Source organism: Sphaerisporangium album (assembly GCF_003323745.1).
Taxonomy (GTDB): Bacteria; Actinomycetota; Actinomycetes; order Streptosporangiales; family Streptosporangiaceae; genus Sphaerisporangium; species Sphaerisporangium album.
In genome coordinates this window covers 57672-101533 of sequence record NZ_QOIL01000030.1, presented here as the reverse complement: position 1 = coordinate 101533, position 43862 = coordinate 57672, and the positions used below count along the sequence as shown (strand labels likewise).

Here is a 43862-nt window from a genome sequence, read left to right as displayed (position 1 = left end):
CTGACCATCCACCGGGAGATCGACCTGGCCACTCACCGGGATTTCCGGTGACCACACCAGGAATTTTGATGGCCACCAGCCGGGAGAAATCTGGCCGCTCAACTGGAGAACGGCGTGTCCGCTAGCACCCCCGCCGCGATCGCAGACGTTGAAGCTGACGGCCTCACCCCCTTGGAGGCTTATCCGGGCTCGCGAGTGCCGTGGCGATGTCTGTGCCGGGGGTGCGGAGGAGAGCGAACCCCGACGCTGGGGAACATCCGGGCTGGTCATCACGGATGCAAGCCGTGCGCCATGCGTGCCGTTGGTGATGTGATGTTGGGGGAGGGCGCGCCGCGCGCGATCGCCGACATGCACGCTGTCTGGCTGGAACCCCTTCTTCCTTACCCGGGCACGACCAACCGGTGGGAGTCGCGCTGCTTGGTGTGCGGCCACACGATGGCGCCGATGCTGGGCAACATCCGCCGCGGTCAGGGGCCCTGCGAGCACTGCGGGGGGAAGGCTCGCCTCGATCCGGTCGTAGCGGCGGCCGTGATGTGGGAGGCCGGATTCGAGCCTGTCACCGACTATCCCCGGTCGAACCTGCCGTGGCATTCCCGGTGCCTCACCTGCCGCTCGGTTCGAGGACGGAGACTGAGCCACATACGAGCGGGCATTGGGTGCCGGGACTGCGCCGGGCTCGCCCCCACCGATTCCCATCTGGCCGCAATCGAGATGCGCGGCAGAGAATTCAACCCCCTCATCGCCTTTCCCGGACTTGGCGCACCCTGGCAGAGCCAGTGTCTGAACTGCGACAACGAGGTCTACCCTCGTCTTAACAACCTTCGGAGCCGACAGGGACGCGGCTGCTGGTTCTGCGCCAAGCGTGGTCTTGACCCCGCCGCCCCCGCCCTGCTGTACGTCATGACCCACACCAGCCACGGCGCAGTAAAGATCGGCATAACCGGCACCCACGTACGCCCCAGCCGAGTGAAAGAACATGAACGCCACGGCTGGAAGCTGCACGAGACCATGACCCTGCCGACCGGCCGGGACGCCTACCGGATCGAACAGCTCGTGCTGAGGTGGTTACAGACGCGCGGACTACGCCCGTTCCTGACGGCGATGCAGATGCCGCAAGCAGGCTGGACCGAGACCTTCTGCGAGGACCACGTGACCGCACCCGAAATGTGGCAGCTGGCGCAAAAGGCATGCGGTCCGCGGTGATCGAGTGTCAGAGCCCGAGAGCCCAAAGCGAGATCAAGAAGGCCATTCCCTGGCTCGGCGGCGGTCAGCCGACCTCAGGTGCCCCGGTGAGCAGCGCCCGGGCGCGCACCAGCACCAGCCCGGCGGCGCGCATGTCGGCGGCGGCCTGCTCAGCGTCCAGGCGGATCGCGGCGCCAGCCTTGCGCCGTCCGAATGGACGGTAGCCGCCTTGGCCCCGGCGAAGGGAGCCCAAGGTGGGGCTCGCGGCCTCACCGCAGGTGAGGCACCGGCTTGGCCAGTGGGTGTCCACGCCCCGTAGGGGTCCAGCGGCTCCAGCCCCGGCCGCGCGGGCGGATGAGTGAGCCGCTGATCGAGCCCACCGCGGTGTACCGGCCGGGGCCCGCCCCGACGGCCCGGAAGGCCCGGGGGGTGACTCCGCCGGGCACCAGGGACCCGGCGGCGCCGCCGAGCCTCTGCCCGGCGGCGGCCAAGACGGCGGCTTTCCGCAGCCGCGCCCCGGCGGCCTGCCGGTCGGCACCGGCCCGATGGTGGCCACCATCGGCGCCATCCCCGGGCTGCGGCCCCGCCGCACCCGCCGCCGGCGCGGCGCCGACACCCCCACCGACGGGGAGGTCCCCGGCCCCGACGTCGACCTCATCGACGCCGCCGAACCGCAGACCTGGGCGTGACCGGGTTGATACCCCGCGCCCGTGATGATCAGATTGTGCAGGCCCGGAACGCCGCCCGGATCGGGTTCGGCGCGGCGTAGAGTGGTCACTGATCTTCCCCCCAGCTTGGAGCTCTTCATGCCCGTGCGGTCGGCTCAGGATTGGCATGTTCTCGGCGTCGTCGACGTTCCCGGACCCGGCCGCTACGAGATCCTCTACAGCAACGCCCAGGGCGCCGCCGTACGCCCTATCGAAGCCGAGACCGACGACCTGGTCACGGTGAAGGTCGGCAGCACCGGGATCCTGCACACCTGCAACCTGTGCTCGTGCTGTCAGACATGCGCCTGCGCCGGCACTGGAGACCTGTGCTGGCCCTGTGACCGCTTCCGTCGATGGGTCCACACAACAGGCCCTCAGCTGGACACCTACCTGGCGGCCTGCGCGGCGCCCGAAGGCTGGTTCGTCGAGACCGGGTCCCGCATCGTTCATGCCGTGGGCTGCTCGGCTCTGAACCGGACCGTGAGCGAGGTGACCCGCATCTTGGACGACAACGCCTGCCCACACGACCAGTTCTACGATCCTGCCCCTCCCGTCCCCGTGCGTGCCGACACGATCCGCGGGGGCCGCCGCTGCCGCATCTGCTGCCCGGACATCACGCTGACCCCCGGCGGCTCTGGCCTCTTCGCTGCGGGTGGCGGTCGCGAGGTCTAGCAGTTCGTCGCTACCGGCTTCATTGGCTGGTGCCTAAGGGCTGCAGGTTCATTCGCCGTCGCCCCTCCGTGCAGGTCAGAGATGCGACGTATGTCCTATGCCGAGGGCTTGCCTGTCTGTCGGTTTTCGAGGTCGCCTGCACGGATTTTCATGCTCGGCTGCACTCCTATCCGGGCGCGACGAGACGTGCGCCGGGGAATGAGCTATGCACCGTCGTTGCCCTCGCGCAGGGAATGGATCATGCTCTGCAGGATCCGGAACGCGCCTGACTGCTCGGTCTCGGTCATGCCGGCCAGCATTCTGACCTCGACGGACCGGACTGCTACGGTCGCCTTCTCGAGGCTCCGTCGGCCGCGATGCGTGAGCCGCGTGGGAAGAACCTTCCCGACGGGTGCCTCCGCAGGCCTGGTCACGTAGCCCTCCCGTTCCAGGGCCTGGAGCAGCACGTTCATCGTCTGCCGTGTCACGAACGCGCCCCGCGCGAGCTCGGAGTTCGACAAGCCCGGGCGTTGAGCCAGCAGCTCGAGGCAGGAGTAGTGCGTCACGCTCATCCCGAGCGGCCGCAGCACCTCCTCCATGGCTGCGCGGAGCGCGCTCGACGCCTCTTTCAGCAGGTAGCCCAGTGACGTCTCCAGGTCGACGCCGACACCGTTTTGACTCATGTCAGTATTCTGACATAGATTGACCTGTGTCAGGAAACTGACATGAAAAGAAGGAGCATCATCATGCCCGCCACCGGCCCCGACTTCATCTCGCTCCAAGCGCGCGACCTCGACGCTTCGCAGGCGTTCTACGAGCAGTACCTCGGCCTCGTCCGCTCGCAGGCCGGACCTCCGCACGCCGTCGTCTTCGAGACGAAGCCGATCGCGTTCGCACTCCGCGACGTCGTTCCCGGCACCGATCTCGCATCCGTTGCTCAGCCCGGCATCGGTGCCGCGATCTGGCTCCACGCCACAGACGTCCAGGCCATTCACGATGCTCTCGTCGCCGACGGTCACACCATCGTCTCCGCACCGATCGACGGCCCCTTCGGTCGGACATTCACCTTCGCCGACCCCGACGGCTACCAGGTCACTCTCCACGACCGCGCCTGATAGGCCAAACGCCACCGGACGATCACCGGCCCCCGAAGACCGCGGTTGCGCCCGAGGCTCGAGAATCCGGGCGACGTTTGTTTACCCCGGGGTGATCATTTTTTCGGCTCTTCACACTTGGGGTGGACGGAGTGTGACGTCGAGCCGGGCGGTCGTGGTTCAGCGCGTCGAGAGCCGGATAGAGGTCGAGGTCTCCCGAGGATGGAGGTTCCTACGCCGCCCATCCGGAAGACCTCGACGTGCCCGACGCTACCGTCGGCGCGGGCTTCGCCTGCGCTGATCTGACCACCTTCTGCCGACTCGACGAACTCGGACTCAAGGTCACCGGCCAACGACTCGACCCCGACCGTACCGTCCTCACCTGCCGTGTCGTTGAACCCGACCAGTGGTGCCGGCGCTGCGGGTCGGAGGGATCGCCGCGGGACACCGTGACCAGGCGCCTTGCTCACGAGCCGTTCAGGTGGCGTCCCACGACGCTGCTGGTCACAATCCGCCGTCACCGGTGCAGCGGCTGCGGGCACGTGTGGCGCCAGGACACCACCCGTGCCGCCGAGCCACGAGCGAAGCTCTCGCGCCGCGGGCTGCGGTGGGCACTGGAGGCGATCGTGGTCCATCACCTGACCGTGCCCCGAATCGCCGAAGGCCTCGCGGTTTCCTGGAACACCGCCAACGACGCAGTCCTGACCGAGGGCAAGCAGGTCCTGATCAACGACGAGCATCGCTTCGACGGCGTCCACGTGATCGGGGTCGACGAGCACGTGCGGCGACATACCCGCCGCGGCGACAAGTACGTCACCGTGATCATCGACACCGTGATCATCGACCTCACCGGGATCCGTGACGGCACCGGGCTGGCGCGGCTGCTAGACATAGTCGAGGGCCGCTCCAAGCAGGCGTTCAAGACCTGGCCGGCCGAACGACCCAAGGCTTGGCGGACACTGAAGAAGCGCGCGACAACGTGCTCGCCTACTTCGACCGCCCCGGCACCAGCAACGGACCCACCGAAGCGATCAACGGACGACTCGAACACCTACGCGGCTCCGCTCTCGGCTTCCGCAACCTCACCAACTACATCGCCAGGTCCCTGCTCGAGACCGGCGGCTTCAGGCCGCGACTACACCCTCGTCTGTGAAGAGCCGTATAGTCCGCATACCTGCCCCCCACCTCAGAGGTTCACATGAAAGCGTTAGAAGCCACCGGTAAATTCTGGGTCCCAGGCAGCGAGAATGCCGCACAGTACGGACACATCACCTTCGACGTAGCCGATGGCGTCAGGCTGACGTTGGCCAATGGCCTCATCGAGATGCTGGCCACTGACTCCCTCGGAGCCATCGAGGCATTGGAATTGTATCGCCCGGACATCCCGCTCCGCTCACTTTCCAACCAGGCGTTGCCTGACACGATGAAGAAGATCGAGCTGCGAGCGGCGATGTGGGGAGCGGGACCGCAGGATAGTCAGAGACAGGCAGAGCCTCATCGCGTTCTGGTGTCCTTCGACGACTTGGGCGGGATACAGGCCGTTGCCAACTGGTTGAATAAGGCTCCCGATCTACAGGTCATCATCGGGTCCTTGGTCACCATGCGGACGGGCAGCGTCTTCATTGAAAACAGGTTCCTGAACGTATCTTCCGCAGCTGAGGGATTTCACCGCTCCACCATAGGTGGAACGCATATGGATACAGCAGAGTTCAAGTCAGTGTTGAGGATGCTGAAAAAGCATCTCCCGCGCAGGTACCGGCAATGGTTCAGCACGTGCATGGCACACGCCAATGACCCCTTCCTGTCGCAGCGACTCACCGAATTGGCGGCTCAGCTTGGTCCCGTGGCCGAAGTTCTCGTGGGTGATGTGCCCACTTGGTGCAAGGTCGTAAGTAGATGCCGAAACGACCTCACACATTTGGACGGGCAGCGAAAGATCTACAACGGCAGTGACCTCCACTGGGCAGCGGAGGGAACTTTCAATGTCACTCGCCTGTGCATTTTCTTGCATGTCGGCATGAACCCCGGACGTCCGACACAACTGGATAAGTCGTGGGCGGTCACCTCGGCGGCAGACTATGTGCGGAAGGCCGTCAACCGTCTTGTCGATGCGCAACAGTCCAGTAAGACAACGACAGCTGAGCCGGTGTAATCCGCTCCCATTGTTACACTGTCAGGGTGGGGTCTAGAAGAAGTCGTGAAGGGCGAAATCAGTGAACCGGCTGCCTCACCTTATCGATGCTGTCGAATTCCTCCAGTCACTCGGTGGCGACGCCGGTCCTCTCACCGTCACGATAAACATCCAGGAACGATCAATCTTCCTTCGGTCAAGGCCAGGCGTGTCGTTCGCGGTGCAGCGGCGTAGCGTTGACCTCGCCGCCATACGGCTAGGCGCGCTTCCCGACTTCCACCAGGCCGGACCGGCCTTCCACAAGAGCTCGGTCATCGGCATCACCCCCGATGGCACTCAGATCACGGTGTTCGCGATCTCTGATGTAGCTCCTGCACCGTCGACCAGGCGAACTACCTCAGCGAAGGCCTCAGCGCTGACCGCTGCCCGCGACTGGGCAGGCGGACTCGACGATCGCCTCGTTGAGGAGTTCATCCTTCATGATGATCTCACTGAATACCACGTGCAGATTATCTCCAGCGACAACCTCGACACAGACGCCATACCTGTGGTGTTCCTCGACGGGCTGATACAGGAGCGCGAAATTCGAGGCGGCCAGCAGAAGAACCGATGGAGCGCCCTTCTCCCGTCCGGTCACCACCTACGGGTGTTCCGTGGCTGATCAATTTGCTGCCAGTCGACCTGGGCCTTAGCCTGCCGCCGGCTAAAGTAGTGGCCGAACGGCAGCCACACGCTCGGTCAGCCTATAGCACCCAGCGACATACGGCCACCCGCGTTGAGTCGCCCGGTGTCTTCCACCGACAGAGTTCGTAACGCCATCTCCGTCGGCTACCAGTGAGAGCACTATTGTCATGCGAACCGACCACAGTATTACAATTCTCCCCGCATTACGGTTTCGCCACGCATAGGTACATGGCGATGCGGAATGGGATGCTGCCGGGTTTCCCGGAGAATGGGTTTGCAGATTGACGGGAGCCGTGCTTGCCCATTCTCTTCGACCGGATTAGCAGAGGCTATGCCTTATCGGGCCGCAAACGATTAGGGAGCCGCTTTGGCTATTCGACCAACGCGGGCCCGACTTTGTTTTACCGGTGCCCAACTGGTGACTGCCCGGTGGCGGCCTCCTCGCAGGCCATCCGCCCACAGAGGCAGGAAACACTCAAATCCGGAGGATGATCGCGAAAATGGGGGGCGCTGAGGCGCTCCCAGGCTGCCGAACGGCGACAGGCCGGTGTCAGAGGATCCCGGGGCACTCGCGCCCGGCAGGGGACCGCTCAGCGCGTCGGCTCGCCCCGAGCGCGTACGCCTGGCTCGTTGATGTTGGTTTCGGTGGCCACGAAGGCCCGATGAAGATCGCGCCGGATCGTGATTTCCGATACTGTTCCCTTAGCGGAAATCAGGGGATCGGCAGTTCGTATCTTGCTCATCGCCGCTCAGGCGAGGGTCGAGCACGGCAGAGGGAGCACGATGACGGCAGGACCACCGGTACGGGGCGCGATCACCAGGACGGCGCCGGACCGGTCGCACCCGGCCGGGAGCTAGTCGTCGTGTCCACTGATCTGGAGCTCGTGCGCCGGGGGCACCGGGTCCCCGCCACGGTGGTGACCACCCGGTCGGGTCGCAGGCTGTCGGCCTCGGTCGCCCGCCGTACGACCGAATCCATCCCGGCCTCCTCCCGCACCGCCCGCGCCTGGCGCTGGCAGACCTACGCCGCCTGGTGTACGCAGGCCGGCTTCGCCGCCGACGAACCCGGCGCGGTGCCCTCGTTCCTGGCGCACCTGGCCGACCGCGGTCACCCGGTGGGCACACTGCGTGCCTTCGTCGGGACTCTACGCGCGATGCTGGCGTTGGACCAGGCTCAGCTGGACGCCGAGGACCTGAAGCTCTGTGAGCGGGTCATCGTGCACCGGGCGCGGGAGATCGCCGACGACCCCACCGCCGAGCCCGGCCCGCTGCAGGCCGACTCCGTCACCCCCGAGGACCTGCGCGCGATGGTCCGCGCGCTGCCAGCCACCGCGCGCGGCATCCGCGACCGGGCGCTGCTGCTCCTGGACTGGTGGATGGCCGGTCGCTGCTCGGAGCCCGCCGCGCTCAACCTGCACGACGTCGTCATCTCCACCGCCGACCTCGTCGACGAGGCCACCGGCGAACTGGTGCCCGTGCCGGCGTTGGAGGTCCACATCCGCCGGTCCAAGGCCGACCAGCAAGCACGCGGCCAGGTCGTGCGCATCCTGGCTCCCGACGATGACCAGGAGCTGTGCCCGATCACGGCGCTGCGCGCCTGGTTGGACGTGCTCACCGACGACGAGCAGCTGACCGCCGGGCCGCTGTTTCGGCGGATCGACCGGCACGGGAGGATCGGCGCGGCCGCCGCCGGGCGGCGCTGTGACGACGACGCCCGGCAGGGCGGCATCACCGCCCGCACCGTGCGCAACATCATCCAAGACGCCGCCCGCGCCGCCGCCCTCGTGCCCACCCCGACCTCGCAGGAACTCGCCGAGGCCAGGGCTGCCAAGACCGCCGCCTACACCGCGGCGGCCGCCGCCCGCAGCGCCGAGGAAGGCGACCGCATCCTGGCGCGGTGGCGCACCGCGGTCCGCTCCACCCGCCGGGCCATCCGGCGGATCACCGGGCACTCCATGCGCCGGGGCTTCATCCAAACCGCCCTGGAATCTGGTCACCCGGCCGACCGCGTCGCCCAGCACTCCCGGCACGCCCCTGGCTCGCAGGCGTTCTGGAGCTACACCAAACGCCTCACCGACTGGCGCGACAACCTGACTCGCACCATCGACACTCGGCCGACTGCCACCGACCGTCGGCGCCGCTGAACCCACCCGCCACCGCTCGACCTGCTCTGCATCGGAGTTCCGCATGACGTTCCCCACACCGAAAGGGTTGCCCGCACGCCCCAAGCGCCGTAGCCGGGTCGCCGGTCCCCACGGCGATGGGCGGCCCAGATCGGCTGAGGCCGCAGCCGGCCCGGTGCGACTCCTGCCATCGCCCGATGTCGGAGCAAGAAGTCAGCCAAATCGGCGCGCTGCATTGCGCCACCACCTGGGGCGCCGGTCGTAGGCCTCGCCGACCGTCTCGCCTGCGGCGACCAGGTCGAGGAACGCCCGACCGTCAGGGGCGAGCGGGTCTCGCCGCCTGAACCAGCGTCGGCCTGCCGTCCTGGCTCAGGAGTGTGATCCGCAGCTCCTTGGCGGTCTCCCTGTCGGACTCGTCGAAGGCGGAGACCGTGGCGGTCATCGCCTGCACCTGGGCGTAGCCGAGCTCTGTCCGGCGCCGACGGCCGTGTCCATCGCCTCGATCTGGGCGACACTCGCCGACGCCCCGCGCACGTCGCGGGCGTACTCGCAGACCCGCCGGGCGGCGGAGTCGACCGAGTTCAGCAGCTCGTGCGTCTCCTTCCCATCGCGGTCGTCGTTCGCGGCGCGGGCGGCCTGGCCGAGGAAGTCCAGCGCGGGCACCAACTGCCAGGCCGAGTCGGCGAATCTGTCGCCGGGCGCCGAACCGGTCGCGTTCCTCAGCGGAGACGTTCATCGTCGGGCCGAGGACGCATCTGGCCGATCAGCCGTTCCAGGTCCGGGAGCGCGCTGCGCAGCGTGGCGCTGGGGAGCACCGGTTCGAGGACGGACGGGGTGAGGGGAGAACTGTCCTTGTTGTCCGCTGGGCGGGTGGAGGAACTCCGCGTCCGCGCCGACACCGGCGACTCCCATGCCGCCTGGTGGCTGGCCGAGCTGCTCGCCAAGAACGGGGAAGTGGAGGAAGCCCTCACATTGCTCCGCGCCCGCGCCGACACCGGCGACTCCTTCGCCGCCGAGCGGCTGGCCGAGCTGCTCGCCGAACACGGACAGGTAGAGGAAGCCCTCACGCTTCTCCGCGCCCGCGCCCGCGCCAACGCCGCCGACCGCTTTGCCGCCCGACGGTTGGCTGATCTGCTCGCCACGCACGGACGGGTGGAGGAACTCCGCGCCCACGCCGACGCAGGCAAGTCCGATGCCGCCGAGCGGCTGGCCGACTTGCTCGCCGAACACGGGGAGGTAGAGGAAGCCCTCGCGCTCCTAGGCGCCCACACCAAAGCCAACTTCGCCGACCGCTTTGCCCGCCCTGAGGCTGGCCGAGCTGCTCGCCGAACACGGGCAGGTGGACGAAGCCCTCACGGTTCTACGCGCCCGCACCGACACTGGTGATCCCGATGCCGCCCGGCGGCTGGCCGAGCTGCTCGCCGAACACGGGCAGGTAGAGGAAGCCCTCACGCTACTAGGCGCCCGCGCCAACGCAGGCGACCGCGCTGCCGCCTGGCGGCTGGCCGATCTGCTCAGCAAACAGCTCGACCTCGGGCCAGACCTCGCAGGCCCAGACCTTGGCCCGGGCCCGGACCTGGCGGGCGGTCACCCCGCCTGACCGCTGCGGGACGGGCGGCGGCCGGAGCTCGGCGACTGCCCGCCTACGCGCGGCTGGCCACGCAGCGGGAACCGGTTCTGAGGGACATCGGGGCCGGATCGTGCACGGAGGATGCGCGACCGTTGAGGCTCCCGACCGCTAACCCGCCGCTATCGCTCTAAGCGGACGTGATCCAGGACGCTGGCAGAGCAGCGGCGGCAATCACCGCTGCCGCGAACCCTAGGAATTCACGCGTCACAACGGCGGTGGCAGGCCTCGGGGTCGCGCTCGACGCAGAGCAGCGCTGCGGTGCCACTGCACGGCAGCTCCGACAGATCGGCGTGAGGTCGGCGCGGTAGAGGATCTGGGTGGTGTAGCGGCGGGTGTACTCGGCAGCGAGTTCGCGGCGCGAGCGCTTGCCGACACCTGGCGGTCATCCCCGGCGTACCGGAGTTGGCGTAACTCGGTGGTTGGGGCGAGCTCGGGGTGGTGCTCGTAGGCAAACCAAGCATGGGCGAGGGTCGCCTGCAGCCGGCGTGAGTGCACCCAGGTACTCGGGTCCGCGGACACCGCGGCGCTGGCGTACGTCGAGCAGCACACGAACGTCCGCGTGCCGCAGTCGTTGCAGGAAGGACTCGCCGCCGAAGCCATAGACGCCGATTGTCACCATCCTGAGCCCCGGAAATCCCCCCGACCAGTCTCCGCCGAGTCGGTTCTGTCGGACCCTGATGTCACAATGCGCGTTGTACCGACTACGCGGAGAGGAATCAGTGCGATGGGCAAAGGTGCGCGTCTGCGGCGTGAACGGGCGGGCAGGCTCTCGCTGGTCTTCTGCGATCTGGACTTTGACCGGGCCAGCCGGCCGTTCGGCCGGGGTACCCCAGCTGTGCCGTCCGACGGGTGGGCCGTCGGACGGGCAGGCCTGGTCTATGCAGAATGGGACGGTAGCCGTTGTCAGATCACCGGTGACGAGCTGATCGAGGGGCGGCACCCGGCCAGCCGCCTGGTCACGGTACTGCGTAGCAACCAACGGCTGATCATCGGTCACGGGTTGCTGAGCAGCGATTTACGCGCTGTTGCCATGGTCACCACTGTGCCCGACTCGATGCTGCGGCGGTCGGTCGACACATTGGCGCTCGCCCATCGGCTTCGCGGTGGCCGCTTGTCGACCGGCTGCGGCCTGTCCGACCTGGCCTGGGAGAACCTGGGCGTGCGCCGCCGCAAGCCGCATATCCCCGACATGCTCGCCGGCGGGCCAGCCCCAGACCTGAGGGTCGGCCGCGGGGATCACGATCCCCGCGAAGACGCAGCTCTGCTCGCGAGCCTGTGGCAGACGGTCGTCACTTCGGGTGTCCTGGCATGGGGCAGCGGCCTCACCGCCGGCGGGGCTAAGGGAAGCGTGCCCCTGACGGCCGAGCACATCGAAGAGTTGACCGGGAGGCGAGCCCAACCCGAGAACCAAGGATGGCGATCCAGACTGCGGGCCGAGGGCACCTATCACGAGACCGGGCAGGGGCGAAGCAGGGTACAACGGCTCATCGCCGCCGACCTTCCTTCTCCGACCGTGATCAGGGACCTGGCTGAGCGCCTGCAGCACGCTGGCCTCCTCCCAGCGCGGCGGCTCTCAGACGAGGAGCTGTACACCGCCTGCCAGTGGATGGGCTACGGCCAAAACCTCGACGTCCGCAGCCGGATCGCGGGCGGCCGTCCCCTCACCAAGGCCCTTCGGCATCGCCTAGCCCAGGCGCTGTGGGAGAGCACCCACCCTGAATGGATTAACGCCCTGTTCAACATGCGCAGCGTCGCGCGGACATCCGCCCGGGCCTTCGTGAAGTTCCAGCAGCTAATGCAGGAGCAGAGCCGGATCCGCGCCCATCTCGCCGCCGCCATCCACACGCTCTGATCAAGATGTCGCGACCACCTCCGCCATCAAGGGCCCCGCCGTCGTCGACGAGGCCGTTGTCGCCCGGCTGGCACCCGGTGTGCGCGAGCAGTTGCCGAGAGAATCGGCAGCCGCCTCAGCGGGTATAGCCTTCCCATGGCAAAGCACACACCGATGGACAAGGAAGCCGCAGCGCGCATCCAGTCCGCTGCCGCGCGGAACCCGGCCAGCGCCAGCGCCGATGACGAGTTCGACCGGCGCGCCCAGTCAACTGCGGACAAGAACGATCAAGACCGGTAGGAACAGGGCATGCCCGACCGCAGGCGCAGGATGTCCATCTGGGAGATGACCGGCGAACGCCCACCATGGGGGGACGGCCCCGAGCCGCCGTTCCCGCGCCCCGCGCTACCCGCCAGCGACGGGCGGTTCGTCGGCCCGCAGGACATCATCGCCGTCCCGGCGCAGGTCCTCTGCGACGACGGCCGGTGGCGGTTCGCGATGCTCCGCGCCCGGCAGCGGGTCACCCGGGACGGTGTCACCGGGTGGGCCTACCTCATCGACTACCACGCCGGGCCGATGCGCGGCTCCACCAGCAGCTGGCGCATGTACGACGCCTCCGCGCTGCGCACCCTGCCCCCGGACGAATTCGTCCGCCCGACTTGCACACAGGCGGGCGATCCGCCGTAGTCGGCGGATGAGCTCCCGCCACCTCCTCACAACCCACAGGACGAGCTCGCCAGCACGGAATCGCCCCGGCCTTCAACCGGCGCATGCCGCCGGCAATATCCGGTGCCTGCACGCCGTGACTCCGGCGCTCGAGGAAGCCAGGTGGCTGGCGCCGGAGCCCGGCGTTCCTGATCCGATCGATACCGTCGCCAGATTCGCGTACGAGGTGGCCGGGCTCCAAGAGAAACTCGCCGAAGAACGGGCCGAGCTGCACGAGTCGATTATCCGCGCCTCCTGCGAGGGCAGGTCCGAGGACGAGATCATCGAAGCCGCACGGAAAGCTATGACCGTTGTCCGTGGCCATGCAAAAGTGGGTCTGGCCCACTTTCCGTGATCGTCGCGCGTGGCACGGTAACGGTTCGGGTGATCCATTCCTGTGCCAGGCCCGGGTTCGCGATCATGTTCGATGTCGATCACGGAGTTGCTGGCGGTTCTGTTCCCGCATCTGGCGGGCGTGTGCATCGAGCGGGTGTTCTCGGCCGGGAAGACTGTCCGGGTCAGGGCCCGGAGCTGGGAGTCGGAGGCGCCCTGTCCTGGGTGCCAGGTCTCCTCGAAGCGAGTGCACAGCCGCTATAACCGCCGGTTGTCCGACCGAGCGGTGGCCGGCCGGGAAGCCTCGATTGAGCTGCGGGTTCGCCGGTTCTTCTGCGACAACGTCGTCTGCGGGAGGCGGACTTTCGTCGAGCAGGTCCCTGGGTTGACGATCCGGCACGGCCGCCGGGCCGCTGGCCTGAGCGATGACCTGCGAGCGATCGCGTTGGCGTTGGGCGGTCGGCCGGGTGCTCGGTTGGCAGAGAAGCTGTGCTCGGGCGTCGGCCGGACAACGTTGCTGCGACTGCTACGCAGCCTGCCCGACCCCCAGTATCCGACCCCCAGAGTCCTGGGCGTGGACGACTTCGCGTGGCGTCGTGGCCATACCTATGGCACCGTCTTGGTCAATGTCGAGACCGGCAGTGTGGTCGACCTGCTGCCGGATCGGTCGGCGGAATCGTTTGCCTCCTGGCTGGAGGCCCATCCTGGTGTCGAGGTGATCTGCCGGGATCGGGCAGGTTGCTATGCCGAGGGCGGCCGGCGTGGTGCTCCGCTGGCCGCGCAGGTCGCCGATCGATGGCATTTGCTCCATAACCTGTCCGGCGCGGTCGAGCGAGCCGTCGGCCGTCATCGCTCTCAGCTGCGTGAACAACTGGACACCGTCGAAGAGCCAGACTCCGCCGCCCCGGGTCTGCCGACCGAGGAAGGACCGCTGGTAGTCCAGACCCGGGCCCGGCATGCTGAGATCCACCAGGCACTCCAGCGAGGTATGACCATCACAGAAATCAGTCGCGACCTGCGGCTGGACCGCAAGACCGTCCGCCGCTACCTTGCCGTAGAAACTGCTGACGACCTCATCAGCAAGGAGAGGGCGAAACGGCAGACCATTCTCGACACGCACCTTCCCTACCTGCGGGAACGATGGGACCAGGGCTGCCGCAACACCGATGTGCTGTTGGAAGAGCTCCGCAGTCGCGGCTTCCTCGGCAGCAAACGCACCCTACGGAGGCTCACCGCCCAGTTGCGGGCCTCAACCGCCGCAGCGACGCAGCCGCCGGCACCGAAAGTACGCGAGGTCACCGGCTGGATCGTCACGCGCCCCGAAAAGAACACCGCCGAGGACCTGGCCAAGCTCCAACGAATCAACGACCGTTGTCCCGAACTAGCCTCCGTCACCACGCTGACCCGCGAGTTCGCTGAGATGCTCGTCCAACTGCGCGGCAAGGACCTCGAGGCATGGACCGAGCGCGCTGAAGCCAGCCCCGCCCGAGAACTCCGCGCGTTCGCCACCGGACTGCGGCGCGACTGGACCGCCGTCAAAGCCGGACTCACTCTGCCCCACAGTTCAGGAACGGTCGAGGGCAACGTGAACCGCATCAAAATGATCAAGAGGGTCATGTTCGGACGCGCCAACCCAGACCTCCTCCGCATCCGTGTCCTGCTCGGAGACTGACCAACGCGATCACGGAAAGTGGGCCAGACCCACACGCACTTGGCCGTTGACAACCGTCCAGGAGGTTGAGGCCGTGCTGGCCTTACGCCAGCTGCGAGAGCAGGCCGAGAAGGCCCTGAGCAGGTTGTACGTACGACGATGAGACTGTCTACCTGTATCTCGACGCGACGACGCGCCTACGTCTGCATCTCGCTCCGTATGTCACCGACGACCCGTTGCGGCCAACCGTTACGCGTCGCGGGCGCACGCGGTACTTGCGTCGCTGGGCTGGATTTGCAGTGCGCCGAGGCCGAGCCGGGGCAGCCCGTGGTGGCGGCCATCGCGCACGGCGCTTATGGCGAGGTGGTGGCTACGGCGTCGTCGCCTGAACCGGTGGCACGGGCGGTATGGCGCAAGTAGCCTTCCGCTCCGATCTGGTCTCGGACCCTAACCCGGCGCGAACGTCGCTGGTGCGACCGCGGACAGGGACCTGCTGGAGGTGATCGGCGATCAGATCGGCGCCGTACTGCCCGGGATGGTACGCGCGAGGTCTGGCTCGGCTTGGCCGATTGGCGGATGCGGTTCGGGCCGCACTGACCGCCAAGGCCGCCCCCACACTTCGCTGGACAAGGCCATGGCCGAGGTCGGCCTGACCGAGGAAATCTCTCACGGGCGAGCCCCGATGGGACACCGCGTGGGCCACTGCATTGGACACCGCTCAAATGGCAGGACGCGATCCCCCGGCCTGCGGCATGGATCCGCCTGGACGTACGCGAGTACGGATGCCACTGCCCCGGAATGCCGTCTCACCCAGCCGGCATGCACCGGCGTGGCGGCCCGTGTCACCCCGCCGCGCGCAACCGCCGCGCGTTCCGCGGCCGCGGCAGCCATACTTGGGCGCCGCACAGACCCGCAATCTTCCCCCCGCCGCAGCCGACCGTGAACCGCTGGGTCCTCCAGGACCAGTGGGAGCGGGACCGGACCGGGACGTCCCCGGCTACAAGACCGCCCACCTCCTCACCCCGGAGCGGCAGGGGCTTATCGCCGAGCTGCAGGCCGAGTACGGGTAAGCGGTGGTAGAGAGGCGGCTACCTCCCACTCGATCACTGACATCCCGGCGGAGCGGTAGTAATTTTGCTTTGCCCGTTTTCGCTCTTCATATGACTCCCGGCCGGTGATTCCATAGACCTCGACATAACAGAACGGCTCGACGTCGGTCAGTATGAAATCAGGAAATACCGCGCCTCCGTCATAGTGCATGGGTTTGAGAAAGCTGCGACCGGAGGCAATCAAGTGATCGGCCATGAGTACTTCATAAGAGGAATCGCCTGGCACATACGCGCGATTTGTCAGCATGACAGCAGCCTCCACTACGCTCAGGTTGCCTTTGGCTGTTCGTTCGACGACCAGTAGGGCAATCTGACGGGAGTGGTCGGCGCGGACCTTCGAGAATGCTGGCCGGTATTTGTGCTGTATGCGTTCCAAAAGGGGTAAAGCGATGAACACTGGCGTGCGCAGATGCCGCAGCATCACACGGGCACCGTACTTAGTAGGTGCGATGCTTTTGAGCTCTCCGAGAAGCAGGCCACGACGGCCGCTCTTGCCCTGGCGGATTAACCGAGAGACGAACGCCTCGAAGACGGCATCAGTTTGGAAAGCGGTTTGCGGTTGGTAGGGAGGCACCACGTGCAGGGCTTCGGTCAAGTCCTGGCGATTGATCAGGCAGTCCTGGATCGGACGTGAAAGCTGGACATAGCAGTTTGCCCAGTTTCGCCGCCATCCAGTTCGCCAGATGTTCAGGCGCGCATGCTCCCACAGGAAGTGCAGCAGCCCCAAAAGCCCAACAGTTCGCCGCCCGATACCTTCGACAGGTAGAGGCGAGGATTGGGTGGGAATCGTGGCACTGCCGGCCAGCCGTAAGGTTAGAGCGGCATCCAGTCGGATTGTGGTACCCGTCTCGGTTTCCAAGATTGCGGCCTGGGTGTATGTAGAGCGCCCTGACAGGGCGTCGAGACGGTGAAAATCGCAGTCCACCGCGTGTTCGGCTCCACCGCCGGGCCAGCAGGCAAGATGGAATCGACCAGCGCGAGAACGGATCACCAGCTTCGGAGGGGGAGTACGGCACAGGCATTCGGCGTAGCCACTCTGCGCACGCGCCCTCTCATATAGGCGAGCATACGGTGCCGCATTGGCTCGCAGGACAGGCAATAGTATTTGCCGGTCGGCCAGTCTCACCAGCTGGCGACTACTGCGCTCGGCACTGTCATGCTGGGCCCCAGAGGGCGTCTTCCCGTTATCGGTCAATGCCCCTCCTTCACGCCGATAATCTCCATGGATCTCCAGGAATCACGGCCCGTGCCCGGTCCAGCATTCACGCTACCGAGTTTGAGGTGCCTCGGTGGCATGGTTGTCCGCCGGCATGTGGCTCAATCAATCGTCCAATGAGTGATTGACACGCTGCTCAGCGAGATGCCGATGCTCGCGTAAATACGCTTATGGACCACGCTGAGCCAGGCGTCCTTTCGCGATCGATAGTATTTCTGGTTGTACCACGCGATACCCAGGACTAGCGTGCCGCCTCCCGCTGGGGTATCCGTATCGGGAATGAAGTAGGCCGACTGGTAGTCCCACAGCGCCCGCAGGCGCTCAGGACGTTCCTTCAGCTGATCGTCTGAATCGCGCAACGCGGCGATGCAGCGTTCAACTGTCGCCGCGTCGGGGAGACGATAACTGCAGTCCGAGCGTGCAACAAGCTGTTTGTCGCCGCGCCGCGCCGGGTCGTGATCTTCCCCTATGAGAACAGTAATGCAGTTGCTTAACGAAGCGATCTGATTCATGATCCAGATCTTTCCTGTATTGCGAACACGCAATCCATTACGCGAGCTCGGTCGACGGTTTTCACGTACGCCTGTTCATTGCCGATTTGCTACGGTGGCTCACCGTCCGGCGGCCGCACCATGGTGTCGCGGCCCGACTCCGGCGTGAAATCCGGCGGCGGCCGTTGCACAACTGCCGCCTCGACAGCGCGGCAGCTGATTTCGTCACCGCCCGCCGAAGCCGGCCGCGGGGGCTCGACGGTGCGGTTCGCGCGGTCGCGCGCCGCCGCCCGGATGCGGCGCGCTAAGTCCATGTTGGGCAACCCGTTCCTGATCATCGCGATTCCCATGGAATGCCTTTCACCAAGCGGGTGAGAGTCGACTGCGCACGTGGTAAGGCAGGACGGCCCCGGACACAAGGGACGCCAAGTCCAGCGTGCTCGGCTGGTAGGGCAGGTCAGGCAGCCGATTGAACCGGGCGATCACGTCCAGCGGACCGGTCTCGGCTAGGCCGAACGCGAACGCCCACTCGTGCTCGTAACAGGCGTAGAACCCGGTCGAGGAGAACACCTGTTGCAGGCGGTTGACGCTGGCGGCCAGAGTGTCGTTTCGCCACAGGGTGGGACAACCAGCCTGGATGGCCAGGACTCCGGTGGAGGTGAGGAGATCGCGGCACATTTGGAGGTATGGAGTGTCGTAGAGCCGATTGTGTTGGGCCGGCGCATCCGGCTGTTCGTCAGGCAGATCGATGACGATCAGGTCGTAGCGACGATCCTCGCGCAGGGCCCGCTCCACCCAGGCGTGGCCGTCCTGGTAGTGGACTGTGACGGGGCCCTGGCCGGTGCACGCGGCGACGAGTTCGGCGGAGGTGTAACCGTAGGGCAGATGCTCGGCGCACAACTGCACGCACTGGGCGTCGATGTCGACATGATCCACCAGCAGCGCACCAGATTCCACCGCAATGCGGGAGGCCACCCCCTCACTTGAGCCCACGATCAATACCTGCTCGGGCGGTCGGCTGCACATCAGCAGGGCCGGAACCATCAGGGCCTCGTGATAGGTGAGCTGGCTCAGTTCGCTCGATTGCCGCTCGCCATCACAAAACAGGGTGACCCCGTGCTCGGTGACGGCGATGAGCACGTCTTGATACGACGTGGCGCCACGGAACAGCACGTCATGGACCTGCCAGCGCCGCCAAAGGCCCTGGCCGAGTGGCTCGTCAAAGGACTCCATCACCGCGCTGCTCCTTGAGGCTGATCATCGGCCGAAGAGGGCATACCGCGCTCGATGGTCGTCGACTCGTGTGTTTGCGGGCGCAGTGCTGTTAGAAGCACCCGCACAGCGTTCTCGGGATCGGCGGAGTCACCGCAGGTGAAGATGTCCACATAGCAAGCACCAATCTCGGGGTAGGTGTGCAGGGTGGCGTGGGATTCCGACAGAATCGCCACGACCGTGACGCCATGCGGCTCAAAGCGCTCGCTGACGACCTGACGCACCTTGGCTCCGGCCTCGACGGCCGCCATGTGGAGCGCCTGCTCTAGGTAGACGACGTCATCCAGCAGCGCCCCCTCCACGCCGGCGAGCTGAGCCACGACGTGACGTCCATGGAACTCTCCGATCGGGGCCAGCGCGCTCATCGGTCTCCCGCCTGGTCAATAGTGACGACTGAAAGAGGCGACAGACCGCAAAACGACACTGAGCTGTAGGAGGCGGTGTAGGCGCCGGCACAGCCGATGACCACCCGGTCACCTTCGACCAGGCTCAGCGGCAACCAAGGCTGATGCTGCTGGTAGATCACGTCGTCGCCATCGGCGGTCGGCCCGGCCAGCACCACCGGTCCGGTCCCGGGGTCGTGCCGTGCCGCGGTGATCGGGTAGGTGATCGCCTCGCCTTCGGTCTCCGCCAGGCCGCCGTAACGGCCTATGTCCAGGTACACCCACCGGCGGCCTCTACGGGTGGCGACCTGAACCACCGTGGCGATGATCGTGCCAGCCGTCGCCACGACGGCCCGGCCGGGCTCCAAAATGGCTCTCGGTCGCTGAGCACCGAAATGCCGGGCGAGGCCGCGATCTATCGCGTCCGCGTACTGCTCCAATGAGGGGACGGGAGCGGTGTACGAGACCGGCAACCCACCGCCGAGATCAACCGTGGACAGATCAATTCCGTACCTGGCGGCTTCAGCGAAGATCTGCGCGGCGCTGGCGATACCGGTTTCCCACGCGCCCGGTTCACTTTGCTGGCTGCCCACATGCCAGCTGACCCCCAGACACACCAGGCCGTGACGGCGAGCGTGACGCAGCAGGTGGACCGCTTGATCGGGGGGACAGCCGAACTTGTCTCCAAAGGGAGCGGCGGCGCCATGGCCTGGAACCGTGATGCGCACCAGCACTGCGCTGCCCGGGGCATGCAGGGCGATCCTCTCGATGTCATTGGCGTTGTCGGAGACAAACAGCCGCACACCCATCTGGTAGCCGGCGGCTATGTCGGTGCGCTTCTTAATCGGGTTGGTCCAAGCGACGGCCGCAGGGGAGACGCCGGCGTCCAGACATGCACGTGCTTCCGCGGCACCCGCGACATCGAAGCACGCACCCAGCGCGGCCAACGTGCGCAAGACTTCCGCGTGTCCGTTCGCTTTGACCGCGTAGTACAGGTCGACGCCACCGAAGGTCTGCTGTAAGGCGGTGTAGTTATCGCGTATTGCGGCCAGATGCATGATCAGCACGGGGGTGTGATCGGTGAGGCTCCCGGTCACGTAGCTCGGGCCTGGCTCGACGCCGGGGGAAGTAGGTGTGGGGGCGGGGGGCATGTGGGCCTTTCCGTGACGTGGAGAAGCAGTACCTGCGGCGCATGCGGAGTGGCGAACGTCCCGCACGATTCATCGAGGGACGGCCAGGGGGAACGTACTGGGGGGCTCCGTGACCTTTGGCTGCTTCCCTCTGTCATTGTGTTCAATTCGTGATAATCGGTGGGTCGTCCAGGTGGTTGATCAACTTGTCATGGGCCAACTCCCTCACTTCGCAGATTCACCGTGGTCTCTGCCTGTGCCGGGAGATGGCCTCCGGCGAAGCATCACCGCAGCGTCCGGCCACGTCGCCAGCGTGTCGCGCCGTCATATCCCCAGACGAGCAACGACGACGACAGAGCCGGCTGGCGAGGTCGTCCGGTACGGACACGGGAGAACACCAGGCAAGCACGATGTCGATCTGCCGAGGTACTCGATGACTAGAGACTGGGTCTGATGATGGCGTGGAGTCCTGCGGCGTCGACGCGGACTCAAGGCATCGACTTCTGGCCATCCGAAAGAACGCTTATACCCAAGCCGTATTTGACGCTAGGAATGCCGCACCGGATGGCCTGCGCCAAGTGCGACTTCTACACGCCGAAGGATTCTTCCAAGGCGCTGCTGCTGGAGGCCAAGGACAACCTGTAACGCATGCTGGCCGCTGTCCCGCTCACCGACGACGAACGCGCCGCGGTTGATGACGGCCAGGCTGCCCTGGACCGGCTGCTCGGCCAGCTCGCCGACGTCCCTACCCCGCGACCCGAACACCACCGGCACCACGTCTATCGCCACCTCGTCCACGAGCCGGCCGCGAGGATCTGGCTGCCCACTTCGCCGACGTTCACACTGACGATTCGCTCCCCGGCGAGCTCCTGGGCCTTGTCGATCCCAGCCGTCACGCCATCGACGAGCTAAGTCCTGGATGACCAACGGGGCTCGGGCAGCGACTAACGCGGAACCTCGCTAGGTCAGTCCCTCCCCATCGCCCCCGCGATGCCGAGAGAAATAGACGCCTAGCCGAATTTTGCTGATGCAGATTGCCATGCTCCAGCCTTGCGTGTTTGCTGTATGTGGGGGTAGGTGCCAAGATCGGGCGTAGCGAGGGAGGAGTCACAGTGGGGACGAAGGATGAGCCTCCGCCCAGGTTGGACACCATAGCTACGCGACTGACGCACCTGTTCGAGACTCACCGACGGCCCGATGGGAAGAAGGTGCAGATCGGGGATGCGGCCCGCGCCACAGGTCTTTCTCGATACACCATCAGCCTGATCAAGTCGGGCAAGAACCCCAATCCGCAGATGATGACGCTGCGTCCGCTGGCGGCATTCTTTGGCGTAGAGCTCGGCTGGTTGGCTGGCGGCCCCCCTGAGCAGCTCGCCTCAGGCGAACATCTACGGGCGCAGATTTTCGGAGACCTGGTCGGCCTGTCCGATTATGTCTTGCGCACGATCGCGGATCTGACGAGGATTGCGCGTCGGGCAGAGCATCTAGGTACTTCCACACATGACGTCGCCGTGTCCAGGCGGACCTCGCTGTCCCCGCAGTTCGCGCCTGGCCCCACATATCCGGGCGCCCCGTCACAGGCCATCGTCGGGCGCAGGTTGTCGCTGTTGCGTGAGGCCCAGGCCTTGTCGCTTGATGACGCCGGTGAGCAGTCGGGAATCGGCCGATCGGCTGTGGAGGCTGTCGAAGCCGGAGAAGGTACGGCGGAGGTGGTGGAGGCGCTGCTCACCGCCTACGGGGTATCGGTTCCCTGCCAGCGAGACAGCGTGATGCGTCTGGCTCGGGGAGAGCACGAGCCGCAATGGTGGGATGCGCCGGAAATACCTTTGTGGTTCTCTACTACCGCGCGTCTGGAGGCGGGGGCTCAGATGATCTACACATATCAGGCACACTTCGTGCCGGCCTTGCTTCAGACGTATCAGTACGCCTTAGCCGCGTGCCGGGCTTGCCGATATGACGACCCCTCCCAGGCACGGCTCCAGTTCGGTGCCCGCGCAGCCATGCAGCGTCAGCGGTTGCTGGAAGGAGAGGACGCGCCGCGGCTGTGGGCGATCCTCGACGAGAGCGTTCTCCATAGGCAGCTGGTGGCGGGGGATGAGCGTATAGATCAACTTGACGCGCTGATCGCCGCTACCAAGGGGCGGGTGACGCTGCAAATAGCACCCTACGACTGCCAGTTCGTGCCACGTGAGGCAAGCTTCACCCTCTACCGGTATGCCGACGCGCCGGATGTGCTGTGCGTCCATCGCTTCGACAGAGATGAGATCATCAGTGACCAGTCAGAGGCTGACGCCTATCACCAGACATTCGTTGCGCTGGGGGTTTCGGCCATCCCGCCGGAGGAGACGCGAGACTTCCTGATCGAATTCCGCTCGGGGTTGTCGCTTGATCAACCGAAGGAATTCGATTAGTCCCTGTCTGGGTAGTCAGCTTCTTTGCCGCGATGAGATGCCCTGGCGATCCGGCATGCTCGCCTACTGATTGCTGATCTGTACGGCGCGATCCGCCGGGATGCCCGTGCGGGGATGTCGGGCGCGGGATGGAGAAGAAGTACCGGGTTGACCGGCGGACGATACGGCCAGCGTCGGCATCATCGACCGCCTTACCTCCGGCGGCAACATCATCGAGACCGGCACCGACTCCTACCGCCTCGCCCCCACCCGCGCCGCCCAGCACACGGCCAAGGCCCCAGACCGGCACCGCCACCGACCTCGCCGAGTCCCTCCAGCTCATCGCCCGATGGCTTACCGCCGCCGACCCAGCCACGATCTCCCCGCCGTCCCCGGCCTACATCGACCACCCCGCCTCCGCTTGGACGCCCTCCGCGCCGACCTGGAACGCTTCACCTTCCTCCTCGGCGCCAGCGGCGGAAAGGACCTCTTCGTCCGGCACTGACACTCCGGCCGCCAGCGCCGCAACGGCCCCGATGTCAGTGGCATGGGCTACCGTCGCCCGCATGCACGACAGCGCGCCGGCCATCCGGCTTGAGGCATGGACGCAGGCCGACCTCAACCTCCTGCGAGGAGCCAACACGCCGGAGATGACGGCGCACCTCGGCGGCCCGGAGACCGAGGCCCGGCTCCTGGACCGGCACCACCGCTACCTTCAACTCAAGGAACCCGGAGCCGGGCAGATGCTCGCCGTGGTCCTGCCAGACGGCCGGCGCGCCGGCATCATCGGCTATTGGGAACGGCCCTGGCAGCACGGGCTGGTCTACGAGTCAGGCTGGCACGTCCTGCCCGACTTCCAGCGACGCGGCATCGCAACCGCCGCCGCCAGGGCCATCGCCGCGCTTGCCCGGGCCCAGCACCGGCACGTCCACCTGCATGCCTTCCCGGCCGCCGACCACCCCGCCTCCAACGCGGTCTGCCGCGAGGCCGGCTTCACACTGCTCGGTGAAGCCGACATCGAGTATCCGCCTGGGAACATCATGCGCTGCAACGACTGGCGGCTGGGACTCTAACCGCAGGCCCCTGGGCGCGGCCCGGCGCACCGGCAAAGGTCCCGCGAGGCGCGGTCACTTTCGCGAGAATTGATCACGATTTCGCTCCCCAGTGCCGTCAGAACTCATGAACATTCGCGGCTACAGCTCGCGAACAAAACCAACCGGGACATGTCCGTGTCGCCCGGCTCCTCCAGGGGTGGGGCCTCCTAGTGCGCACCTCCGGTGGCCGTGAAACGGACGGACCTGACCCGGATCCGAGAGCTGGACACCCGAGCGGCTGTACGGCCTCCGGCACGGAACTACCCACCCCCTCTTTTCGGTCGCTCACAAACTAGCGCAATCCGGTGAGACTGTGCATCCTAATTGACATTCCTTCGTAAAATGACGAGAGTGATCCACCTGTTCAGCGTTCGAAGATACGAGTAGGGGGAGGTGTCGTGGTCGATTGGGTGCAGCAGTCGGACATGCGAGGCCCATCGGGTCGCGAGGTGGCGTTGCCAGGAGTCTGGATCTCCGACGACCGGGTCATGCACGGAATCTACCGACGGCCTATCAGCGATGTGATGGCTGAAGGCGCCATCTTCTGGCATGGCTACCGGCTGCGGAGATGGCAAGAGGCGGTAATCCATGGGGGCAGCATTCAACATCCGTTGCTGAACCCTTGGAATGCCCTGGACGATGACCTGCTGCCGCAAGAGCCGCATGCATCGGGGGACGCTGCGAGCCAGCAGTCGTCTGCGACTGGCGCCCCCCTGTGGGAGGGTGCCAAGCCGCGCAGGGCATATACAAGACCCGGTCATGGAGCCGGCTCCCGGAAAGCACATGCCGTGCTGCGGGGGTTGGTGCCCTATACGCAGTTCACACTTTTGCAGCCCCAGGCCATACGGTGGTGCCGAAAGGCAGGTCGCGCACGACGCATCTACAGTGTGACCACAGAGAACTATGTCAAGGACGGCGATGTCCGCCACGATCGATGGCGCATCACCGCGGGGCGTTGCGAGACCTATGGGCAACTGTTCCCGTTAGACGACATCATGGCTGCCTATCGCCGCGCACTGCCTGCGGACCTGGCGGAACGGGAGGTGGAGGCGTTGCAGGCACATCGTGATGTCCCCGTCGCCAGGTATGTGCCCCGACCGGCCGATCTCCTGGACGCCAAGCGCTCGCTCAGCGGACTGACGCTCGGTCATCCTGTGGAGATCACCGTCATGGGTATCCTGCGGGCGGCGGGTAGGCGCGAGCCCGCCGTGCCTCCCCGCTGTCATCACGACGGCCCGCACATGCGGCTCCGTGCGATGCCCTCTGAAATCGCCGTCAACCTGCTGGCGTTCGTCCGCCGGCATTGGGCCGAGGAGTTCTCCGGCGCGACGGTCGACAGCGTGGAAGATCTGGTGCGCCGCGACTATGTCCTTGAAGTGGCATACCGACGGCACCTTGGTACGCCTGGGCACCAGTTCGCCGGTTGCCTCGACGTGGAGGCACATCAGTATCTGTGCTGTCTGCTTCGAGGTAATGGCCGTGAGCCACAGGAACTGCACTATGACTCCGTTAAGTCGGGACGAGACGGCTTCGCAGCCTAGTCGCGTGCTTCCATACCGGTATTGACCTGGGCATCTATCATTCTCAGTGGCCCGTCACGGCCTGTCTGCCCGTGCTACGGCATCCGCCGACCCGAAATAGCCACTTGTTCGCCCTTTGGGGCGTCCGGAAACATGTGGACCTACTGGATCCGCCGTGTCAGCGTAGGTGGGCAACGCTGGCCGCCGCTGCCAGTGGAACCTCGGTTGGCATCGAGGATCGACGACGAGTGCTGAAGACTCCGAATATCCTCATGGCTTCGACCGTGGCGTACTTCGAGGGGGTTTCGTGGGACAGACAGATTGGGCCGCCGGCGTTGATACGACACGGGCTCACGCCGCCCGTGTTTATAACTGGATGCTTGGTGGCAGGCATTACTTCCCAGCTGATCGAGAGGCGGGCGAGAAGCTTGCCAAGATAACTCCCTACTTCCCTTTGGCCAGCCGGGCGAACCGCGCCTTCCTACGCCGAGTTGTCTCCTTCCTCGCGCAGAAAGGTATCCGCCAGTTCTTGGACATCGGCGCAGGTCTGCCCAGTGATGGCAATGTTCACGAGATCGCGCCGCAGGCGCGGGTGGTTTACGTGGACAACGACCCCGTCGTGCTTGCCCATGGACGGGCGCTGGTGGCACCCGAGACCGACCGGGTGCGGTACATCGGCGGCGACGCTCGTCATCCGGAGGAGATCCGGTACAATGCGGAGGTCAGGAATTTCATCGACTGGGACGAGCCGCTCGCGATTTTGATGATCGGGTTGCTGCACTTCATTTCGGACGAGGATAAGCCGCAGTCGACCATCGACTTCTTCCGCCACGCCGTTCCCCCGGGTAGCTATGTGGCGGTCAGCCACGCCACCTGCGACGGGTTCACACCGCCGAGGAGCGCGGCCATCGCGGAGGTCTACCGCGACACCGTAAGCCCGACATGGATGCGTACCCGCGAGCAGGTGCAAGAGCTGATGTCCGGGTTCCCGGAGATGGTTGCGCCCGGCCTGGTGTATGTGCCGAACTGGCACCCCGACAAGCCTCACCAAGGAGCGCCCGCAGAGGTATTGGGTGTCTATGGGGGCGTAGCGACGGTGCCGGCTTGGATCGCTGGGTGAATGGTGCGAGGCCGCCGGAGCGTAGCAGTGTACCTACTTGCTGGGGTTCACCGTGGGCAGATAGGTGAAGCCGCGGAAGGTCGGAGAGAGGAGACGCCGCGCAGCCGGTTCGTCGATCTCATACCCCTGGGGAATCGCTTCGACTGTCTCTTCCAAGAGCACGCGCGCTTCCAGACGCGCGAGGGAGGCGCCCAGACAGAAGTGCGGCCCCCGCCCGAAAGACGTCAGCCCGGAGGTATCGCGATCCAAGTCGTAACGATCTGGATCGCGAAACATCCGTGGATCGCGATTGGCCGACGCCGGCAAAAGCAGCAGCGTCGACCCCGCCGGTACGGTCTCACCGTAGAGCGTGACGTCCTTGGCGACGATCCTGGCCAGCATCTGACCGGGGCTGTCGTAGCGCAGCGTCTCCTCAACCCATTGCGCGATCTGCCCCTTCCATGCCTTACGGCGTTGCTCAGGATGTTTCCACCCCTGATACCAGACATTTCCCAGCAGCTTGACTGTTGATTCGTTTCCGGCGATTCCCAGGAGCAGCATCACCGAGACGGCGTCCTCGTCGCTGAGATGGTTGCCGCTATCCTGGGCCTCGACCAGGGCCGTGGCCAAATCTGGTCCAGGACGACGGCGTCGGTCGCTGACCAGGGAGGCGTAGTAACTCCGTAGGTCCAGGTGGGCTGCCTGCGCCGCGGGAGGCACCTGACCGGCCTGGTCGCGGCTGAGCGACAACTCCGACAGGCGCCGGATCTCCTCGCGGTCGGCGTGAGGGACACCCAGCAACTCCGAGATGACGTCCATGGGAATCTTGTTGGCGTAGGCGATGAAGTCCCAGGTGGGTAAGTCACGCACACGCTCCAGGTGCCCCCGGACGATCTCACGGATCCCAGGCTCCAGCTCCTGGACGCGGCGGGGAGTGAACCCGCGTGACACCAAGGCACGCATGGCTGTGTGCTCTGGTGGATCCATGGAGATGAAGCCGGACCGCCGCCGCGCCTGGGGGCTCTTCAGCTCAACCGTCGGCCCGTGGCTGCTGGAGAACCGTTCGTAGTCTGCCCATGCCGCCGTCACATCCTCATATCGGGACAGCACGTAGGCGCCGCTTTGGCCGATCTTGGGATTGTGATAAAGAGGCCTGTTGTCACGCAGATAGGCATAAATAGGATATGGATCCGCCTGGACTGCGGGGTCGACCGGATCGTACTCGGTCACCGGGTATTCCGTCACAGGTCTGCCCCCTGCCGGTTGAAGCGGCGTTCGCCGCCGAACGGACCTCGTCGCGCCCGCCCCAGGGCAATGGGCGCTGTCGCCCCATGATGACGAGATTTCACCAGCCCGGCAAATGCCTGACAAGCCGACAAATGTTAAAATGATTCACATTTCGGGCACGCCTATCGCATTCTCCGCCGCAAGCACGTTGCGGACCTCTTCACTACCCATGAAGCATCTCACCCCATACCGGTCCCACCAACGGCAAGATCGGAACTGCTCATTTGCCTCGCACTCCCGTCACCGCATACAAGCCGCCCAGCACCCGAGCGGGCGCCGCCGAGCGCGGGATGGCAGCAGCGAACGCGCTCACTGCGGTCACCGTGACATGCCGACTGAAGAACGCACCCTTGGTGAAGGCACGCTCCGCGGCGCGTGTGAAACCCATCCGTCCCGCCTGCGGCATCGCGACGTGGTAATCCTGCTGTTCCATTAGGCCGTACCACGCCACGACACCCCCGTCAGTGGTAGAGAGAGCGTAGACAGCCGGGAACGGCCTCACCCGCAGTCTCATGGCCCATTCCCGCTCCAGCGTCTCGGCGTCCGCCCGCAGGGCGGCGACATAGGAACTCGTGTAAGTGCCATCAGCCAGAACGCCGCTCTGCTGACCGCGCCGATCAAACGAACTGAGCAGCGACGCGTGCACCTCGGCAAGACGACGAGGGGAAATGCGCAGTCCCGCCATGGAGTCGGGGCCTACGGCGGTCGCCCTCCCATCGGGTGCTGTGGCGATGGTCGGCAGCGGTCGGCGCGTCCAGGTGCCGATCACCGCGCGCCACCCATGGTCGGTATTGGCGAGCACCACCTGGGCGTGACCTGCCTGCCCGTCCTTCCGGTAGGCCGCGACAAACCATTCAGGGCCAAAAGACTGGCGGCGCGGGATGTAGTACTGGACGTCCATGGCCCGGGGCAGACGCTCTGGCCTCTGACCGCGCAGCCGGGCCAGGTCCAGCCATCCCCGATCCAATTGAAGCGCCACACCGGTCTCCGTGGCCTGCAGACCTCGTCCGGCGGCCGCGAAGCTGGCCGACGCCGTCGCCTGATAGCGCGCGAAGACGTCGGCTGCCTCAGCCTGGGTGAGAGTCGCAGGGATGCTCGGAGTTGGGGGCTGCTGAGGAGAAGATCGAGAAGCGGGTCTCGGCGTGGTCTCGTCCTTGGTGGCCGTCCCACATCCGACGGCGATCATCACCGGTAGTAGCAACAGCGCCAATCGGATCCTCGTGCCGGACATTCGAGAAGCCTCCTAGGTAACTTCGAGATGACTGGGCATGCGTGCGGGGCGACGGCCGCTATGCCAATCAACCGCCCTCCGGTCGTGCTTCCTAATGCCGAGTCACAGGCCACGCGGAGGCCGTGAAGATAGCGGCGGAAGGTAGGGCAAGTAGTGCGGCAGGCAACTATTTGTTGCTGATTCGTGATCTAACGGTCCGCGTTGGCTGACCCTGCGCGACATGAGATCCGCCTGGTCGCCAACCGGGCACATCCGCCGGTCGGATATGGCGCATGCGCTGCACAGCCGCGCGATATCTACGGCTTCGAAGTCCTCGCGCCGCCTATGAGGGCTGAGAACTGACATCTCGAGCCCACGCACGGTCGATCTTGTCCCCTGTGACCAGTTGGGAGGGAGAGAATGAGCAACGCTATGGTCAACTCTCCCGCCACCTGGTGCGACCCCCATCCGGCCAATGTCCATCCGATCCCGCGGGACGGCCGCCGGCACTGCGGCATCCTGGAGCAAGTTCTGCGCCGGCAGTGGAACCCGGCTCACGGCCTGCCTCCGGCCAATCTGATCAACGCCGTCGACGAACTCGCGGCACTTCCGGTGCACATCGCCACCCGCCTGGCCCAAGAGCTCGATGAGATCTGGCTCGGCGTGGGATACGTTCCCGATCTGGACAATCTGGGATTTCTGCGCGGCCACCCGATCGAACCAGGCAGCGCTGTGCTGTGGGATCAGGTGCCCGGCGTCTGCACCGGCCGGATTATCGCGATCGGCACGGGCGATCATGTTTCAGCCAGCCTCGTACTTCACGAAGTGGGTCACGGGCTGGACAGCCTTGACGCGATGTCACAGTCGTCGGAATGGCAAACGATCATGAGAATGTGCAGGTCAAGGATCCAGCACCCTCGATACCTCAACGCGGTGGAATGGTGGGCCGAGGCCTACGCTTTATGCGCGTCTGGCCAGTTGGGCCGCTTGGTTCGCTTGCTGGACGATGATGAGAACCTCGCCGAGATGGTATGGGCGTACTATCGGAGGCACTACGGAGTCATGAGGTGATGACGGTGTGGACAGCGGTCAGGTGTGAAGACGGGTCGGTACTAGTGCCCATAGACATCGACACTGCCGCAGGTTGGCACGGCGACGGCGCCACCCGCATCCGTCCGGGCCATCCGGAACACGATCGGCTCGCCGCCACCGCGATCGCCGAGACCGACCTGGCAGGAGATCGACTGCAGGACGCGAGCCTTCAGGCCAGATGGGAAGCACGGTTCAACGACCGGGAAAGGCGTCGCAGCGCTTGACCCGTTGCTGCTGGTGCTCCTGGCCTCTCTCCCGAGTTAGACGCGGGGAAGTGCTGATCGACATGTCGCGGCGTCCACAGCTTCGGTGGCCCTGGTACTAGGCGGTCAGCGTTCAGGTACCTGCAGCACATGCGCATGCTTGCTGGCCGCATCGTCGCACAGGCACCCCTGGGTGATCCCGCCGCCGTGGCCGAGTTGCTGAACGCGCTGCGAAATGTCGGAGCGGGCCGGGAGCTCGCCGCCCTGCTGGACGGCGATCCCGCTGGGAAGGCCCGCCTCACCCACCAGAGCGCGGTCACCCGCCTGCTGCGTGGGCTGGAGGAGGCCGGGGCCACAGACCAGGTACGCGTGCTGGCCACGCGGGCCGCCGCGCACGGGCCCATCAACGACCGCGACCAGATGTGGCAATTCGCCGGCACCTTGAGGCGGATGAACGCCAACCGCCCGCTGGAGGTCTTTCTCGCGCGCGTCACCGCAGAGGTCGACCTTGATGACCCCTACGCCGTGGCGTGGCTCCTGCTTGTGCTGCACGACTCCGGTGCAGACGAACATGTCAGCGCGCTGCTGGCCACTGACCCAGCGGCCCGTGTCGCTCTTGCCGACCTGATGGCCGTCGCCACCCTGCTCCATGCCCTGGAGGACACCGCAGCGGCAGGGCAGGTACAGGCCTTGGCCGAACGCGCCTGGCTATGTCGGTGAGCAGCGACAGCGGATGTTGCTGAGTTCTGACAGCACTTCGTGATCTTCCTCGCCGCACGATGTTGCCCAGAATCGACAGCACTTCGATCGGCCGGCCCACGTGTACCCAGCTCCCGGCCGTGGGGCGGCCGCTGTCAAAACTCAGGGACAAGAGAAGGCCGTCGAGGGCAGGCGCTGTCGGTTCCGGCCGACAAACGCTGCCAGTTCTCACCGACAAAGCCACGCGCCGCAGCGCGCGTGGCGCTCCATGACGCTGTCCTGTGACAGCGAAGGCTGATCATTGTCACCGAAGGTTGATGACCACTAGTTTCGTGCCACCGAAGGTTGAGTGACGCGTCGCCAGTCGTCAGGAGTGACGGTGGAGGAACTCGCGGTTGATCACGGGGATCTGGCTCTTGGCGGGTTTGAGCTGGACTTCTACCACGACGGCGTACGGCGTCGCAGACCGCTGGGAGCCGGCTGGAACATCCGGTTCGAGCAGGCGCCGCCGGTGCGGCCCTTCGACTGGTCCAAAGGCGGAACGAGCTTCGCGGGCTGGTACTACTCGGTCACGAACGCCGATCATGTCGGGTACGAGTCCTGGCTGGAGCGCGACCGGCTGATCCTGCTCGATGCCGATCCCGAGGTGAGGGGCATTGCCTCGCAACCGTTCTGGCTGCACTGGCACGACGGGGTGCGCCGGCGTCGGCACGCCCCGGACTACTTCGTCCGGCTGGCGGACGGCCGCGGCCGAGTCATCGACGTGCGTGCCGACGACCAGATCGACGACGCGGCGGCGCAGGCATTCGAGGCCAGCCAGCGGGCCTGCCGGTCGGTGGGCTGGGAGTTCGCACGGGTCGGGGTTCCCGATCCGGTGCTGATGGCCAACATGCGATGGCTGGCCCGCTATCGCAGGCGCCGCTGCGGTGATCGCCGAGACGTCGCCGATGAACTCCTACGCGTCTTCGGGCAGCCGACGCCGTTGCGGGCCGGGGCCTGCTCGGTGGGTGACCCGCTGCTGGTGTTGCCGGTGCTGTTTCACCTGCTCTGGATGGGCGTGCTGGCCGCGGACATCGGCACGCAACTACTGGGATCCGACAGTCTGGTGCACGCGGCGAAGGTGGCGGGCCGGTGAGCCGGCTGGCGCGCCCGGCCCGGCTGATGGTCGGCGAGCGGGTGCGGTTCGATGGGCAGGTCCGCATCGTGCTGGCGCTCTCGGGTCACGTGGTGATGCTGTCTGAGCTCGGTGGCCAGCCCAGGGCGGTGCCGCCGGCTTTGCTGTTCGCCGATGACGACTTTGAGATCGTCGGCAGCGCGGGGCGGGTGTCGCTGCCTGCGGTGTCCTTGCTGGAGACGCTGCCCCAACCGGTGCTGGAGAAGGCGCTGTGGTGGGAGAGTCACATCCTGGAGGTCTTGCACGGGCTGCCACCGGATGCGCCCGGCGATACCGGGCCGCGACCGGAGTATGCGCCGACCCGGTCGCTGACGTCCCGGGAGAAGGCCAAGGCGGCCGAGTTGACGGCCGCCGGGCATCGAGTGAGCGCGAGCACGGTGGCCAACTATCGCCGCCGCTATGAAAGCGGCGGCGTGCTGGGCCTGGCCGACCACCGCCCGATACGCAAGAGGCCCCAGTACGGGGAGGTGGACGACCGGGTGGTCGCGGCGATGCGGCAAGCCATCGCCGAGGCCGTGGACGCCTCCACCCGCACCGGGTCGTTCCTGCTCTGGCGGACCGGCGAACTCCTGCGCGAGCAGGGTGAGCCGGTCGAGCTGCCGTCGCAGCGCACGCTCTATCGGCTGCTGGCCAAGCTGACCGCGGGCACCCACACCACCGGCTCTGCCGTCACCCGCAGATCGCGGGCTCATGGTGCGCAAGCGCCGTTCGGGGAACTGCCCGCCTTCGCCCCGGGCGAGGTGATGCAGATCGACTCCACCCCGCTGGACGTGCTGGTCCGGCTGGATGACGGCGTGGCGGGCAAGGTCGAGCTCACTGGCATGATCGATGTCGCGACCCGGACGGTGACCGCCGCGGTGCTGCGACCGGCCACCAAGTCGGTCGACGCGAGCGTGCTGCTAGCCCGCACGCTCACCCCGGAGCTGATGCGGCCGGGCTGGGTGGAGGCGTTGCGCATGGCGCGCTCGGTGCTGCCGCACCGTCGGCTGCTGAGCCTGGATGAGCGGCTGGAGCACGCGGCCGCACGGCCGGTGATCGTGCCCGAGATGATCGTCTGCGATCACGGCAAGGTCTTCATCTCCCGCAACTTCATCGCTTCCTGCCGGTTCCTGGAGATCGACGTTCAGCCCGCGCACAAGGGCTCGCCGTTCGAGAAGGGCCACATCGAGAAGATGCTGAGCTCGGTGGGCACGCTGTTCGCCCAGTTCGTCTCCGGCTACACCGGCCGCAACAGCGACCGGCGCGGACGGCACCTGGACAGCCAGCCCCTCTGGTCGCTGCTGGAGTTGCAGGAGCTTGTGGATGAGTGGCTGGTCGCCAAGTGGCAAAACCGCAGGCACGACGGGTTGCGCGACCCGGTCCACCCGGGCAGATCGTTCACCCCGAATGAGAAATACGCCGCGCTGGTCGAGGCCTGCGGCTACGTCCCGGTCGCGCTCACCGGCACCGATTACATCGAGCTGCTGCCGGCCATCTGGCGGGCGGTCAACGACTACGGCATCAAGATCAGCCGCCGCACCTACGACGGCCCCGGCCTGATCCGGCGCCAGGACTCCGGAGTCCGGGCCAAGAAGGGACTCTGGGAGGTCCATCACGATCCCTACGACGTCTCCCGGATCTGGGTGCGCAACCACCACGGCGACGGCGAGTGGATCGAGGCGCGGTGGAAGCACCTGCATCGCGTCCCCGTCCCGTTCGGCGAGCTGGCCTGGGACCACGTCAGCCAGAGTCTGCCGCGAGCCACCGAGGTTGAAATCGCCGACGCGGTCGCCGCGCTGCTGGCCAAGGCCGGCGCCGGGCCCGAGCAACCGGCCAAGCCCGGCACCCGGCGCACCGCGCGGGACCGGCGCATCGCGGCTCGCACCCGCGCCACCACAACCAGCGCACCTTCCGTTCCGCAGCCAGTCGCGTCCGCCGAAGCAGACGCCGAATCAGGCCAGGGCCCGGCCGAGATCGCAGACGAGCCGCTGGCCAAGGTGATCCCGCTGGGACTGTTCGACCCCCTCGAAAACCCCTGGAGACGCTCGTGACCGACCGCGGCCACCTCACCGGCACCGCCCTGCAGGCCGCCGACGAGCAGTCCGGGCTGCACCTGACCACCATTCCCGGATGGCGGCGGTCGCTGGCCGAGCCACCGGCCCCGCCCGCTCTGCTGAACGCCGCCGACTACGCCCGGCTGCCCGGCATCGAGCGCGACGCCTACGACGAAGCCCGGCTGGACCACCACGCGCGGCTGCTGGTGGTGGCCACCTCCGCCGTCCGCCACACGGTGACCTGCGGGCGACGCCTGGTGCTGCTCAACCGGCACGCGATCAGCGCCCGCCGGGGGTTGATCGTTTCCGGCCCGGCCGGCACTGGCAAGACCATCGCCATCACCCAGCTCGGGCGCGCCCACGAACTGCTGGATCGAGCCCGTCACCCGCACGCTGGCGACCGGATCCCGGTCGTCTACATCACCGTCCCGCCCGCCGCCACCGCCCGCATGGTCGCCGCCGAGTTCGGCCGCTTCCTCGGCCTGCCGGTCCGCAGCCGGCTCAACATCACCGACATCATCGAGGCCGTCGTGGGCGTGCTCACCGACACCCGCTGCGGGCTGATCCTGGTCGACGAACTGCACAACATCTCGCTGACCAGCCGCACCGGCGCCGAGGTCGCCGACACCCTCAAATACTTCTCCGAACGCATCCCGGCCACCTTCGTCTATGCCGGCATCGACATCGAACACAGCGACCTGCTGTCCGGCACCCGCGGCGCGCAGATCGCCGGACGCTTCACCCTCATCACCACCCAGCCGTTCCCCTACGGTCCCGAATGGCAGGGCCTGGTCGCCACCCTGGAACAGACGCTGCTGCTGCACGCCCACAAGCCCGGCACCCTCACCGGCCTGGACCGCTACCTGCACGACCGAACCGGCGGCATGATCGGCGCCCTGTCCCACCAGATCCGCGGCGCCGCCCTCGACGCCATCCTCACCGGCACCGAAAGAATCACCAGGAAGGGGTTGGACACGGTCCCGCTGGATCACACTGCCGAGACCACCCGCGCCCGCGCCAAGGCCGGCCCCAGCCGATGAACAACGTCCCGGACGAGCGGCTCATCCCGCTTCCGATCCTGGTCCGTCCCCGATCCGGTGAGAGCACCGGCTCCTACATCCGCCGTCTGGCCCGGGCCAACCACCTCAAGCCCAGCTACCTGCACGGTTTTCTCGCCGGTCCACCGACGTGGTTCGGCAAGCCGCGTCTCGAACGACTCGCCGTCTTATCCGGACGCACCCCTCAGGTGCTGCGAAAGACACTCTCCGACGCTGGCCCAGCTCCCGGTCGAGACAAACCCGGCCCTTCCAACAAGCCCAAACGCATCGATAAGGCAGAGCTCTATCGGCGGATCCGTCACGATGCCGAGACCGAGAACCTGTCCATGCGCGCCCTGGTCAGGCGCCATCACGTCACCTGGCGCACGGTCAAGGCCGCCCTCACCAACCCCGAGCCTCCGGCCCGCAAGCCCTTACCCCGCCGCCCCTCGGCCATCGATCCAGTCCAGCGCCTCATCGACTCCATGATCAAGGACGGTCACCGCCCTACAGAGATCTGGACACGACTCATGGATGAGCACGACGTCTCGATCTCCTACGGGCTGATCAGGCTCTATGTCCACAACCAGACGACGCGCTGATGCGATCCCCTGCGATACATGGCGGCTGAGGAAAGGTTGAGCTCGCGATTCTCCGGAGTGACCAACTGCAGTTGGCGGAAATCCTCAGGTTTACTTGGCGGAGTCGTACTTGATCACGGAGCGCGGCCACATAGGGAGATGTGTTGATCTCGGACTATCAGCAACGGTTGCGCCAGCACTTTCTGGCTGCTCCCGTCGTCCAGGCCCCGGCGCCCTGGCAGCCGGTGCTGGACAACAGAACGCCCATCGGCGGCCTGCTGGGCATCGGCTTCGCCGTCCATCCAGAGAGCAGGCGAGATCTGGTCATGGTCGTCTCCAATGACGGCCATGGGCTCTTCGATGCGGTCACCGGCGAGAAGATTGCCCGAGACCGTGATCCCGACCTCGACACCAGCACGCCCGACGCCTCCCCGGACCTCACCTGCTCCGGTCTCGGGCCAATCGCAGGCACCCAGGTGCACATTGCCGGCCTCTTCGGCGGCGGCCTGCACAGCACTACCTCCGACGGCTGGGGCATCGACGTCGTCAGCCCCGAATGGCCCAACGACCGCGTCCTGCTTTCTGCGGATGGCGACATCTACAAGGATCCGCCGGGAGAAGGCTGGTGGCACATCTTCCACGCCAACTACTCCACCTTCCGCGCCGCCGGATTCTCGCCTTCAGGCCTCACCCTCGCCGTTGCTACCAGCAGCGACCTCACCCTCTGGACGCGGCCAACTCTCAACTTGCGGGCATGAACACGGAGCCTGGCCTCACCCGATCGTCCTCGGCGCCAGGCTCCCGCCAACAACAGCTGGGAACCGCCATCTATAACTGGGGGGTCGCAGCTGACCGCTCAAACTTCGTTGTCACAACTCAAGGTTCGCTGTCACAGGACAGACGCCGACGCCGTGGCCTCGCTGCTGGACAGCATGTGGACGGTCGGTGAGCCGGGCGCGGCCGGGGTGCTGGCCGAACGCGCCGCGGCGCACACTCCGCTCAGCGATCCGCATGCCGTGGCGTCGCTGCTGACGTGCCTGCATACCACGAGACCGGGCGCCCAGTTGGTCGTCTTGGCCGAACGCGCCGCAGCGCGCGTCCCCCTCACCAACGCCAATTCGGTAATCACGCTCATTGACCGGCTGAGAACGGTGGGCGCCGACGAGCAGGCGTGCCTTTTGGCCGGACGCGCCGCCGCGCGGCTGCCTATCACCGACCCTGCCGTGGTCACAATGCTGCTGGGCACCCTGCTCAAAGCCGGAATGCGCGCACAGGTCGCCGCGCTGCTCGCCCGCGACCCCGCCAAGCATGTCACCCTTGACGATGTCATCGCTGTGGCGGGCCTGCTGAAGAGCCTGAACGCGGCGGGATCCGCCGAGCCGGTCGCCGCACTGGCCGCCCGCGCCGCCACGGCCGCTCCCATCGACGTCCCTAACGGCATGGCCTCACTGCTGAACATCTTTCCTGGGGTCGGAGCCGGTGAGCAGATCCCCGCGCTACTGGCCCGTGACCCCGCCGCGCGCGTCACCCTGAACCGGTCGAGCCCGGCGGTCCAGCTGCGGAGCCTGCGTGCGGTTAAAGCACATCAGCAACTCACCACGTTGGCGCGACGGCTACCCGGCGCGGCGATGTTCTCGCTGTTCCTCGATCAGGCCGGTGAACGGTACCGGTTTGGACGCGAGCCCGACGGCGCCCCCGCGCCTGCCTGGACTTGGGAGGACTTGACATGAGTCGCCGATTGAGGTCGGCCGCACTGCCTGCGGGAACACTGCCAGCCCCCTCCGCCTGGGCTACCAGAACCCGGTGGTGTCTACCGACGACCGCTCCTGGACACCCTCCCGGCAGGCGAGGGGAGGCCGTCTGCGCACCAAAGAGCTCATTGACCCGTGACCTGCGGCGTAACGGGGGAGGCACGCCGCGCGACGGTGAGATAGCTGCCAGCAGAGGCCATCATGCGCGCAACGCGCGTGGTGGCGTCCAGTGATTTAACCACCAGCTGGTACCCGTCGCCCCCGTCATCAAAAGTGATCACAGCCCCGCCGAGGCTGACCCTGACCGGCTCGTGGGGAGTGGCCGGCAGGTAACCACGTCTGCGGTACCAGCGCAGCACCTGGCGGTCACCCTGCCGGACTTTGGCGAACACCAGCTTGCAGCCGCCCTGGCGCAGGTGTTCTTCGCTCGCGGCAAGCAGCGCGGTGCCAACACCAGTACCGCGTGCGTGCTCGGCCACCGCGAGCAGTTCAAGCTCACGGAGCGTTTGGGCCGCGCGCCGCTGAACCGGGCCACCGAGATCGGCGAGCTCGCCGATCAGCCGCACCGGGGGGCAACTGTAGGAGAGTGCGATAACCGCTGCGTCGCCGGGGGCGCAGGCCACCAGCACAGTCGCCCGGCCGTGTGGAACCCTCAAGTGGCCGCCGTGCTGGTCGATCGCTGCGGCGAGCGCAGGTGGAACGACGTCCATGCCCAGGGCGACCCTTGCCAGAGCTTCAACGCTCAGTCCATCACCTGGCAGCGCCAGACGAATTGGTGCCACGCTGGTAGACGATACGCACCATCGGCAGCGGGCGCATCGCCATTAACAGGGAAACCGGTTCAACCGATACAACCGGACACCACCGGTCAACGTCGGCAACCTCCCACGGGGGACGCCGCTGACGCCGGCACAGCTCGACCCGTTGGTGGCGGTGAAACAGCCTCTACGCGAGCTGGACGCAAGGCAGTGGGGGGATGCAAGAGTATGGCCGTGACGGCAGCGTTCGAGTCTGTACCGTTTCAGCCGTGGTGAAGTCCCGGGGCCGCGTATCTCGGGTCCACCAGTCGCGCGGCCGACCGGTCCAGTGACCCTCGGCGCCGCTCCATGGCCCAGAAGGTCGCGAACAGACCGACCCTGGTGAAGCAGGCCGCAGCGCGCATTGGCGGGGTGGTCGCCTGGCGTGCCCCTTCCGACCCGATGCACGTGCCGTCGCTGTTGCCGTTGTCCATCGACATGGTCGCCGGCCAGGTATCGGGCTGCGGTCGCCGATCACCCCTCTGGGCCGGCCGGGGTCCCCTGGCACGCGCTGGTTCCTCACGGCACTGGCCCGGGGCGCCACGGTGGCCCAGGCCAGCAAGGAGGCCGGGATCGAGCACAGGACGGCGTACAAGCACCTGGACAGGTATCCCAAGTTCGCGGCTCGATACCGGGCGGCCGTGGCGGCTCAGCAGCGCACGCCCTCGGATGTTTCCTCCACTCCGGCAAAGGCCCTGAAAAGGCCCTACAGTCGTGCGATGACCGCGACCGCGACCGAGCCCGGCACCCCGCTGCCGGCGATCGTCATCTGCTGCGCCGAGGTGCTGGGGGAGGAGTTCGGCGCGCTACTGGCCAGCGTGGAGAGCGCCGCCCAGCGGCCGCGGCCGGGCTCGCCGTACCTGGCCGAGCGGGAGGAGTGGGAGGCCTCATCCGAGCACAGCCAGGATCTGTGGTCGTACGGGCATCGCATGGCCCGCGGGATCCTGCTCAACCTCGCCGACCACCTGGCGATGCTCAGGAAGGCGTTCTCCGGGCCCGAGCTGCCGCTGTACGCGCACATGACCTTGTCGCGCGTTGTCGCCGAGGCCGCGGCCCAGGTGTGCAACCTGATCGACCCCGAGGCCGGCTACCGGGAACGGGTCCTGCGTGCGGCCCTGCTGGGACTTCGCAGCCGCACCCAGGAGGTGCGGGCCATCGGCAGTCTGCTGGACGAGCACCCGGTGAGGAGGATAGGCGCGCTGGAGAACACGACGCGTGCACGAGAGGAGTTCATCGGCCTGATGGAGAAGGCCGGCCTCGAGGTACGCCGCCGCGTCGGCATGCCCACGGGGGCGAGATATCTCGGCGACGGACCGTTCCGTGACCTGGACCCGAAACTGACCCTGCTGGTGAACGGCCTGTTCCCCGATCGCCCGGCCGGCTACCAGATCGGCTCGGGCGTCGTGCACAGCCTGGAGTGGATGCTGCGCGACGCGATCGCCAGCGACGGCGCCGACGGAGTGCGCGCGGAGCCGGATCTGCTGGGCATGGGCGCGGCCACGCTGCTGGCTCTGGACGCGTGCGCCGCGGTCGCGGGGGCGTACGCGCGGCTGTACGGGCACGATCCGGCGCCGGCGGCCGAGGCGAGCGCGCGGCGGTGCCTCCGGGTCGACAAGGCGTGCGCCGCGGAGTTCGCCCGCGTGCAGCTGCTGCGTGCCGCCGGGCGGTGACTGCGCGGGCGCGGCCGAGGACGGCCGTCCGGGCGGGGTCAGTCTCCGTACTCGGGGGTCCCGCTAGCAATGGCGGAAAATCCAACGGATATGGGTCTGATCTGCACGGATGGAGCTTGGCCAGCCGTGCCGTGATCGTGTTCCCAAGGAGTCTCCGCAGGTCAGCAGCAACTTCATTGGATTCACAGCCAGTGCTACCGGGACCCCATGAGGGCAACGACGGTCTCAGTCGTTCCCATCGCACCTATCATCGCCAACCGGTGCAATAGGTGCATGAACAGTCGATGGGGTCGCGTCCTGGTAGGAGCCTTAGCTGCGGTCGGCATGGCCGAAGTCCTGCGCTATAGCCGGACCAGGCGCCGTACACCGATCACCCCGCCCCCGCTCGCGCGACCACCGGCCTCAGTGACCGACCTCCAGCCAGTCACCCCGCCCCCGCAGACCCCCGGCAGGTGGCGCCGTCCGGCCCTCGCGCTGATCTACCTGGGCACGCTGACCGCCTGCGCCGTAGCGGCCTTCACCGCCGTGGCCCCGGACGACGTCCTGCGGCGGTTCGGGCTGGCATCCGCGCCGGACTGGGCGCGCTGGACACTGGCCGGCCTAGCCCTGAGCGGCGTCGTCGCCCTCGGACTCGCCGTCCTGCTCGGCCCCGCCGCACGCCGCCTCGCCGGAGAACGGCAGCCGCTGACCGATGAGGAACGCCGCCAGCTGTCGGTCACCGACCGACTGGAGGCGGTCAACGCCACCCGCCAGACCCTGCTGCAGTCGGCCACCGGACTGGTCGTGATCGGCGGCGTCGTCTTCACCGCCCTGAGCCTGTGGTACACCGCCCGCACCCTGGACACCACCCAGCAAGGACAGGTCACCGACCGCTACACCAAAGCCATCGACCAACTCGGCAACCGCCAGTCCCTGGACGTGCGCCTCGGCGGCATCTACGCCCTGGAACGCCTGGCCACCGACTCCCCACGTGACCACCGAACCATCTACGACGTCCTGGCTGCCTTCACCCGCGAACACGACCCCGCCCCCAAGACCAAGACCACCGGGCCACCAGCCACCGACATCCAGGCGGCACTGACCGTCATCGGCCGCCGTAGCACCCACGACGCGACCATAGACCTGGCTACCCTTCGCGCCCCGAAGGCCAATCTGACCCGCGCGGACCTGGCTCGGGCGGACCTGGCTCGGGCGGACCTGACCGGCGCGAACCTGACCTATGCGAGCCTGACCGGCGCGAGCCTGACCGGCGCGTACATGAACAGCGCGAACCTGTTCGGCGCGAACCTGATCAGCGCGAACCTGATCAGCGCGAACCTGGATAGCGCGAACCTGACACTCGCGTACATGAACGGTGCGAACCTGAACGACGCCAGGCTGGCCTACGCGTACATGAACAGCGCGAACCTGACCGGCGCGAACCTGACCGGCGCGAACCTGACCCATGTCAACCTGCCCGGCGCGATCCTGGTTAACGCGGACCTGACCGGCCTCGCGATCCTGGCAGGCTCGAACCTGGCGGGCGCGAACCTGGCGGGCGCGAACCTCGGCGCGGACCTGAACAACCCACGGATTGTGTTCACCCCGAACCGCGCGCACGCGTCCTGGGAGCAGGGCGCGGACCTGGCCAACGTGGACCTGACCCGCGCGAACCTGACCCGCGCGAATCTGACCCGCGTGAACCTGACCTATGCGAACCTGACCCGCGCGGACCTGACCGGCGCAAACCTGACCTATGCGAACCTGACCCGCGCGGACCTGACCGGCGCGGACCTGACCGGCGCGATCTTGTCGGGTGTGCGAGGACTGACGGAGATTGAGATCAAGGCTGTCGCGAAGACTGACGCCACGACCCAGTTCTGAGGGGCAGCTGATACCCCATAGGATCCCTTAGCACTGGCTGTGAATCCAATAATGTTGCTGCTGACCTGCGGACGGTTTAACTCCCCGCAGGCTGAGCCGCGACCCGCTGGCCCGGGCCGCGGCGGCAGCGTTCCCGTGACCAGCCGGCCTGGCCACACCTGACCACGGGTCCCGGCATTCCACCGGAATGTCACTCCGGCGCGGCCTCGCCCACGGCAGCCGGCGTCGCCGCGGCCGCGCCGCGCAGGAGCTTCAGCTCGGCGCGGGCCTCCTCGGTGCTCGCGGTGAGGACCTCCACCTGCGCGCGGTGCGCGGCGATCAGCTCCTCCAGCCGTCGCTCGGCGTCGTCGCGCACCTGCCGCCGGTCGGCCTGCGCCTGCTCGGTGGCCTGCCGGGCGCGGTCCTCGGCCGCATCGGCCTGGCGGTGAGCCTCGGCGGCCGCCGCCGTCAGCGTCTCGACCTGAGCACGATGCGCGTCGATGAGGTCCTGCCGCTGACGCTCACCGTCAGCGCGCAATTGCGCCAGATCGGCCTTGCCTTGCTCGGCGATCTGCCGGGCGCGGTCCTCGGCCGCCTGGGCCTGGCGGTGGGCCTCGGCGGCCGCCGCCGTCAACGTCTCGACCTGAGCACGATGCGCGGCGGTCAGCTCCTCGCGCCGGCGCTCACCGTCAGCGCGGACCCGCTCGGTCTCGGCGGCCGCGTCCCGCGCCTGCTGCTCAGCCTGGGCCACCCGCCGCCCGGACTCGGCCACCACCTCGGCGGCGGTCCGCTCGGCCTCCGCCTTGGCGGCCAGCGCCGTATCACGCTCGCGCTCGGCGCGCTCGACCGCCGCGGCGGCCTGCGCCCGGATGCCCTCCAGCTCGGCCGCGCTCTCCTGACGCACCAGGGCGATCGCCTCGTCGCGCTCACGGCCCGCCTGGTCGACGTCGGCGCCGGCCTGCCGCCGGACCGCGGCGATCTGCTCGTCACGCTCCCGCTCGGCGGCGGCGATCTGCTCCCGGGCCTCGCACCGCGCCGTCTCGGCGAGCTCCTCGGCCTCCCGGGCGTGCAGCTGGGCCTCCTCCATCCGGCCGATCGCATCCTCGGCGGCGGCCTCGGCCTCCTCCCGCTCGATCTCGGCCGCGCGCAGCCGGGCCTCGGCGGTCCGGCGCTGCTGATGGGCCGCCTCCGTCTCGACCTGGGCGTTGGCCACCTCCTGCCGCGCGGTCGCCTGGATCGAGGCGATCTCCGCCTCGGCGGCGTCCATGTCGCCGATCGTCTCGAAGGCGTCCAGCAACCGGTTCAGGTTCTCCACCGCCGCGGCGATCTGCTCGCGGCTGGTCTGGGCGAGCTCGGAGGCGCGCGCGGTGTTCACCGTCACCGCCCGGCCCTGGTCCTCGACCACCGGCAGCCCGGGCTTGGCCTTGCGCTTGGCCCGGAAGTAGGACTGCGGGTTGTGATCGCCGCGGTCGCAGAACTCGGTAGGGCGCCCGGTGTGCGCGGGCGGCGCCGGCGGCTGGTCGCACTGGCCGAGCACGGCGAACTTGCACAGCGGCTCAGCGTCTGAGTCCGCGTCCGGGGTCTCCTGCACGCCAGGGATGGGTTCGGTCATGGCGGGCAGCCTAGCGCGGTTTCGTTTCGTTTCATCACAACCGTTTCCTTTCGTTTCATCACTGTGACGAAACGAAAGGAAACTTTGAAGGGGAGGGGTCTGTCCGGCATCGTTGAAACCGAACAGACCAGGGTTTCTGTCTGGTATCGGGTGGCGCTGGGCTCTGGGCGCCGTCCCTTCCCCGAAGGTCAGATCCCCAGGACGGGAACCACCGCGCTGCATGAGCGATGAGAGCCGACCCCTCCGAGCAGCTCAAGTAAGTTGCCGTGCCCTGCCATGAACGGCGCGGGCGGGCCCACCATGACCAGCACGCGGCCTTCATCCAAGGCGGCGGCCTTCCACTCCGGTGGCGTCCCCTCGAAGCTTGTCGACTTCGACGAGCGTGTGGCCGCCGCCTGTGACGACCAGGGGCCCAGCCGTAGCACCTCCTGACCGGCCCCCGACCGGC

General features: G+C 66.9%; 43 protein-coding genes and 1 pseudogene. 30 read left to right on the top strand and 14 right to left on the bottom strand.

Features of this window, described 5'->3' with window-relative positions; translation table 11 throughout:
- The first annotated feature begins 444 nt into the window (after positions 1–444).
- Entirely contained in the window at positions 445–1203 is a 759-nt protein-coding gene (locus DQ384_RS36805) for a hypothetical protein (RefSeq protein ID WP_147269035.1), read from the top strand.
- Between the two features lie 64 nt (positions 1204–1267).
- Here the strand turns inward: DQ384_RS36805 and DQ384_RS40675 are convergent, their stop codons facing one another.
- Positions 1268–1492: a hypothetical protein gene (locus DQ384_RS40675; RefSeq protein ID WP_147269034.1), complete on the bottom strand. Its 225-nt coding sequence runs from the start codon at positions 1490–1492 to the stop codon at positions 1268–1270.
- A gap of 235 nt (positions 1493–1727) precedes the next feature.
- On the opposite strand from DQ384_RS40675, the gene DQ384_RS41820 reads away from it, so the two are divergent.
- Positions 1728–1871 carry a hypothetical protein gene (locus DQ384_RS41820; protein ID WP_181871617.1) on the top strand — a complete coding sequence of 48 codons (144 nt, stop codon included), beginning with the start codon at positions 1728–1730 and terminating at the stop codon, positions 1869–1871.
- 117 nt (positions 1872–1988) lie between these two features.
- Positions 1989–2561 (top strand): hypothetical protein, encoded by a 573-nt coding sequence (locus DQ384_RS36800; protein ID WP_147269033.1) that lies wholly within the window; start codon positions 1989–1991, stop codon positions 2559–2561.
- Positions 2562–2764: 203 nt separating this feature from the next.
- Here DQ384_RS36800 and DQ384_RS36795 read toward each other — a convergent pair whose 3' ends face one another.
- Positions 2765–3223: a MarR family winged helix-turn-helix transcriptional regulator gene (locus DQ384_RS36795; RefSeq protein WP_114033505.1), complete on the bottom strand. Its 459-nt coding sequence runs from the start codon at positions 3221–3223 to the stop codon at positions 2765–2767.
- 63 nt (positions 3224–3286) lie between these two features.
- On the opposite strand from DQ384_RS36795, the gene DQ384_RS36790 reads away from it, so the two are divergent.
- From DQ384_RS36790 to DQ384_RS36770, 5 genes and pseudogenes are all read left to right on the top strand, one after another.
- Entirely contained in the window at positions 3287–3655 is a 369-nt protein-coding gene (locus tag DQ384_RS36790; protein ID WP_020549970.1) for a VOC family protein, read from the top strand.
- A gap of 239 nt (positions 3656–3894) precedes the next feature.
- Positions 3895–4787 (top strand): annotated as a pseudogene (locus tag DQ384_RS36785) (transposase).
- Positions 4788–4832: 45 nt separating this feature from the next.
- Positions 4833–5786 carry a HEPN domain-containing protein gene (locus DQ384_RS36780; RefSeq protein ID WP_114033504.1) on the top strand — a complete coding sequence of 318 codons (954 nt, stop codon included), beginning with the start codon at positions 4833–4835 and terminating at the stop codon, positions 5784–5786.
- Positions 5787–5847: 61 nt separating this feature from the next.
- The gene (locus DQ384_RS36775; RefSeq protein WP_147269032.1) at positions 5848–6426 is read left to right on the top strand and encodes a hypothetical protein; all 579 of its coding nucleotides are present in this window, start codon (positions 5848–5850) and stop codon (positions 6424–6426) included.
- Between the two features lie 886 nt (positions 6427–7312).
- Positions 7313–8593, top strand: a complete 1281-nt coding sequence (locus DQ384_RS36770) for a site-specific integrase (RefSeq protein ID WP_114033502.1) — start codon at positions 7313–7315, stop codon at positions 8591–8593.
- 295 nt (positions 8594–8888) lie between these two features.
- On the opposite strand, the gene DQ384_RS43875 is transcribed toward DQ384_RS36770, so the two are convergent.
- Positions 8889–9014, bottom strand: coding sequence for a hypothetical protein (locus DQ384_RS43875; RefSeq protein WP_281274180.1), 126 nt, complete (start codon positions 9012–9014; stop codon positions 8889–8891).
- Positions 9011–9235 carry a hypothetical protein gene (locus DQ384_RS36765; RefSeq protein WP_147269031.1) on the bottom strand — a complete coding sequence of 75 codons (225 nt, stop codon included), beginning with the start codon at positions 9233–9235 and terminating at the stop codon, positions 9011–9013. The genes DQ384_RS43875 and DQ384_RS36765 overlap by 4 nt, the downstream gene beginning before the upstream one ends.
- 171 nt (positions 9236–9406) lie before the next feature.
- Between DQ384_RS36765 and DQ384_RS42480 the strand changes: the two genes are divergently transcribed.
- From DQ384_RS42480 to DQ384_RS36735, 7 genes are all read left to right on the top strand, one after another.
- The gene (locus DQ384_RS42480) at positions 9407–9958 is read left to right on the top strand and encodes a tetratricopeptide repeat protein (RefSeq protein ID WP_114033500.1); all 552 of its coding nucleotides are present in this window, start codon (positions 9407–9409) and stop codon (positions 9956–9958) included.
- The gene (locus DQ384_RS40670) at positions 9912–10172 is read left to right on the top strand and encodes a hypothetical protein (RefSeq protein WP_147269030.1); all 261 of its coding nucleotides are present in this window, start codon (positions 9912–9914) and stop codon (positions 10170–10172) included. The genes DQ384_RS42480 and DQ384_RS40670 overlap by 47 nt, the downstream gene beginning before the upstream one ends.
- Positions 10173–10926: 754 nt before the next feature.
- A complete protein-coding gene (locus DQ384_RS36750; protein ID WP_114033499.1) occupies positions 10927–12054 on the top strand; it encodes a 3'-5' exonuclease family protein in 1128 nt (375 codons plus the stop codon).
- 135 nt (positions 12055–12189) lie between these two features.
- The gene (locus DQ384_RS41810) at positions 12190–12333 is read left to right on the top strand and encodes a hypothetical protein (RefSeq protein WP_181871614.1); all 144 of its coding nucleotides are present in this window, start codon (positions 12190–12192) and stop codon (positions 12331–12333) included.
- Positions 12334–12342: 9 nt separating this feature from the next.
- A complete protein-coding gene (locus DQ384_RS36745; protein WP_114033498.1) occupies positions 12343–12720 on the top strand; it encodes a hypothetical protein in 378 nt (125 codons plus the stop codon).
- 115 nt (positions 12721–12835) lie between these two features.
- Positions 12836–13093: a hypothetical protein gene (locus tag DQ384_RS36740; RefSeq protein ID WP_114033497.1), complete on the top strand. Its 258-nt coding sequence runs from the start codon at positions 12836–12838 to the stop codon at positions 13091–13093.
- Between the two features lie 72 nt (positions 13094–13165).
- On the top strand, positions 13166–14743 hold the full coding sequence (locus tag DQ384_RS36735; protein WP_114033496.1) for an ISL3 family transposase: 1578 nt from the start codon (positions 13166–13168) through the stop codon (positions 14741–14743).
- Positions 14744–15760: 1017 nt separating this feature from the next.
- Here the strand turns inward: DQ384_RS36735 and DQ384_RS36730 are convergent.
- From DQ384_RS36730 to DQ384_RS36710, 6 genes are all read right to left on the bottom strand, one after another.
- Positions 15761–16957: a DUF1173 family protein gene (locus DQ384_RS36730; protein ID WP_245967042.1), complete on the bottom strand. Its 1197-nt coding sequence runs from the start codon at positions 16955–16957 to the stop codon at positions 15761–15763.
- Positions 16958–17148: 191 nt separating this feature from the next.
- Positions 17149–17559, bottom strand: a complete 411-nt coding sequence (locus DQ384_RS40665) for a hypothetical protein (RefSeq protein ID WP_147269029.1) — start codon at positions 17557–17559, stop codon at positions 17149–17151.
- 89 nt (positions 17560–17648) lie between these two features.
- Positions 17649–17888 carry a hypothetical protein gene (locus tag DQ384_RS36725; RefSeq protein ID WP_114033494.1) on the bottom strand — a complete coding sequence of 80 codons (240 nt, stop codon included), beginning with the start codon at positions 17886–17888 and terminating at the stop codon, positions 17649–17651.
- A 10-nt stretch (positions 17889–17898) separates the two neighbouring features.
- Entirely contained in the window at positions 17899–18771 is an 873-nt protein-coding gene (locus tag DQ384_RS36720; RefSeq protein ID WP_114033510.1) for a spermidine synthase, read from the bottom strand.
- Complete coding sequence (gene speD / locus DQ384_RS36715) at positions 18771–19175, bottom strand: adenosylmethionine decarboxylase (RefSeq protein WP_114033493.1); 405 nt, start codon at positions 19173–19175, stop codon at positions 18771–18773. Before speD ends, DQ384_RS36720 begins: the two co-directional genes overlap by 1 nt.
- Complete coding sequence (locus DQ384_RS36710; RefSeq protein WP_245967041.1) at positions 19172–20251, bottom strand: type III PLP-dependent enzyme; 1080 nt, start codon at positions 20249–20251, stop codon at positions 19172–19174. Before DQ384_RS36710 ends, speD begins: the two co-directional genes overlap by 4 nt.
- 720 nt (positions 20252–20971) lie before the next feature.
- Here DQ384_RS36710 and DQ384_RS42475 point away from each other — a divergent pair.
- The 5 genes from DQ384_RS42475 to DQ384_RS36680 all read left to right on the top strand — a co-directional run bounded on the left by DQ384_RS42475 (position 20972) and on the right by DQ384_RS36680 (position 26447).
- A complete protein-coding gene (locus DQ384_RS42475; protein WP_220183334.1) occupies positions 20972–21235 on the top strand; it encodes a hypothetical protein in 264 nt (87 codons plus the stop codon).
- 296 nt (positions 21236–21531) lie between these two features.
- Positions 21532–22734, top strand: a complete 1203-nt coding sequence (locus DQ384_RS36695; RefSeq protein ID WP_147269028.1) for a helix-turn-helix domain-containing protein — start codon at positions 21532–21534, stop codon at positions 22732–22734.
- Positions 22735–23279: 545 nt separating this feature from the next.
- On the top strand, positions 23280–23786 hold the full coding sequence (locus DQ384_RS36690; protein WP_114033490.1) for a GNAT family N-acetyltransferase: 507 nt from the start codon (positions 23280–23282) through the stop codon (positions 23784–23786).
- Positions 23787–24694: 908 nt separating this feature from the next.
- Entirely contained in the window at positions 24695–25348 is a 654-nt protein-coding gene (locus DQ384_RS40660) for a hypothetical protein (protein ID WP_147269027.1), read from the top strand.
- Between the two features lie 286 nt (positions 25349–25634).
- Positions 25635–26447, top strand: a complete 813-nt coding sequence (locus DQ384_RS36680) for an SAM-dependent methyltransferase (RefSeq protein ID WP_181871611.1) — start codon at positions 25635–25637, stop codon at positions 26445–26447.
- A gap of 33 nt (positions 26448–26480) precedes the next feature.
- Here DQ384_RS36680 and DQ384_RS36675 read toward each other — a convergent pair whose 3' ends face one another.
- Together DQ384_RS36675 and DQ384_RS36670 are read right to left on the bottom strand one after the other, a co-directional pair.
- Positions 26481–27656 carry a cytochrome P450 gene (locus DQ384_RS36675; protein WP_220183333.1) on the bottom strand — a complete coding sequence of 392 codons (1176 nt, stop codon included), beginning with the start codon at positions 27654–27656 and terminating at the stop codon, positions 26481–26483.
- 277 nt (positions 27657–27933) lie between these two features.
- Positions 27934–28944 (bottom strand): DUF8094 domain-containing protein, encoded by a 1011-nt coding sequence (locus DQ384_RS36670; RefSeq protein WP_114033486.1) that lies wholly within the window; start codon positions 28942–28944, stop codon positions 27934–27936.
- Between the two features lie 399 nt (positions 28945–29343).
- Here DQ384_RS36670 and DQ384_RS36665 point away from each other — a divergent pair, with 399 nt between their 5' ends.
- From DQ384_RS36665 to DQ384_RS36625, 8 genes are all read left to right on the top strand, one after another.
- Entirely contained in the window at positions 29344–29994 is a 651-nt protein-coding gene (locus DQ384_RS36665) for a hypothetical protein (RefSeq protein ID WP_147269026.1), read from the top strand.
- A gap of 374 nt (positions 29995–30368) precedes the next feature.
- Positions 30369–30938: a hypothetical protein gene (locus tag DQ384_RS40655; RefSeq protein WP_147269025.1), complete on the top strand. Its 570-nt coding sequence runs from the start codon at positions 30369–30371 to the stop codon at positions 30936–30938.
- A 358-nt stretch (positions 30939–31296) separates the two neighbouring features.
- Positions 31297–32052 (top strand): TnsA-like heteromeric transposase endonuclease subunit, encoded by a 756-nt coding sequence (locus tag DQ384_RS36650; protein WP_220183332.1) that lies wholly within the window; start codon positions 31297–31299, stop codon positions 32050–32052.
- Positions 32053–32078: 26 nt separating this feature from the next.
- Positions 32079–34121: an integrase gene (locus DQ384_RS36645; protein ID WP_220183331.1), complete on the top strand. Its 2043-nt coding sequence runs from the start codon at positions 32079–32081 to the stop codon at positions 34119–34121.
- Positions 34118–35164: a TniB family NTP-binding protein gene (locus tag DQ384_RS36640; protein WP_220183330.1), complete on the top strand. Its 1047-nt coding sequence runs from the start codon at positions 34118–34120 to the stop codon at positions 35162–35164. The genes DQ384_RS36645 and DQ384_RS36640 overlap by 4 nt, the downstream gene beginning before the upstream one ends.
- The gene (locus tag DQ384_RS36635) at positions 35161–35763 is read left to right on the top strand and encodes a TniQ family protein (protein ID WP_114033480.1); all 603 of its coding nucleotides are present in this window, start codon (positions 35161–35163) and stop codon (positions 35761–35763) included. The genes DQ384_RS36640 and DQ384_RS36635 overlap by 4 nt, the downstream gene beginning before the upstream one ends.
- 143 nt (positions 35764–35906) lie before the next feature.
- Positions 35907–36500 (top strand): hypothetical protein, encoded by a 594-nt coding sequence (locus DQ384_RS36630; RefSeq protein WP_114033508.1) that lies wholly within the window; start codon positions 35907–35909, stop codon positions 36498–36500.
- 153 nt (positions 36501–36653) lie between these two features.
- Complete coding sequence (locus DQ384_RS36625; protein WP_114033479.1) at positions 36654–37472, top strand: hypothetical protein; 819 nt, start codon at positions 36654–36656, stop codon at positions 37470–37472.
- Positions 37473–37618: 146 nt separating this feature from the next.
- Here the strand turns inward: DQ384_RS36625 and DQ384_RS36620 are convergent, their stop codons facing one another.
- Positions 37619–38275 carry a GNAT family N-acetyltransferase gene (locus DQ384_RS36620; RefSeq protein ID WP_147269024.1) on the bottom strand — a complete coding sequence of 219 codons (657 nt, stop codon included), beginning with the start codon at positions 38273–38275 and terminating at the stop codon, positions 37619–37621.
- Positions 38276–39009: 734 nt separating this feature from the next.
- On the opposite strand from DQ384_RS36620, the gene DQ384_RS36615 reads away from it, so the two are divergent.
- Entirely contained in the window at positions 39010–39960 is a 951-nt protein-coding gene (locus DQ384_RS36615; RefSeq protein WP_114033477.1) for a hypothetical protein, read from the top strand.
- Positions 39961–40365: 405 nt separating this feature from the next.
- A complete protein-coding gene (locus DQ384_RS36610) occupies positions 40366–41823 on the top strand; it encodes a pentapeptide repeat-containing protein (protein WP_181871610.1) in 1458 nt (485 codons plus the stop codon).
- A gap of 190 nt (positions 41824–42013) precedes the next feature.
- On the opposite strand, the gene DQ384_RS36605 is transcribed toward DQ384_RS36610, so the two are convergent.
- A complete protein-coding gene (locus tag DQ384_RS36605; protein WP_114033475.1) occupies positions 42014–43414 on the bottom strand; it encodes a coiled-coil domain-containing protein in 1401 nt (466 codons plus the stop codon).
- Positions 43415–43862 lie beyond the last annotated feature (448 nt).

What these genes read in the sequence shown, in the direction of transcription:
- DQ384_RS36805 (WP_147269035.1), top strand. Translation starts at nt 445, where the DNA reads ATGCTGGGCAACATCCGCCGCGGTCAGGGGCCCTGCGAGCACTGCGGG.
- DQ384_RS41820 (WP_181871617.1), top strand. Translation starts at nt 1,728, where the DNA reads ATGGTGGCCACCATCGGCGCCATCCCCGGGCTGCGGCCCCGCCGCACC.
- DQ384_RS36800 (WP_147269033.1), top strand. Translation starts at nt 1,989, where the DNA reads ATGCCCGTGCGGTCGGCTCAGGATTGGCATGTTCTCGGCGTCGTCGAC.
- DQ384_RS36795 (WP_114033505.1), bottom strand. Translation starts at nt 3,223, where the DNA reads ATGAGTCAAAACGGTGTCGGCGTCGACCTGGAGACGTCACTGGGCTAC.
- DQ384_RS36790 (WP_020549970.1), top strand. Translation starts at nt 3,287, where the DNA reads ATGCCCGCCACCGGCCCCGACTTCATCTCGCTCCAAGCGCGCGACCTC.
- DQ384_RS36780 (WP_114033504.1), top strand. Translation starts at nt 4,833, where the DNA reads ATGAAAGCGTTAGAAGCCACCGGTAAATTCTGGGTCCCAGGCAGCGAG.
- DQ384_RS43875 (WP_281274180.1), bottom strand. Translation starts at nt 9,014, where the DNA reads ATGACCGCCACGGTCTCCGCCTTCGACGAGTCCGACAGGGAGACCGCC.
- DQ384_RS36750 (WP_114033499.1), top strand. Translation starts at nt 10,927, where the DNA reads ATGGGCAAAGGTGCGCGTCTGCGGCGTGAACGGGCGGGCAGGCTCTCG.
- DQ384_RS41810 (WP_181871614.1), top strand. Translation starts at nt 12,190, where the DNA reads ATGGCAAAGCACACACCGATGGACAAGGAAGCCGCAGCGCGCATCCAG.
- DQ384_RS36745 (WP_114033498.1), top strand. Translation starts at nt 12,343, where the DNA reads ATGCCCGACCGCAGGCGCAGGATGTCCATCTGGGAGATGACCGGCGAA.
- DQ384_RS36735 (WP_114033496.1), top strand. Translation starts at nt 13,166, where the DNA reads ATGTCGATCACGGAGTTGCTGGCGGTTCTGTTCCCGCATCTGGCGGGC.
- DQ384_RS40665 (WP_147269029.1), bottom strand. Translation starts at nt 17,559, where the DNA reads ATGAATCAGATCGCTTCGTTAAGCAACTGCATTACTGTTCTCATAGGG.
- DQ384_RS36725 (WP_114033494.1), bottom strand. Translation starts at nt 17,888, where the DNA reads ATGGGAATCGCGATGATCAGGAACGGGTTGCCCAACATGGACTTAGCG.
- DQ384_RS36720 (WP_114033510.1), bottom strand. Translation starts at nt 18,771, where the DNA reads ATGGAGTCCTTTGACGAGCCACTCGGCCAGGGCCTTTGGCGGCGCTGG.
- speD (WP_114033493.1), bottom strand. Translation starts at nt 19,175, where the DNA reads ATGAGCGCGCTGGCCCCGATCGGAGAGTTCCATGGACGTCACGTCGTG.
- DQ384_RS36710 (WP_245967041.1), bottom strand. Translation starts at nt 20,251, where the DNA reads ATGCATCTGGCCGCAATACGCGATAACTACACCGCCTTACAGCAGACC.
- DQ384_RS42475 (WP_220183334.1), top strand. Translation starts at nt 20,972, where the DNA reads ATGCTGGCCGCTGTCCCGCTCACCGACGACGAACGCGCCGCGGTTGAT.
- DQ384_RS36690 (WP_114033490.1), top strand. Translation starts at nt 23,280, where the DNA reads ATGCACGACAGCGCGCCGGCCATCCGGCTTGAGGCATGGACGCAGGCC.
- DQ384_RS36670 (WP_114033486.1), bottom strand. Translation starts at nt 28,944, where the DNA reads ATGTCCGGCACGAGGATCCGATTGGCGCTGTTGCTACTACCGGTGATG.
- DQ384_RS36665 (WP_147269026.1), top strand. Translation starts at nt 29,344, where the DNA reads ATGAGCAACGCTATGGTCAACTCTCCCGCCACCTGGTGCGACCCCCAT.
- DQ384_RS40655 (WP_147269025.1), top strand. Translation starts at nt 30,369, where the DNA reads ATGCGCATGCTTGCTGGCCGCATCGTCGCACAGGCACCCCTGGGTGAT.
- DQ384_RS36645 (WP_220183331.1), top strand. Translation starts at nt 32,079, where the DNA reads ATGGTCGGCGAGCGGGTGCGGTTCGATGGGCAGGTCCGCATCGTGCTG.
- DQ384_RS36635 (WP_114033480.1), top strand. Translation starts at nt 35,161, where the DNA reads ATGAACAACGTCCCGGACGAGCGGCTCATCCCGCTTCCGATCCTGGTC.
- DQ384_RS36615 (WP_114033477.1), top strand. Translation starts at nt 39,010, where the DNA reads ATGACCGCGACCGCGACCGAGCCCGGCACCCCGCTGCCGGCGATCGTC.
- DQ384_RS36605 (WP_114033475.1), bottom strand. Translation starts at nt 43,414, where the DNA reads ATGACCGAACCCATCCCTGGCGTGCAGGAGACCCCGGACGCGGACTCA.